The sequence below is a fragment of the Streptomyces sp. STR69 genome (assembly GCF_024519455.1).
GTDB lineage: Bacteria > Actinomycetota > Actinomycetes > Streptomycetales > Streptomycetaceae > Streptomyces.
This window is the reverse complement of record NZ_JALJRY010000007.1, coordinates 56287-113222: the sequence shown is the minus strand read 5'-3', so window position 1 is coordinate 113222 and position 56936 is coordinate 56287. Positions and strand designations below refer to the sequence as shown.

Annotated in this window: 51 protein-coding genes; 23 read left to right on the top strand and 28 right to left on the bottom strand. The window is 70.7% G+C overall.

The window, feature by feature from the left end; genetic code table 11:
* Window positions 1-101: 101 nt before the first annotated feature.
* Both OC490_RS14720 and OC490_RS14715 read right to left on the bottom strand, forming a co-directional pair.
* Entirely contained in the window at window positions 102-722 is a 621-nt protein-coding gene (locus tag OC490_RS14720; protein WP_262058364.1) for a TetR/AcrR family transcriptional regulator, read from the bottom strand.
* Between the two features lie 64 nt (window positions 723-786).
* Complete coding sequence (locus tag OC490_RS14715) at window positions 787-1350, bottom strand: hypothetical protein (RefSeq protein ID WP_262058363.1); 564 nt, start codon at window positions 1348-1350, stop codon at window positions 787-789.
* A gap of 168 nt (window positions 1351-1518) precedes the next feature.
* Between OC490_RS14715 and hmgA the strand changes: the two genes are divergently transcribed.
* Genes hmgA through OC490_RS14700 form a run of 3 tightly spaced genes read left to right on the top strand, consistent with a single transcriptional unit; the run spans window position 1519 to window position 4866 of the window.
* Window positions 1519-2871 carry a homogentisate 1,2-dioxygenase gene (hmgA, locus tag OC490_RS14710; protein ID WP_262058362.1) on the top strand — a complete coding sequence of 451 codons (1353 nt, stop codon included), beginning with the start codon at window positions 1519-1521 and terminating at the stop codon, window positions 2869-2871.
* Window positions 2872-2931: 60 nt separating this feature from the next.
* Window positions 2932-3684, top strand: coding sequence for a GntR family transcriptional regulator (locus OC490_RS14705; protein WP_262058361.1), 753 nt, complete (start codon window positions 2932-2934; stop codon window positions 3682-3684).
* 12 nt (window positions 3685-3696) lie between these two features.
* Entirely contained in the window at window positions 3697-4866 is a 1170-nt protein-coding gene (locus tag OC490_RS14700; RefSeq protein ID WP_262058360.1) for a type ISP restriction/modification enzyme, read from the top strand.
* On the opposite strand, the gene OC490_RS14695 is transcribed toward OC490_RS14700, so the two are convergent.
* Window positions 4848-5579, bottom strand: coding sequence for a TetR/AcrR family transcriptional regulator (locus OC490_RS14695; protein ID WP_262058359.1), 732 nt, complete (start codon window positions 5577-5579; stop codon window positions 4848-4850). The genes OC490_RS14700 and OC490_RS14695 overlap by 19 nt on opposite strands.
* A 63-nt stretch (window positions 5580-5642) precedes the next feature.
* Between OC490_RS14695 and OC490_RS14690 the strand changes: the two genes are divergently transcribed.
* From OC490_RS14690 to OC490_RS14680, 3 genes are read left to right on the top strand one after another with little or no spacing between them, the layout of a single operon-like run.
* A complete protein-coding gene (locus tag OC490_RS14690; RefSeq protein ID WP_262058358.1) occupies window positions 5643-6587 on the top strand; it encodes an ATP-binding cassette domain-containing protein in 945 nt (314 codons plus the stop codon).
* Window positions 6584-7366: an ABC transporter permease gene (locus OC490_RS14685; protein ID WP_262058357.1), complete on the top strand. Its 783-nt coding sequence runs from the start codon at window positions 6584-6586 to the stop codon at window positions 7364-7366. The genes OC490_RS14690 and OC490_RS14685 overlap by 4 nt, the downstream gene beginning before the upstream one ends.
* Window positions 7367-7400: 34 nt before the next feature.
* Window positions 7401-8609, top strand: a complete 1209-nt coding sequence (locus OC490_RS14680; RefSeq protein ID WP_410098625.1) for a CaiB/BaiF CoA transferase family protein — start codon at window positions 7401-7403, stop codon at window positions 8607-8609.
* A gap of 42 nt (window positions 8610-8651) precedes the next feature.
* Here OC490_RS14680 and OC490_RS14675 read toward each other — a convergent pair whose 3' ends face one another.
* From OC490_RS14675 to OC490_RS14665, 3 genes are all read right to left on the bottom strand, one after another.
* Window positions 8652-8918, bottom strand: a complete 267-nt coding sequence (locus OC490_RS14675; RefSeq protein ID WP_019066227.1) for a hypothetical protein — start codon at window positions 8916-8918, stop codon at window positions 8652-8654.
* A 126-nt stretch (window positions 8919-9044) separates the two neighbouring features.
* The gene (locus OC490_RS14670; protein ID WP_262058355.1) at window positions 9045-9878 is read right to left on the bottom strand and encodes an anti-sigma factor; all 834 of its coding nucleotides are present in this window, start codon (window positions 9876-9878) and stop codon (window positions 9045-9047) included.
* On the bottom strand, window positions 9875-10417 hold the full coding sequence (locus OC490_RS14665) for a sigma-70 family RNA polymerase sigma factor (RefSeq protein WP_262058636.1): 543 nt from the start codon (window positions 10415-10417) through the stop codon (window positions 9875-9877). The genes OC490_RS14670 and OC490_RS14665 overlap by 4 nt, the downstream gene beginning before the upstream one ends.
* A gap of 250 nt (window positions 10418-10667) precedes the next feature.
* Here OC490_RS14665 and OC490_RS14660 point away from each other — a divergent pair, with 250 nt between their 5' ends.
* The 4 genes from OC490_RS14660 (at window position 10668) to OC490_RS14645 (ending at window position 17494) form a co-directional block, all read left to right on the top strand.
* A complete protein-coding gene (locus OC490_RS14660; protein WP_262058354.1) occupies window positions 10668-12206 on the top strand; it encodes a DUF4331 domain-containing protein in 1539 nt (512 codons plus the stop codon).
* Between the two features lie 123 nt (window positions 12207-12329).
* Complete coding sequence (locus OC490_RS14655) at window positions 12330-14132, top strand: tetratricopeptide repeat protein (RefSeq protein ID WP_262058353.1); 1803 nt, start codon at window positions 12330-12332, stop codon at window positions 14130-14132.
* Window positions 14129-15835, top strand: a complete 1707-nt coding sequence (locus OC490_RS14650) for a sulfite exporter TauE/SafE family protein (RefSeq protein WP_262058352.1) — start codon at window positions 14129-14131, stop codon at window positions 15833-15835. The genes OC490_RS14655 and OC490_RS14650 overlap by 4 nt, the downstream gene beginning before the upstream one ends.
* A 45-nt stretch (window positions 15836-15880) precedes the next feature.
* A complete protein-coding gene (locus tag OC490_RS14645; protein ID WP_262058351.1) occupies window positions 15881-17494 on the top strand; it encodes a serine/threonine-protein kinase in 1614 nt (537 codons plus the stop codon).
* 4 nt (window positions 17495-17498) lie between these two features.
* On the opposite strand, the gene OC490_RS14640 is transcribed toward OC490_RS14645, so the two are convergent.
* Window positions 17499-18305 carry an SGNH/GDSL hydrolase family protein gene (locus tag OC490_RS14640; protein ID WP_262058350.1) on the bottom strand — a complete coding sequence of 269 codons (807 nt, stop codon included), beginning with the start codon at window positions 18303-18305 and terminating at the stop codon, window positions 17499-17501.
* Window positions 18306-18591: 286 nt separating this feature from the next.
* Between OC490_RS14640 and OC490_RS14635 the strand changes: the two genes are divergently transcribed.
* The 6 genes from OC490_RS14635 (at window position 18592) to OC490_RS14610 (ending at window position 27223) form a co-directional block, all read left to right on the top strand.
* Complete coding sequence (locus tag OC490_RS14635; protein ID WP_262058349.1) at window positions 18592-19800, top strand: S8 family peptidase; 1209 nt, start codon at window positions 18592-18594, stop codon at window positions 19798-19800.
* Between the two features lie 274 nt (window positions 19801-20074).
* Window positions 20075-20401 carry a hypothetical protein gene (locus tag OC490_RS14630; protein ID WP_262058348.1) on the top strand — a complete coding sequence of 109 codons (327 nt, stop codon included), beginning with the start codon at window positions 20075-20077 and terminating at the stop codon, window positions 20399-20401.
* A 368-nt stretch (window positions 20402-20769) separates the two neighbouring features.
* Window positions 20770-21609, top strand: coding sequence for a glycosyltransferase family 2 protein (locus OC490_RS14625; RefSeq protein WP_262058347.1), 840 nt, complete (start codon window positions 20770-20772; stop codon window positions 21607-21609).
* The gene (locus tag OC490_RS14620; RefSeq protein WP_262058346.1) at window positions 21606-22607 is read left to right on the top strand and encodes a glycosyltransferase family 2 protein; all 1002 of its coding nucleotides are present in this window, start codon (window positions 21606-21608) and stop codon (window positions 22605-22607) included. Before OC490_RS14625 ends, OC490_RS14620 begins: the two co-directional genes overlap by 4 nt.
* A complete protein-coding gene (locus tag OC490_RS14615) occupies window positions 22600-23400 on the top strand; it encodes a polysaccharide deacetylase family protein (RefSeq protein ID WP_262058345.1) in 801 nt (266 codons plus the stop codon). The genes OC490_RS14620 and OC490_RS14615 overlap by 8 nt, the downstream gene beginning before the upstream one ends.
* The gene (locus OC490_RS14610) at window positions 23393-27223 is read left to right on the top strand and encodes a lipopolysaccharide biosynthesis protein (RefSeq protein ID WP_262058344.1); all 3831 of its coding nucleotides are present in this window, start codon (window positions 23393-23395) and stop codon (window positions 27221-27223) included. The genes OC490_RS14615 and OC490_RS14610 overlap by 8 nt, the downstream gene beginning before the upstream one ends.
* Window positions 27224-27247: 24 nt before the next feature.
* Here OC490_RS14610 and OC490_RS14605 read toward each other — a convergent pair whose 3' ends face one another.
* Window positions 27248-28663 carry a GH39 family glycosyl hydrolase gene (locus OC490_RS14605; RefSeq protein WP_262058343.1) on the bottom strand — a complete coding sequence of 472 codons (1416 nt, stop codon included), beginning with the start codon at window positions 28661-28663 and terminating at the stop codon, window positions 27248-27250.
* Window positions 28664-28851: 188 nt separating this feature from the next.
* On the opposite strand from OC490_RS14605, the gene OC490_RS14600 reads away from it, so the two are divergent.
* A complete protein-coding gene (locus OC490_RS14600; protein ID WP_262058342.1) occupies window positions 28852-29946 on the top strand; it encodes a DUF5925 domain-containing protein in 1095 nt (364 codons plus the stop codon).
* Between the two features lie 15 nt (window positions 29947-29961).
* Here OC490_RS14600 and OC490_RS14595 read toward each other — a convergent pair whose 3' ends face one another.
* Window positions 29962-30330, bottom strand: coding sequence for a GntR family transcriptional regulator (locus tag OC490_RS14595; protein ID WP_262058341.1), 369 nt, complete (start codon window positions 30328-30330; stop codon window positions 29962-29964).
* 71 nt (window positions 30331-30401) lie between these two features.
* On the opposite strand from OC490_RS14595, the gene OC490_RS14590 reads away from it, so the two are divergent.
* Window positions 30402-31331, top strand: a complete 930-nt coding sequence (locus tag OC490_RS14590; protein WP_262058340.1) for a GNAT family N-acetyltransferase — start codon at window positions 30402-30404, stop codon at window positions 31329-31331.
* Window positions 31312-31812, top strand: coding sequence for a DUF402 domain-containing protein (locus tag OC490_RS14585; protein WP_262058339.1), 501 nt, complete (start codon window positions 31312-31314; stop codon window positions 31810-31812). Before OC490_RS14590 ends, OC490_RS14585 begins: the two co-directional genes overlap by 20 nt.
* Before the next feature lie 7 nt (window positions 31813-31819).
* Here the strand turns inward: OC490_RS14585 and OC490_RS14580 are convergent, their stop codons facing one another.
* Window positions 31820-32419 (bottom strand): class I SAM-dependent methyltransferase, encoded by a 600-nt coding sequence (locus OC490_RS14580; protein WP_262058338.1) that lies wholly within the window; start codon window positions 32417-32419, stop codon window positions 31820-31822.
* Window positions 32420-32554: 135 nt separating this feature from the next.
* Here OC490_RS14580 and OC490_RS14575 point away from each other — a divergent pair, with 135 nt between their 5' ends.
* Complete coding sequence (locus tag OC490_RS14575) at window positions 32555-32689, top strand: hypothetical protein (protein WP_262058337.1); 135 nt, start codon at window positions 32555-32557, stop codon at window positions 32687-32689.
* Between the two features lie 25 nt (window positions 32690-32714).
* Here OC490_RS14575 and OC490_RS14570 read toward each other — a convergent pair whose 3' ends face one another.
* Both OC490_RS14570 and OC490_RS14565 read right to left on the bottom strand, forming a co-directional pair.
* Window positions 32715-33161 carry a GNAT family N-acetyltransferase gene (locus OC490_RS14570; protein ID WP_262058336.1) on the bottom strand — a complete coding sequence of 149 codons (447 nt, stop codon included), beginning with the start codon at window positions 33159-33161 and terminating at the stop codon, window positions 32715-32717.
* Entirely contained in the window at window positions 33158-33514 is a 357-nt protein-coding gene (locus tag OC490_RS14565) for a cupin domain-containing protein (RefSeq protein WP_262058335.1), read from the bottom strand. Before OC490_RS14565 ends, OC490_RS14570 begins: the two co-directional genes overlap by 4 nt.
* Window positions 33515-33705: 191 nt before the next feature.
* On the opposite strand from OC490_RS14565, the gene OC490_RS14560 reads away from it, so the two are divergent.
* A complete protein-coding gene (locus tag OC490_RS14560; protein WP_262058334.1) occupies window positions 33706-34737 on the top strand; it encodes a lytic polysaccharide monooxygenase in 1032 nt (343 codons plus the stop codon).
* A 64-nt stretch (window positions 34738-34801) separates the two neighbouring features.
* Here OC490_RS14560 and OC490_RS14555 read toward each other — a convergent pair whose 3' ends face one another.
* Together OC490_RS14555 and OC490_RS14550 are read right to left on the bottom strand one after the other, a co-directional pair.
* Window positions 34802-35659: an esterase/lipase family protein gene (locus OC490_RS14555; protein ID WP_262058333.1), complete on the bottom strand. Its 858-nt coding sequence runs from the start codon at window positions 35657-35659 to the stop codon at window positions 34802-34804.
* A 146-nt stretch (window positions 35660-35805) separates the two neighbouring features.
* Window positions 35806-36252 (bottom strand): MarR family winged helix-turn-helix transcriptional regulator, encoded by a 447-nt coding sequence (locus OC490_RS14550; protein WP_262058332.1) that lies wholly within the window; start codon window positions 36250-36252, stop codon window positions 35806-35808.
* A 94-nt stretch (window positions 36253-36346) separates the two neighbouring features.
* On the opposite strand from OC490_RS14550, the gene OC490_RS14545 reads away from it, so the two are divergent.
* Entirely contained in the window at window positions 36347-36721 is a 375-nt protein-coding gene (locus OC490_RS14545) for a cupin domain-containing protein (protein ID WP_262058331.1), read from the top strand.
* A 17-nt stretch (window positions 36722-36738) separates the two neighbouring features.
* Here OC490_RS14545 and OC490_RS14540 read toward each other — a convergent pair whose 3' ends face one another.
* On the bottom strand, window positions 36739-37722 hold the full coding sequence (locus OC490_RS14540) for a DNA polymerase thumb domain-containing protein (protein ID WP_262058330.1): 984 nt from the start codon (window positions 37720-37722) through the stop codon (window positions 36739-36741).
* A complete protein-coding gene (locus OC490_RS14535) occupies window positions 37719-41171 on the bottom strand; it encodes a DNA polymerase III subunit alpha (RefSeq protein ID WP_262058329.1) in 3453 nt (1150 codons plus the stop codon). The genes OC490_RS14540 and OC490_RS14535 overlap by 4 nt, the downstream gene beginning before the upstream one ends.
* A 154-nt stretch (window positions 41172-41325) precedes the next feature.
* Between OC490_RS14535 and OC490_RS14530 the strand changes: the two genes are divergently transcribed.
* Window positions 41326-42408, top strand: a complete 1083-nt coding sequence (locus OC490_RS14530; RefSeq protein WP_262058328.1) for a DUF3533 domain-containing protein — start codon at window positions 41326-41328, stop codon at window positions 42406-42408.
* Window positions 42409-42523: 115 nt separating this feature from the next.
* Here the strand turns inward: OC490_RS14530 and OC490_RS14525 are convergent, their stop codons facing one another.
* The 12 genes from OC490_RS14525 to OC490_RS14470 all read right to left on the bottom strand — a co-directional run bounded on the left by OC490_RS14525 (window position 42524) and on the right by OC490_RS14470 (window position 56687).
* Entirely contained in the window at window positions 42524-43600 is a 1077-nt protein-coding gene (locus OC490_RS14525) for a S1 family peptidase (protein ID WP_262058327.1), read from the bottom strand.
* Window positions 43601-44006: 406 nt separating this feature from the next.
* Window positions 44007-44900, bottom strand: a complete 894-nt coding sequence (locus tag OC490_RS14520) for a slipin family protein (protein WP_262058635.1) — start codon at window positions 44898-44900, stop codon at window positions 44007-44009.
* Between the two features lie 160 nt (window positions 44901-45060).
* Entirely contained in the window at window positions 45061-45960 is a 900-nt protein-coding gene (locus tag OC490_RS14515) for a S1 family peptidase (RefSeq protein WP_262058326.1), read from the bottom strand.
* A gap of 252 nt (window positions 45961-46212) precedes the next feature.
* A complete protein-coding gene (locus tag OC490_RS14510; RefSeq protein WP_262058325.1) occupies window positions 46213-47001 on the bottom strand; it encodes a DUF1684 domain-containing protein in 789 nt (262 codons plus the stop codon).
* Window positions 47002-47006: 5 nt separating this feature from the next.
* Window positions 47007-48317 (bottom strand): NtaA/DmoA family FMN-dependent monooxygenase, encoded by a 1311-nt coding sequence (locus OC490_RS14505; RefSeq protein ID WP_262058324.1) that lies wholly within the window; start codon window positions 48315-48317, stop codon window positions 47007-47009.
* Window positions 48314-49390 (bottom strand): LLM class flavin-dependent oxidoreductase, encoded by a 1077-nt coding sequence (locus tag OC490_RS14500; RefSeq protein ID WP_262058323.1) that lies wholly within the window; start codon window positions 49388-49390, stop codon window positions 48314-48316. The genes OC490_RS14505 and OC490_RS14500 overlap by 4 nt, the downstream gene beginning before the upstream one ends.
* A gap of 87 nt (window positions 49391-49477) precedes the next feature.
* Window positions 49478-51292: an FAD/NAD(P)-binding protein gene (locus OC490_RS14495; protein ID WP_262058322.1), complete on the bottom strand. Its 1815-nt coding sequence runs from the start codon at window positions 51290-51292 to the stop codon at window positions 49478-49480.
* 403 nt (window positions 51293-51695) lie between these two features.
* Window positions 51696-52295 (bottom strand): GTP-binding protein, encoded by a 600-nt coding sequence (locus OC490_RS14490; RefSeq protein ID WP_200715774.1) that lies wholly within the window; start codon window positions 52293-52295, stop codon window positions 51696-51698.
* Window positions 52279-52635: a DUF742 domain-containing protein gene (locus OC490_RS14485; RefSeq protein ID WP_019074894.1), complete on the bottom strand. Its 357-nt coding sequence runs from the start codon at window positions 52633-52635 to the stop codon at window positions 52279-52281. Before OC490_RS14485 ends, OC490_RS14490 begins: the two co-directional genes overlap by 17 nt.
* The gene (locus tag OC490_RS14480) at window positions 52632-53060 is read right to left on the bottom strand and encodes a roadblock/LC7 domain-containing protein (protein ID WP_262058321.1); all 429 of its coding nucleotides are present in this window, start codon (window positions 53058-53060) and stop codon (window positions 52632-52634) included. The genes OC490_RS14485 and OC490_RS14480 overlap by 4 nt, the downstream gene beginning before the upstream one ends.
* On the bottom strand, window positions 53057-55288 hold the full coding sequence (locus tag OC490_RS14475) for a nitrate- and nitrite sensing domain-containing protein (protein ID WP_262058320.1): 2232 nt from the start codon (window positions 55286-55288) through the stop codon (window positions 53057-53059). The genes OC490_RS14480 and OC490_RS14475 overlap by 4 nt, the downstream gene beginning before the upstream one ends.
* 205 nt (window positions 55289-55493) lie before the next feature.
* Window positions 55494-56687 (bottom strand): DUF5685 family protein, encoded by a 1194-nt coding sequence (locus tag OC490_RS14470; protein ID WP_262058634.1) that lies wholly within the window; start codon window positions 56685-56687, stop codon window positions 55494-55496.
* Window positions 56688-56936 lie beyond the last annotated feature (249 nt).

Sequence of the window (56936 nt, the reverse complement as noted above, 5' to 3'; positions counted from 1 at the left end):
CGTTGCCTCTTGGCGGTGAGCATACCGACCGGTATGCACGGTGGCGAGGGGATGCCGGGGTGAGGTCGGATATCCGCTGGACACGGCCGGTCGGCCGCCGCTCAGTCCAGTACGCGCGCCAGATAGGCCCGCAACAGCTCCCGTGTCTCCTCGATGACCTTCTCGTCGCCCTCCGGAGCGACCCGGAAGGCGAGATGGACGAGGGAGTCGGCGGTCTCCACGGCGATGAGGAACGTGCGGCGGAGGTCTTCGTCGGGTTCGCGCGAGAGATAGCCGGACAGCAGGTCGGTGAGGCGGTCGGCGACGCGGTGGTTGGGTTCCGCGTGGCCCGAGCCGATCGGGATCTGGTTGCCGAAGTCGACGAGGGAGAAGCCGGGCGCGGTGCGCTTCATGGCGATGTACTCGTCCAGGACGGCGTCCACCGCCGCCCGCCACCCTCCCCCGCCGCCGGTCTCCTTGAGGCGTTCGGTGACGCGGTCCGTGTAGCGCTCCAGGTTCCGCTGGGCGAGGGCGTCGGCCATCGCGCGTTTGTTCCCGAAGAAGCGGTAGACCGAGCCGATGGGGACACCGGCGCGCACGGCCACGGCCCGGGTGCTCAGCGCGTCGTAGCCGACCTCGTCGAGGAGGTCGGCGCAGGCGTCGAGAATCCTGGTCAGCCGTTCGGCGCTGCGCCGCTGCACGGGCGCGCGGCGGAGCGATGTCGTCTGGGGCACGGGCTTCATGATGCCTTTCCGCCGCCGTCAGGAGAAGCTCGCACCTCAGTACGGAACTGGGTGCCCATAGCACTCATTCGGACCCCGGCGTCGATGCGGAACCAGGTGTCTTGCTGCCGTCGGGCGTGGCCTGCGCCGCCGACTCCGTGATGTCCGCCGTACTCTCCACCGGCTTGCCGTGTACGGCCCACACGGTGCCGTCGTCGGCGTAGAGGCGCGCGGTGACGTGGTGGGTGCCGTGCGGGACGAGGTCGCCCGCGAGCCGGTACTCGGGGACGCGGAGCCGCGCGACGGTACGGCCGTCCACGAGGAGGCGGACGGTGCCGCGGCCCGCGACCGCGACCGGCTTCGCGCCGGCGGGCGAGAAACGGAAGTCGTGGACGGTCAGCCGGACGTCCCAGCTGTCGTCGGAGGCGTCGGGCTCCACCTCGATACCGACCTCCGGCGCGCCCTTCTTGCCCACCTCGCGATAGTGCCGGCCCTGCTCGTCCGTGTCGTCGAGCACCTTGCCCACCGGGGACGGCGACACCCCGTGCCCCTTCCGACCCTGGGCATCACCGGAACCACAGCCCGCCGATCCGGCCAGCAGCAGGGCACAGACCGCGAGCGCGGTGAGAAGTGCGCGCGACCACGACATGCCGGGGAGACTAGAACACCGGTCTGACAGCCGGATCCCCCTTGAGGCTGGTTCTTCGCCTCCGAAGGTCGGATTTCTCCCGGACCTTCGCCGTCCCCTTGCGCGCTCGAAACCGCAATCCTACGGTGATGCATAGGAATCAGATGGCGCGGATGGCGAGGAGCAGAGATGAGCGATGGGGGTACCTCCCGCGCGAGCGGGTTCGAGCGTGCGGGAGTCCGCAAGACCGCCGAGGGACTGACCTACCTCACCGGTTTCGGGAATGAACACGGCTCGGAGGCGGTGCCGGGCGCACTGCCCGAGGGCCGCAACGCCCCGCAGCGCGCCCCCCTCGGCCTCTACGCCGAGCAGCTCAGCGGTTCGGCGTTCACCGAGCCGAGGGCGCACAACCGCCGCTCGTGGCTGTACCGCATCCACCCCTCGGCCGCGCACCCGCCCTTCACCCGCGCCGACAACGGCGGGATCCGTACGGCGCCCTTCACGGAGTCGGTGGCCGATCCGAACCGGCTGCGCTGGAACCCGCTGCCCGCACCCGCGCCCGGCACCGACTTCCTGGCCGGCCTGTGGACCCTGGGCGGCAACGGCGACGCGACCCGGCGCACCGGCATGGCCGTGCACCTGTACCACGCCGACGCCTCCATGGAGCGGGTCTTCAGCGACGCGGACGGCGAGCTGCTGATCGTCCCGGAGCGCGGCGGACTGCTGCTGCGCACGGAGTTCGGGCTCCTCCATGTGGAGCCGGGACATGTGGCGTTGATCCCTCGTGGGGTGCGCTTCCGTGTGGAGCTGCTGGATGCTTCAGCCCGCGGATATGTGTGCGAGAACTATGGGGCGCCCTTCCAACTCCCCGACCTCGGCCCGATCGGCGCCAACGGACTCGCCAACGCCCGGGACTTCAGGGCGCCCGTCGCCTCGTACGAGGACGTCGAGGGCCCGGTCGAGGTGGTGAACAAGTTCTGCGGCAACCTCTGGACGGCGACCTACGACCACTCGCCCCTCGATGTCGTCGCCTGGCACGGCAACCATGTGCCGTACGCCTATGACCTGCGCCGTTTCAATGTGCTCGGCTCCATCTCCTACGACCACCCCGACCCGTCGATCTTCACCGTGCTGACGTCGCCGTCGGACACCCCGGGCCTGGCCGGCGTGGACTTCGTCGTCTTCGCCCCGCGCTGGCTGGTGGGCGAGGACACGTTCCGGCCGCCGTACTTCCACCGGAACGTGATGAGCGAGTACATGGGGCTCATCGAGGGCGCCTACGACGCCAAGGCGGAGGGCTTCGTGCCCGGGGGCGGTTCGCTGCACAACATGATGTCGGCGCACGGGCCGGACCGGGAGACCTTCGAGCGCGCCAGCGCGGCGGAGCTGCGGCCGCAGAAGATCGACGACGGCCTGGCGTTCATGTTCGAGACCCGCTGGCCGGTGACAGCCACGGCCCAGGCGGCGCACGCCGACCACCTCCAGCAGGACTACGACGACGTCTGGCGGGGGCTGCAACGCCACTTCCGCCCCACGCACTGACAATTCCCCACCGCCCCACGGCCCTTGCACTGATCCCTCCCTACCGGTACGGATGGCCCCGTGACCTCCTTCGCCCCGGATTCGATCGTCCTGAACCGCAAGCTGCCGCTCTGGTACCAGGTGTCGCAGTCCCTGCGCGCCTCGATACTCGGCCGCTCGCCCCAGGACCCGCTGCGGCTGCCCACGGAGGAGCAGCTCGCGGGGCACTACGGCGTCAGTGTGCTCACCATGCGCCAGGCGCTGAAGGAGCTGGAGGACGAGGGCCTGATCACCAGGCACCGCCGCCGGGGCACGTTCATCGAACCGGACGTCCGACGGGCCACGCCGGTACGGCTGTTGGGCTCGGTCGACGCGATCGTGGCCCAGCAGTCCGGCATGACGACCGAACTCCTGGACCATGGTGCGGTGCGGGTGCCGCCCGAACTGGCCGGGCACTTCCCGGACTTGACCGAGGTGGCGGCGTATCACCGCCTCCGCGGCGACGAGAAGACCGGCGAACCCACGAACCACGCCCGCAACCACATCCGCCCCGAACTGGCCGGCCGCCTCGACCCGGACGACCTGATCCGCTGGCCGATGACCAAGGTACTGCGGGACATCGTCGGCGCGGACATCAGCCGCATCACGGACACGGTGGAGGCCCGCCTCGCCGACCCGGAGACCGCCCGCCTCCTCCAAGTCCCGCTCCTCAGCCCGATCCTGCACTACACGGGCATCACCTACGACAGCCGGGGCAGGGTGCTGGACGTGGCGGTCATCCACTACCGGGGAGACCGTTTCTCCTTCTCGGTCACGCTCGACGCGGCGAACTGAGGTCGTCGTACGATGCCGAGCGTGACGCACGACGACGCTCCGTTGCTCGCGGACCTCATGCCGTGGTCCGTCGCACCGATCCGGCTCGGCCGGGGGTGGCCGACGGCACCCGACCCGGCAACCCTGAAAACCCGCTGGGACACCCTGCTGAAGGCCGAAGTCCCGGACCGGGAAACCCTGTTCGAGCCGACCCGGTCCCGCACCCTCCACTCGGCGGTGACCCAGCTCCCGGGCCAGTCCAGCGGCACGGAAAAACTCATCCGCGCCACGGGACCCTCCCCGGACCCGATCCGCGTGCTGCACGCCCCCTTCGACGAACAGTGGCTGATCCCCGACCACCGCCTGATCGACGTGGCCCGGCCGGAGTTGTGGCGGGTGGCGGACGAGCAGCAGGTCTTCGTGGTGGAGACGCCGCCCGTGGCGGGCACCCCCGGCCCGCCCCTGCTCGCGTCCTCGGTCCTCCCCCTGCTCCGCCCCGGCCGCGTCCGCCCCCTGTACCGCCGCCCGGGCGGCACGGAACCGAACCTGGCACCGGGCCTGCTCGACCACCTCGCGACCCACCTCGGCCACTCCCCCACCCCCGCGGACGTCCTCGCCTGGACCGTGGCCACGGCCCGCCCCGGACCGGCCGTACCCCTGACCCGGGACCCCGAACTCTGGGCACGCGGAGTCGGGTTGGGCCACCGCGTCCTCTGGCTGATGCGCCGCAACGGCGACCGCCCCAAACTCCCCGGCGGCCGACGCCCCTACGTCCGCGCCCCGCTGCCATCCCTCCCCCTCACCCTCCACTACGACCGCGACGAGGAGACCCTCCACCTCGACGAGGGCCGTATCTCCCCGGTGCCGCCCGAGTCCTGGGACTTCGAGGTGAGCGGAGTACGTGTCCTGGAGGAGTGGTTCACGTCCCGGACGTCGGAGACCGCCGCCCCGGGCTCACTGGCCGCGATCCGCCCGGCGACCTGGCAGCAGACGTGGACGTCGGAACTGCTGGAGCTGATCACGGTGTTGGCATTGCTGGCGGAACTCAGGCCGCAGCAGGCCGAGTTGGAGGTCACCGCTCGGATCACGGCGACGGAGCTGCGCAGGGCGGGCGTCCTACCGGCACCGGAGTGGACACACCACCCCGCATCGGTCCTGGACCACCACGAGGAGGGCCCGGAAGGTCAGTTCGCGCTGCTCTGATCCCGTTCGGGATCGAAGGCGTCCAGGACCTTCCCCAGCGCCATGTCGAACACCGCGTCCAGATCGATGGGCCCCGGATCCTCCATGAACGCCGCCGCCATCCGCGGATACGCCCCGCCGGCGATCTGACTCCCCAGGTACGCGATCCGCACCGCGTTCTCCTGCTCCTCCGACCACGGCAAGGACCTGGACCGCTCGGCAGTCGCCAACTCGTTGCTCACATACATCGTCACAACTCCGTTGAGCAGCCCCACGAGTTGCATCTTCGTGCCGTACGTCGCCTCTACCGGGTCGAGACAGGCAAGGCAGCGCTCCAGATACCGCAGCGCGTTCGGGCTGAAGCCGTACACCGGTGACATCAACCGCGGCAGCCAGGGATGCCGATGCATCAGCGTCCTCGTCTGATGGGCGACCCGGATCATGTCGGCCCGCCAGTCCCCCGACGGCTCCCACTCCTCGTGCTCCCCGCTGACCGCGTCAACCATCAGCTCGTGCAGGTCCTCCTTGCGGGGGACGTAGTTGTAGAGCGACATCGTGCCGCAGCCCAGCTCGGCCGCGACATGGCGCATGGACACCGCGTCCAGCCCCCCGCCGTCGGCGATCCGCACCGCCGCCGCCGCGATGTCCGCGCGGCTGTACGCGGGCTTGGGCCCCCGCCCCGCACGTTCGGGGCGCGCCCAGATCACTTCGGGTACGGCCGCTCGGTCCGCCATTGATCATCACCTCGACCACCATCCTAGTTACGTACACCGTACGTAGTGCGCTATGGTCACCCCATGACTACTACGTACGCTGTACTTAGTGAAGGTCTGGAGAAGCGCTTCGGCGCTGTGCACGCCCTGCGCGGGCTGGACCTGGCGGTGGCGCGGGGCACGGTCTGCGGGGTTCTCGGACCCAACGGCGCGGGCAAGACCACGGCCGTCCGACTGCTCACCACACTGCTGCGCCCCGACGCGGGCTCCGCGCGGATCGCCGGGCACGATCTGGTCCGGGAGGCTTCGGCCGTACGGCGCCGGATCGGCGTCACCGGGCAGTACGCGTCGGTCGACGGCGACCTCACCGGCCGGCAGAACCTGCGCCTCTTCGCGCGGCTGCACCGGGTGCGGGGGCCGGCCGAGCGGGCCGGTGAGCTGCTGGACCGGTTCGGTCTGACGGAGGCCGCCGACCGCGCCGCGTCCACCTACTCCGGCGGGATGCGCCGCCGCCTCGACCTGGCGGCGAGTCTCATACGACGCCCCGAGGTGCTGTTCCTGGACGAACCGACGACCGGCCTCGACCCGGCCAGCCGGAATCAGATCTGGGACGCCGTAAGGGACTTGAAGAGGGAGGGTACGACCGTGCTGCTGACCACGCAGTACCTGGAGGAGGCCGACCAACTGGCCGACGACATCGCCCTGGTGGACCGGGGGCGGGTCGCGCACAGCGGCTCGCCGTCCCAACTCAAGGCACTCGTCGGCACTTACGCCGAGGTCGTCGTCGCGCATGCGGACGCGCTGGCGAAGGCGGCCGGTGTCCTCGACCGACTCACGGGCGCCGAGCCGTCGTTCGACCACGAGCGGAACACCGTCGGCGCGGTCAGCGGCGACCCGACGCTCACCCTGCCCCGGCTGGTCCGCGAACTCGACGCGGCGGGCGTGCCGTTGCTCGACGCGAGCCTGCGGCCACCGACCCTCGACGACGTGTTCCTCCGGCTGACGGACCGTAAGGAGCAAGCGGCATGAGCACATTGGCGTACGACGGCGGTGCGATGCTCGGCCGGCAACTGCGGCGGGTGCGGAACAGTCCGGCGCTGGTGATCCTCACCCAGACCATGCCGATCACGATGCTGCTGTTCTTCGGGTACGTCTTCGGCAGCGCGCTGGCGATGCCGGGTGACGCCTACCGCTCCTACCTGGTACCGGGGTTGCTGGTCGCGACCGCCGCCAACGGCATCATGACCGGCATGTTCCAGGCCGCCCAGGACTCGCACCGGGGCGTGAGCGACCGCTTCCGCACCCTGCCGATGAGCAGGGCCGCCGTACCGCTCGGGCAGGCGACCGCCGATCTGGTCGTCACGGCGGCCGGGACCGTGCCGTTCCTGCTGGTCGGGCTCGCGGTGGGGTGGCGGGTCGAGGGGTCGGTGGCCCAAGCCGCCGCCGCTGTCGGCCTGTTGCTGCTCTTCCGGTTCGCCTGCGCCTGGGTCGGCATCCTGCTCGGGCTCGCCTCCCGCAGCGAGGAGGCGGCCGGGCAGCTCGGCAGCGCGACCTTCATGCTGCCGCTGCTGTCCAACGCGTACATCCCGACCGACCGGCTGCCGGGCTGGCTGCGCGCAATGGCCGAGTGGAACCCGATCAGCGCGGTGACCACGGCCCTGCGGTACCTGTTCGGCAACTCGCCCGTGCCCGAGGGCGCCGCCTGGCCGGTGGCCCATCCGATCGCCGGGTCGCTGCTGTGGTGCGCGGCACTGATCGCCGTGTTCGCGCCGCTCGCCGTACGCCGGTACGCACGCGGCGAGGGCTGAGCTCCCCGCATGACAAAGATGCGGGGCGCGGGTCATGATCGCCCGCATGGAGCCTCTGCCGCTGCCCCTTGAGGGCGTCACCGTCGTCGCCGTCGAACAGGCCGTCGCCGCCCCCTTCGCCACCCGTCAGCTCGCCGATCTGGGCGCCCGGGTGATCAAGGTCGAGCGGATCGACGGCGGTGACTTCGCGCGCGGCTACGACACCGCCGCGGGCGGTCTGGCCTCGCACTTCGTGTGGTGCAACCGGGGCAAGGAGTCGATCGCGCTCAACCTGAAGGACCCGCGCGGGCTGGACGTCGTACGGCGGCTGGTCGCGGACGCGGACGTGTTCGTGCAGAACCTCGCGCACGGGGCGGCGGCCCGGCTCGGGCTGGACGCGGCGACGCTGTGTGCGGCGCATCCCCGGCTGGTCGCCGTGGACATCTCGGGGTACGGGGCGTCGGGGCCGTACGCGGACAAGCGGGCCTACGACATGCTCGTGCAGTGCGAGGCGGGGCTGGTGTCGGTGACCGGGACGCCGGAGCGGCCGGTGAAGGCGGGCATCCCGGTCGCCGACATCGCGGCGGGGATGTACGCGTTCTCCGGTGCGCTCGCGGCGCTGGTGCGGCGCGGAACCACCGGGCGGGGCGGGCCCGTCGAGGTCTCGATGCTGGACGCGGTCGTGGAGTGGATGGGGCATCCGCTGCATCACACGATGCACGGCGGAACTCCCCCGGCGCGCACGGGTCTTGCGCACGCTGTCATCGCGCCGTACGACGTCTATCCCACGGCGGACGGCGGGCAGGTGCTGCTCGCGGTGCAGAACGACCGGGAGTGGCGGCGACTGGCCGAACAGGTCGTCCGGAGGCCCGAGTTGGGGACCGACCCCGACTTCGCGACCAACGCGGCGCGGGTGGTGAACCGGGAGCGCACGGACGCCCTCGTCGGTGCGGTGCTGGGTGGGCTGGCCACCGACGAGGCCGTGCTGCGGCTGGAGCGCGCGGGCGTGGCCTGCGCGCGCCTCAGAAACGTACAAGAGGTGGCGGAGCACCCGCAGTTGGCGGCCCGGGAGCGGTGGCGGGAAGTGGGTTCGCCGGTCGGGCCGTTGCGGGCGCTGCTGCCACCCATCACCTTGCCGGGCGGAGGCGAGGCGCGGATGGGTGACGTGCCCGCGCTCGGGGAGCACACCGAGGCGCTGCTACGTGCCGTGGGGATGGCGGACACAGAGATCGCAGCACTGCGCCGGGACGGTGTGGCGTCCTGAGCGCGGGCCCCCGGGAACTCCCCGGGGACGCCGAGGACTTGCTCAGCGCCCGCCGAACAGCGAACGGCGCAGCCTGCGCAGCGGTGCGAAGAGCGAGACCCTGCTCACTCGCGCGCCCCTGGCGCTGCGTTCCTGCGTGGTGTCGCGCGAGGTGAGCTCGCGCATCAACGAGGTCGCCTCTGCCGTCTCGCGCTGCGGGACGACGGGGCCGCCCAGCACCGAGAGATGGCGGTCGAGTCGCGAACTCGTCGCGCTGCTCCCGCACGTGATCGCAGGGACCCTTGCCCTACTGCGCACTATCTGTTCCATGTCACTCCCCACCCGTACGAGTCCACCCGGCCCGGGCAGGGTAACTCTATCGCCCCAACCGGGCACTCGTGTATCGAGGTCTCAGGATTCACCTTCCCCGTAAGGGTGTTGACGACCCCTCCGTGATTACTCTCCGAATCCAACCGATTTCAGGGCGAGTTGGACAACTGGCTGCGTTGTGGGTTGCGGTGAGCCTCCGTCGGGCTCGACGGTCACTGCGAGTGATGTTGCTGATTTGTCGAGTCCGGTGGTGACCAAGGGCGTGTCGTCCTTGAAGAGCCCGAGGGAGCGCGGCTGCACATTGGGGCGCATCAGCCACAGTTGACGCACTCGCCCGCTCGGCGGTGCGCCGTATCCGCTCAGGGTGACGACCGCGCGCCCCTCCGACGCGGAGGCGATCACGCCGATGCTCCGGCCCGCGGTGTCCGCGCCGGTGGTCGCACGGGCGTCGGGAGCCGCGAGAACGTGTGCGATCTCACGCGACTGTGCCTGCGCTGCGTCCAACTTGTCCTGTGTCCTGTTCGCCTGGACGGCGAACAGCGAGGCCACGACGAGGGCCGCGGCGGCCGTCGCGGTGGCGAACGGCACGAAGAACGGCCGCCGTTGGGGCACGCGGGCGCGTGACGCCTGCGGCTCCGCGCCCCACACATGGGCCGGCAGCCGGGGCGTGTACTCCCGCGTCTCCCGCCCGCGCTCCCGCAGCGGCCCGGGCTCCTGCGGGGTGTTGCGTATCGCGGACAGCACCCGGTCGCGCATCGCGGGCGGCGGCTGGGCGGCCTCGGACCACGCGAGGCGGACCGCGTCCTCGGTCAGGCCGCGGACCTCGAAGGCACAGCGCTCGCACTTCTTGAGGTGCTTCTCGAACTGGGCGCGCTCGCCGGGTTCGAGGGCGTCGAGGGCGTAGGGGGCGGCGAGCGAGTGGAGATCGCCCCGGCGGAAGAGTCGGGCGAGGACGCTCATGCGGCACCTCCCAGGCAGTCGCGCAGCCGGGTGAGTCCGTCACGCATACGGGTCTTGACGGTGCCCAGCGGCAGCGAGAGCCGCTCGGCCACTTCACGGTACGTATAGCCGTCGTAATAGGCGAGGGTCACGGACTGCCGCTGCAGGGCGGTGAGCCGGTCCAGGCAGCGGCGCACCAACTGGCGCTCCAGGCCTGCCTCGACCTCCTCGGTCACCTGGTCGAAGGCCGGGTTGTGGGAACGGCGGGCCTCGCGCTGCTCGCGGTCGACGGCCGCGCGGGCGCTGCGCACCCGGTCGACGGCCCGGCGGTGGGCGAGGGTGAGGACCCAGGACAGGGCGCTGCCGCGGCCGGGATCGAAGCGGGCGGCGGACCGCCACAGTTCGAGCAGCACCTCCTGGGACACCTCCTCGGACTGCGCGGGGTCGCGCACCACGCGGCGCACCAGTCCGAACACAGGTCCGGACACCAGTCCGTAGAGCTCCTCGAAGGCCTGGTGGTCGCCTCCGGCGACCTGCACCAGGAGTTCGTCCGCTCCCACCCGTCCCCCTCTCGTCGACCGCACGCGGCCCCTCCTCTTCGACCGCACGCGGTCTGTCACTTCGCATCCCGTCACACGAGGCATTCGCAGCGGATGCCTCTAAGGATGGGTTACGGATCAGCGGACTTGAAACGCGGGTCACGAGCCGGATTGGAGTCCGCCAAAAAAACTTTTCAGATTCGACCAATCCGACCCGGCACCAGCTCCGAATCCCCGAGCGTCAGGCAAGTTGGCACTGAGGACGGACGGCATGACACCTATCTCCAGGAGCGGTGCGGGACGCAGGAAGCTCGCGGCCCTCATATGTGGCGCGCTCGCCGCCGGAGGGCTCGCAGCCGCCGGCACGGCCGCGCTGGAACCGGGAGTGGCCTCGGCCTCCTCCCACCGGGAGGCGCCCCTCATCTCGGGGACCCCCCAGTACGACAACACGGACCTCTACGCGTTCGTGAGCCCGGACAAGCCGGACACCACCACCATCGTGGCGAACTGGATCCCGTTCGAGGAGCCCGCCGGCGGCCCGAACTTCTACCAGTTCGCGGACGACGCCCAGTACGACCTGCACATCGACAACAACGGTGACGCACTGGACGACTTCATCTTCCGCTACACCTTCAGCACCCAGATCAAGAACAAGAAGACGTTCCTGTACAACACGGGCCCGGTCACCAGCCTCACCGACCCCGACCTGAACGTCACGCAGTCGTACGACGTCGAGCTGATCAAGCTCAAGAAGGGCAAGCAGGTCTACAAGACCAAGATCGCCGACGACATCCCGGCGGCGCCCTCCGACGTCGGCGACGCGTCGATGCCGGACTACGCCAAGCTGCGTTCGCAGGCGATCTACAAGACGGCGAACGGCGGCGCGACCTTCGCCGGTCAGGCCGACGACCCGTTCTTCGCCGACCTGCGCGTCTTCGACCTGCTGTACGGCGGCAACCTCAGCGAGGTCGGCAACGACACGCTCAAGGGCTACAACGTCAACACGATCGCCCTCCAGGTGCCGAACGACCTGATCCGGCAGTCGAAGTCCCGTCCGACCGTCGGCATCTACTCGACGACCCAGCGCAAGAACGCCAGGGGCTACTACACGCAGGTCTCGCGCCTGGGCAACCCGCTGGTCAACGAGGTCGTCAACCCGCAGAAGGACAAGGACAAGTTCAACGCGTCCGAGCCCAAGGACGACGCGCAGTTCCTGAAGAACGTGACCAACCCGGAGCTGCCGAAGCTGATCGAGTCGATCTACAAGATCAAGGCGCCCAAGGAGCCGCGCAACGACCTCGTCAGCGTGTTCCTCACGGGCGTCAAGGATCTCAACACGGAGCAGCCGTACGCGAAGCCGTCGGAGATGCTGCGCCTCAACACCTCGATCCCGCCGACCGCGCACCCCAAGCGCCTCGGTGTCCTGGACGGCGACAACGCGGGCTTCCCGAACGGGCGTCGGCTCACCGACGACGTGATCGACGAGGCGCTCCAGGTCATGGAGGGTGAACTCGTCGGCTCCAAGAACGACTTGGGCGACGCGGTCGACAAGAACGACAAGGGCTTCGAGAAGTACTTCCCCTACATCGCCGAGCCGACCTCGGGTTCGCGCGGTCCGCTCGCCAAGGGCACGAGCAGCGGCAGTGACGTCAAGAACCAGCTGGGCGACGCGCTGCAGCCGGCGGGCTCGTCCTCCAGCAACAACATGATGCTGATCACGGCGTCGGCGGCCTCGGGTGTGGCCGGAGTCCTGCTGATCGGCGCGGGCGTCGCGTGGTGGCGCCGCCGGATGACCCACCGCCCGTACTAAATCCCCACCGACTGGCGCGGCCCGCACAGCTTCTTCCCCCACGGTGCGGGCCGCGCCACCCCTGCGTGACAACACCTCTCAGCAGTACGGCACTTGAACCACCCCAGGCGATGGAGGAACGGCATGGCCCCGCGCGAGAACGACAACAAGCCGCCGGAGGGCGAGCCCGGCGAGACGCCGGTGGCGGCGGAGCGGGAACGCGAGTGGGAACGTGTGTGGGCGGAGGACGAGACCGACGCCGAGGCCGGGACCGGCCCTGAGCGCGAGGCCGACTCCCAGGCAGCCGAAGTCAGTTCCGAAGCCGAGGCCGACTCCGAAAGCACGACCGCCCCCGACGCCGAGGCCGACCTCGACATCGAGCCCGAGATCGAGCCCGAGGCCGCGATCAAGGCCGCGATCGAGCCCGGAGCAGCACCGACCGAAGCCGCAGCCCCATCGCCTGGGCATGACCACCCCCATCCCCACTCCCACGATCACGACCACCCCCACTCGCACGACCACGACCACGACCACGATGATCACGCCCCGCACTCCGGCACCCCGGACGGCGCGGTTGCCGATGAACGCGTTGCCGCCGTCCGTCGGGTCGGCGCCGCGGGTCGTCGCTGGCGGGTCGTCCAACTCGCCGGGTGCGCCGCCCTGTTGGCCGTGGCGATGACCGCCGGGGCCATCGCGATCGGCGCGGCGAAGGACAGCGGTGCCACCGGCGTCGCGGCCGTCTCCAGTGCCGTGTCGCCGGACCTGTTGGCCAGCGGGAGCCTGGACGCGAGCATCACCGCGCTGCAGGCTCATCTCCGGACGCAACCCAAGGACTTCGACGGGTGGGCGACGCTCGGTCTTGCCTATGTCGAGCAGGCCAGGACCAAGGGCGACCCCTCCCGGTACCCGCAGGCACAGGCCGCCTTCACACGGTCGCTGAAGATATCGCCGAACAACGAGAACGCCCTTGAGGGCCGTGCCGCGCTCGCCGCCGCCCGGCACGAGTTCTCGGAGGCCCTCACCTACGCGGACCAGGTCCTCAAGGAGAACCCTTACAGCGAGCGCGCCCTGTGCTCCCGTATCGACGCCCTCGTCGAACTCGGCCGCTACGACGAGGCGTCGAAGGCCGCCGACCTGGCCGACGCCCGCAAGCCCGGCGTCCCGGTGTTCACCCGGTACGCCTACGTCCACGAGCTGCGCGGCGACGTCAAGACGGCCCGCACCGTGCTGGAGCAGGCGCTCGCCGCCGCCACCTCCCCCGGCGACATCTCGTACGTGGCCGGAACGCTCGGCCAACTCGCCTGGAACCAGGGCGACTACAAGACCGCCCTGGACTACTACGGCCGCGCCCTCGCCGCCGACGAGAACTACCTCCCCGCCCTGGAGGGCCGCGCCCGCGCCCAGGCCGCCCTGGGCGACCGCACCGACGCCATCAAGGGCCTGGAACTGGTCGTCTCCCGCTACCCGCTGCCCCAACCCCTCGTGGAGCTCGGTGAGTTGTACGAGAGCCGGGGCGCCGCGGGCGACAAGGCGAAGGCCGACGACCAGTACGCCCTCGTCGACGCCTGGATCGCGCTCGCCCGCGCCAACGGCGTCAACGCCGACCTCGACACCGCGCTCGCCGCCGCCGACCACGGAGACATCAAGTCGGCCCTGAAGGCCGCCCGAGCCGAGTGGGCCCGCCGGCACACCGTGCACACGGCGGACGCCCTGGCCTGGGCCCTGCACGTCAACGGCCGCGACAAGGAGGCCCTGGCCTACGCCCGCCAGGCCACGGCCACCGGCTACCACAACGCCTCGTTCATCTACCACCTCGGCATGATCGAGCTCGCCACCGGCCACACGGCCGACGGCCGGGCCCACCTGACCAAGGCCCTGAAGCTGAACCCGGGCTTCTCGCCGCTGGGTGCGAGCAAGGCCCGTAAGGCGCTGGAGGCGACCAAGTGAGGCCCGTCCGCCGTCTGTTCGCCTCCGCCGCGGCCGTCCTCACGGCCGCCGGCGCGCTCCTGCTCGTCCCCACCGCAGCCGCGAGCGCGCACCCGCTGGGCAACTTCACGGTCAACCGGTACGACGGTCTCGTCGTCGCCCCCGGCGTCCTGCGCGTCACGCACATCGAGGACCTCGCGGAGATCCCGGCGACGCAGGCCAAGCCGGACATCAAGCAGTTGGGCATGACCGAGTGGGCCCGGCAGCGGTGCGACAAGGCCGCCGAGGGCAGCAAGGTCACCGTCGACGGCCGTACGGTCGCGCTCACGCCCGGCACCAGTACCGCGCTGCTGCGGCCCGGGCAGGCCGGGCTCAACACCCTTCGGGTGGAGTGCAGTTCGACGGCGGCGCTCCCCAAGGGCAGCACGGTCGCCCTGGGCTTCCACAGCGCGGGCCTGACCACCGGGCCCGGCTGGCGGGAGATCACCGCGCGCGCCGACCGGATGACGCTGACCGGGACGGACGTACCGAAGAAGTCGGTGTCGCACGAACTGACCAGCTATCCCAAGGACTTGCTCTCCTCGCCCGCCGACATCACGAAGGCGTCGCTGCGCGCGCGTCCCGGCGGCCCGGCCCTCACCGAAGACGACCAGGCCCCGTCGGACTCGGCCGCGTCCTCCATCCTCCCGCGCGGCGCGGACCGTTGGACCGAGGCCCTGAACAACCTGGTCGCCCGCCACCACCTCAGCGTCGGCTTCGCGGCCCTCTCCCTGCTCATCGCGATCGCCCTGGGCGCGATGCACGCGCTCGCCCCCGGTCACGGCAAGACGCTGATGGCGGCCACGGCGGCGGCCCGGGGCGGTCGCGCCCGCCTCAAGGACGTGCTCCCCCTCGCCGCCTCGGTCACGGTCACCCACACCCTCGGCGTGATCGCCCTGGGCCTCCTGGTCACGGCCGGCTCCGCCGCGACGCCCTCGGTGATCGCCTGGCTGGGGATCGCGAGCGGTGTCCTGGTCCTCTTCGCGGGCGGCAACCTCGTACGCCGAGCCTGGCGCAACCGCCCACGCCCACAAGCCCCTTCGCACGAGCACCCCCATCCCCATCCCCACGGTGGCGGTCACAGTCACGAGACCGCCAAGTCCCCCAAGCGCTCACTGGTCCTCGCGTCCACGCACGCCCGAGCCGGGTCCACGAACACGCTCACCGAGGCCCACCCGCACCCGCACAGCCACGACGACCATGACCATGACCACAGTCACGATCACGATCACGGCCATGACCACCCCCATCCCCATGAGCACGACCACGAGCACGGCCACTCGCACGACCACGCCGTAGAACACACGCACGGCGGCTTCACGCACACCCACTCCACCGCCCCCACCCTGCGCGGCACGCTCCTGCTCGGCTTCGCCGGCGGTCTCGTGCCGAGCCCGTCCGCCGTGGTCGTCCTCGTGGGGGCCGCCGCGCTGGGGCAGGCCTGGTTCGGGCTGCTGCTGGTCGTCGCCTACGGCGTCGGGCTCGCCCTCACCCTCACCGCCGCCGGATTCGCCGTCGTCAAGCTGGGTACAGGGATGAACCGAGTGCTGGACCGGCGCCCCCGCTGGACCACCAGCCCCATGGCAGTCCTGGTCCGCAGGACCCTGCCGTTGGCATCGGCGTTCGTCGTCGTGGCCCTCGGCATCGGTTTGGTACTCAAGGGGGCGGCATCCGCACTCGGCTGAGCTACGTTTGTGGAGAATTGGCCCGGATGCGAATGGGGAGCGCCCATGCCCGAAGAACCGGGCACTGAACGTGTGATCGCGGACCGCTACCGACTCCTGTCCCCCCTCGGCGAGGGCGGTATGGGAACGGTGTGGCGGGCTCGCGACGAGGTGTTGCAACGCGAGGTCGCCGTCAAGGAGGTCCGCGCGCCGGCCGGACTGGCCTCCGGTGACGTGGAGCGGATGTACGCCCGGCTGGAGCGCGAGGCGTGGGCGGCGGCGCGGGTCGCCAACCGCAATGTGGTGACGGTGTACGACGTCGCGATGGAGGAGGGCCGTCCCTGGATCGTCATGGAGCTGGTGCGGGGCGTGTCCCTGGCCGATCTCCTGGACGCCGAGGGCCCGTTGACGCCGCAGCGGGCCGCGCACATCGGTGCCGAGGTGCTCGCCGCGCTGCGGGCCGCGCACGACGCAGGGGTGCTGCACCGCGATGTGAAACCGGCCAACGTGCTGATGTCGAACGACGGTCGGGTCGTGCTGACCGACTTCGGCATCGCGATGGTCGAGGGCAGTTCGGCGCTCACCATGACCGGCGAGGTCATCGGCTCGCCCGAATTCCTCGCTCCGGAGCGGGCGTTGGGCCGCACGCCCGGGCCCGAGTCCGATCTGTGGGCGCTGGGTGTGCTGTTGTACGCGGCGGTCGAGGGCCACTCGCCGTTCCGCCAGAACACCCCGCTGAGCACACTGCGCGCGATCGTCGACGAGGAGTTGCCGACACCGCGGCTGGCGGGGCCGCTCACCCCGGTCATCGAGGGGCTGCTGCGCAAGGATCCGGCCGAGCGGCTGTCGGCCGGGCAGGCGGAGCAGGATCTTCGGCTGATCGCCGCGGGTGGTGCGCCGCGCGCGGCCACGGCGCCGACGAGGCCGTACACACCGACGATGGCGGGCGCCCCGCAGGACGCCTACGGGCAGCAGGACTCGCGGACGCCGCCGCAGGGCTTCGGGCCGCCGCCCACCTCCTACTCGACGCCGACGGCCGCGGACGAACCGCACCGCAATCGGCGGGCGGCCGTCGTGATCGTCGCGGGTGTGATCGCGCTGGCCCTGGCGATCGGTGGACTGACGTACGCGCTGCTGAACCGGGACAACGGGAACACCGACGCGGGCAAGAGCACCAGTACCCCCAAGAGCCAGCCCTCGGACGGGACTTCGCCCAGCGCGAGCAGCGAGACCACGGCCGCCAGTGAGACGCCGAGTCCGAGCGCCAGCAAGTCCTCGTCGGCGCCGCAGTCGGTGCAGGTGTCCGTGGCGGGTGCCAACACCCAGTATTCCGGGAGCTGTCCGCCGTCGAACACGAAGGCGCCGACCTTCACGGCGAGCTTCACGGTGGGGAAACTGCCCGCGGAGGTGTCCTACCGGTGGGTGCTGAAGAGCGGTTCGGTCTCCGACCCCGGCTGGAAGACTCTCTCGTTCCCGGCGGGCGGCGGGAAGACCAAGCAGGACCGGGTGTTCCTGACGACGTACTCGAACAGCGGGACGTTCAGCAACGAGATCAGTGTCGAGGTCCGTACCCCCGTGAAGACGACGTCCAACTCGGTGCCGTTCTCGGTGACTTGCCTGACGGAGACCCCGTCGGACGGGGCCTCCGCGTCGGACTCGGCGTCACCTTCTGACGGGTGATCCGTCAGGCTGCGCTGGTGAACACCGGCAGGTAGCCGCCGGACTGGCCGGCCGCGGTCGGGTGGTACGACTCGGTGATGTTCAGCAGGTTGAGGCTGTGCAGCCAGGAGCTGCCGGAGCAGATCTCGTGGCCGGTGAACGTGGTGCGTACGTCGCCGAAGGTGAAGCCGTGGTCGGCGGCGCGCTTGGCGAGGGCGCTGTCGAGGTAGTCGGCGGCGCCGTTGATGGCGGTGCGCTTGGCCGCGGAGAGGCCGAGGCAGGTGGTGCCGAGCTTGTAGAAGCGGGGGTAGCCGACCACGACCACGTGAGCGGCGGGGGCCTTGGCGCTGATCGCCGAGTAGACCTTGTCGAGTTGGGCGGGGAGCGTCGAGTCGACGTATGCCTTCGCGGTGGCGATCCGGGTCAGGCAGGAGCTGTCGGACTGCAGGACGCAGGTCGTCATGACGTCGGCGAACCCGGCGTCGTTGCCGCCGACGGAGATCGAGACGAGGGACGTGGCCGAGTTCAGCGGGCCGAGTTGACTCGCCAGAACATCACCCGTTCGGGCGCCGGAGCAAGCGGTGAAGTCGAACGTCGAGGGTGAGTGGGCGGCTGCCCAGAGGTAGGGGTAGGCCTTGGTGCTGCGGTCGCAGGAGCCGCTGGAGCTGACGTAGCTGCCCGCGCCGACGCCCGAGGAGTAGGAGTCGCCGAGGGCCACATAGCCGCCGCCTGCGGCGAGTTGGGACGCCTGCGCCGTCATCGCCCCGGTGAGGGCGAGTCCGGCGGCGAGGAGGAGCGAGGTCACGTATGCCGTAAATCGGGAACGTCTCATGGAACCTCCCTTAGCAGGATCTCTGCCACAACTGTCGTACCAACCAGGCGCATTGCCGGGAAGTGTCCATGCCAATAGAGACGCCGCCAGGGTTATTGATTACGTGTTCATGACAGCTGCGTGACAGACCGTCAACTCCCTTGAACCACACCGGCACATGACCCACTCTTTACTCAGCCTTGGTGCGGAACGCAACGCTCCAGGGTTGTGCGCGCGACAGCGCGCGCACCCCCACAGTCGCGCGCCGGACCCGGGCGCGCGCCGCCTGGAGGAGGACTCCCTCGTAATGGCACTCCTGCGTAGCAAGAAGCTCCGGCTCGCCGCGACAATCGGCGCCGCCACCGCCGCTCTCGTCGGCGGGCTCACCGCACTCCCCGCCCAGGCCGCCCCGGCCACGGGCACGGTTCTGGCCGCCGGCTCCCCCACAGCCGTCGACGGCAGCTACATCGTCACCCTCAAGAAGAGCGCCGGTCTCAAGGCGTCCTCGGCCGCGGGCAAGGGGCTGGTCAAGGAGTACGGCGGCACGGTCACGAAGACGTTCGGCACGGTGCTGAACGGCTACACGGCCAGCCTCACCGCGACCGAGGCCGCGAGACTCGCCGCCGACCCGGCCGTCGCCGCGGTGGAGCAGAACCAGCGCGTCCACCTGACCGACACCACCCAGTCCAGCGCGCCCTGGGGCCTGGACCGCGTCGACCAGGCCGCGCTGCCGCTCTCGGGGACGTACACCTACCCGGACAGCGCGGGCAGCGGGGTGACCGTGTACGTCATCGACACCGGCGTCCGGATCACGCACACCCAGATCAGCGGCCGTGCCTCCTACGGCTACGACGCGGTCGACGGCGACACCACCGCCTCCGACGGCAACGGCCACGGCACCCATGTGGCCACGACGATCGCGGGCTCGACGTACGGCGTCGCCAAGAAGGCGAACATCGTGGCGGTCCGGGTGCTCGACAACAGCGGCTCGGGCACGACGGCCGGCGTCATCGCGGGCATCGACTGGGTGACCTCGAACCACACCACCCCGGCGGTCGCCAACATGTCACTCGGCGGCGGCGCCTCCACCTCGCTCGACACGGCGGTCGCCAACTCCATCTCCAGCGGGGTGACTTACGCCATCGCGGCGGGCAACAGCGCCGCCAACGCCTCCTCGTACTCCCCGGCCCGGGTCGCCACGGCGATCACGGTCGGCGCCACCACCAGCACGGACGCCAAGGCCAGTTACTCCAACTACGGTGCGGTGCTGGACATCTTCGCGCCCGGCTCCTCGATCCTGGCGGGCTACAACACCAGCGACACCGCCACCGCCACCCTGTCGGGCACCTCGATGGCGACCCCGCACGTTGCGGGTGCCGCCGCCGTCTATCTCGCGGGCCACACCTCGTCCACTCCGGCCCAGGTAGCCACCGCACTGGTGAACGGCGCCACTTCGAACGTCGTGACCAGTGCGGGCACCGGTTCGCCGAACAAGCTGCTGAGAATCGTCCCGTAGCGCTTGCCCGGCCCCACCTGATCAATTGTTCCCCGGAGGCAACAGCCGCCTCCGGGGAACACTTATTCGGAGGGGCACGAGAACCGGTGCAAGCGCCTTCCGCACCTTGACGTGCCCGGTCGGGCTGCGCCACATTGAAACCCGGCATCCGGCGCGCTGGGGGGCAAAGTCGCCAATGCAGACCTTAGGTATCAAGAGAACATCCACCGCCGACACCGAGCGGGCGCGACCAGGACCGGGGAGGGACCTGTCGGCGCTTTTCGCCGGTGCGGCCGTGACCATCGGGGCGGTCGGCGCGGTACTCGCGCTCACCGGCTCCGGATCACCGCTGCGCGGACCGTTCGCGCTGTTCTTCCTTTTCTCCGCGCCGGCCTCGGCAATTGCGGCGGCGCTGCGCGGACTTGATCCATACGGCCGTGTTCTCGCGTCGGTCGCGGGCGCGGTGGTCGTCGACATGCTGGTCGCCCAGGGAATGCTGGCCGTGCACCGGTGGTCGATCGACGGGGGAATCGTCGCGGTGGCGGTGGTCAGTGGCCTGACAGCACTATCGGTATTCGTGCGGCATATGCGCCGTCGTACAACGGCTGACAAAGGAGTGTAACGGTCAAACCAACAAAAACGTGAGGCCACGTTTCAGGCCTTGCCATACGGGTTCAATCATCAATACCGTCGTAATCTCACCCGCACTGGTCCATCATCGAGCGGCTCTAGGGGAGGGCTCAAGGACCGCGATGAACCGGCGCGGGGCGCGGTAGGGGGGTGCCGTGCTCGGTGACCGTACTGGTGACCGAGTCGTCCGCGCGGCCGGCTTTCATGTTGTTTTCGGGGGTCGACCAGCTTTGCCAGCTCACCACGCGTGCACGGAGATCCATTGATCCGTGTCGCCCGTGAGAACCCCCCTTTCGAACCGGAGCACAGAGCCGGGCCGCCCAGGGGCGGGCGGTCCGCCGGACGAGAGGGACCAGACTCGTGAGTTCTGTTCTGCGCCCAGCGACATCGGGCCAAGATCCATTAATGTCGGCCAAATACCGGCCGATCTCCTCTCACCTGGCGATTACACCGCCGGTGAGCGTGGTGATTCCCGCCATGAATGAGGCGGAGAATCTCCCCTACGTCTTCAAGACACTGCCCGCGTGGATACACGAAGTGGTTCTTGTGGACGGCAATTCCACCGACAACACCGTGGAAGTGGCCCGCGAACTGTGGCCCGGGGTGAAGGTCGTCGAACAGCAGGGAAAGGGCAAGGGGGATGCCCTGATCACCGGGTTCGAGGCCTGCAGCGGCGACATCATCGTGATGGTCGACGCGGACGGCTCGGCCGACGGACACGAGATCGTCAGCTATGTCTCCGCCCTTGTCTCGGGCGCCGACTTCGCCAAGGGTTCCCGCTTCGCCAACGGCGGCGGCACGGACGACATGACGTTCATCCGCAAGCTCGGCAACTGGGCGCTGTGCACGATCGTCAACCGCAAGTTCGGCGCCCGCTACACCGATCTCTGCTACGGATACAACGCGTTCTGGCGGCACTGCCTCGACAAGATCGACCTCGACTGCACCGGCTTCGAGATCGAGACCCTGATCAACATCCGGGTGGTCAAGGCCGGCCTCAAGGTCCAGGAGATCCCCAGCCACGAGTACCTCCGCATCCACGGCACGAGCAATCTGCGCGCCGTGCGGGACGGGATCCGGGTGCTCAAGGTGATCCTCAAGGAACGTTCCAACAGGCGTGCGCTGCGCAGCCGTTCGCACTCCACGATGATCGACGGTCTCGACGCGCAGCCCACCTCGGTCCGGGGAGAGGTGTCTTGAGCGGTCCCGACATCTCCGTCGTGATCTGCGTCTACACCGAGGACCGCTGGGAGGACATCCTCGCGGCGGTCTCCTCGGTGCGTGCGCAGTCACGGCCCGCGCTGGAGACGTTGCTGGTCGTCGACCACAACCCGGCTCTCCTGGACCGACTCACCAGGGAGTACAAGGACTTCGAGGAGAGCGGCGAGGTCCGTGTGCTGGCGAACGCGGGCCCCCGCGGGCTCTCCGCGGGCCGCAACACCGGCATCGCCGTGTCGTTCGGCGAGGTCATCGCCTTCCTCGACGACGACGCCGTGGCCGAGCGTGAGTGGCTGCGGCACTTCGCCGAGGCGTACACCGACCCCGGGGTCATGGCTGTCGGCGGCCGTACGATGCCGATCTGGGCGTCGGGCCGCCGGCCGGCCTGGTTCCCCGAGGAGTTCGACTGGGTGGTGGGCTGCACGTACAAGGGCCTGCCGCCGGGCCGGGTCCGGGTGCGCAACGTCCTTGGCGGCAACGCCTCGTTCCGGCGTACGGCGTTCGACGCGGCCGGGGGTTTCGCGACCGGCATCGGGCGCGACGGCGACAAGCGTCCGCTGGGCTGCGAGGAGACGGAGTTGTGCATCCGGCTCTCGCGGGCCAGACCGGACGCGGTGCTGCTGATCGACGACCGGGCGGTGATCCACCACCGGGTGCCCGAGGCACGCGAGCACTTCGGGTACTTCCGTACACGCACGTACGCCGAGGGCCTGTCCAAGGCGCTGGTGGCCCGAAGTGTCGGCGCCGACAAGGGACTTGAGTCCGAGCGCCGCTACACCACCCGGGTCCTGCCGGCCGGGGTGGCACGCGGGCTGCGCGACGCCGTGTTCGCCCGGCCGGGCGGCGCGGGCCGGGCGGGCGCGATCGTCGCCGGGGTGTTCACCGCGGCGGGCGGGTATGTCGTCGGGAGCCTGAGGGCACGGCGGGGCGGGGCCACGTTCGAGGTGGCCGGGATCGAGCGGGGGGACACACATGAGTGACACACCGGTGCCGATCCTCATGTACCACTCGATCGCAGCCGCCCCGAACGACGCCACCCGGGCCCTCTCCGTCGCACCGGAGGCGTTCGCCGAACAGCTGGCGCTCCTCGGCGACCTGCGCTTCACCCCGATCAACACCGCGGATCTGGCGTCGAGTTGGCGATCGGGTAAACCGCTGCCGGAGCGCCCCGTCCTGATCACCTTCGACGACGGCTACGAGGGCGTGCACCGGCACGCGCTGCCCGCACTCGCGCAACACGGCTTCGCGTCCACCCTGTTCGTCTCCACCGGCTGGATCCGGGGCGCGTACGACACCGGGGGCGGCCTCGACACCATGCTGGACTGGGACCAGATCCGCCAACTCGCGGGCGCCGACGTCGAGATCGGCGGCCACAGCCACACCCACCCGCAGCTCGACCAGCTCGACGACGACTCCCTGCACGCGGAGCTGGTCCGCTGCATGGAGATCGTCGCCGACGAACTCGGCGCGGTACCCGTCTCGTTCGCCTATCCGTACGGCTACTCCAGCCGCCGGGTGCGCGTCGCGGTACGGGAGACCGGGTTCACGCAGGCGCTCGCCGTCGGCAACGACCTCGCCCGCCGCCGGCAGGGGCCGTACGCCCTGCGACGGGTGACTGTGCGCCGCAGTACGGGTGTCGAGGAGTTCGAGCGGCTCGTCGAGGGCCGTGCGATCGCCCGCAACTTCGCCAGGGACCGGGTCCTCACGCAGGGGTACGCCATGGTCCGCAGAGCTCGACAGGTCCGCCGGAAGGCCAGCCGTTCCCGTGTCTGACACGACGACCACCACCCAGGACGCAGTGCCCGAGACCGAAGCGCCCCCGCAGTCGGGGCGCCGTCTGCGCCTGCCGGGGAGGCGCAAGTCCCCCGGCGGCAGCCCGCTGTTCCGCAACGCCTACGCCCTGATGCTCAACACCGGTATCTCCGCGGTGCTCGGGCTGGGCTACTGGCTGATCGCGGCCCACTACTACTCGCCTTCCGCCGTCGGACAGGGTTCGGCGGCGATCGCCGCGATGAAGCTGCTCGCCGGACTCACCGCGGTGACCCTGACGGGTGCCCTCGCCCGGTTCATCCCGGTCGCCGGCCGTGCCACCGGTCGGCTCATCTTCCGTACGTACGCGGGCAGTTCGCTCGTCGTCGCGCTCGGCGCCGGGATCTTCCTGCTGACCCTGAGCGACTGGGGACCCTCGTACCGCTTCCTGCACGGGCCGATCCCCGCGCTCGGCTTCGTCGTCGCCGTCATCGCCTGGAACCTGCTCACGCTCCAGGACGGGGTGCTGACCGGGCTGCGCAGCGCGCCCTGGGTGCCGGTGGGCAACACCGTGTTCTCGGCGGTGAAGTTGGCGCTGCTGGTCGGGCTCGCGTCGATATTCGCCGCGAGCGGTGTCTTCGTGTCCTGGGTCGCCGCGATCGCGTTCTCCGTGGTGCCGCTCGGCTGGCTGGTGTTCCGGCGGCTGGTGCCCCGGCACATCAAGGCGACCGAGGAGCATGCGAAGCCGCCGACGCTGCGGGAGATCGGGCGGTTCCTCGCCGGGGACTACACGGGCTCGCTGTTCTCGCTCGCCGTGGTCTACCTGGTGCCGGTGATCATCGCCTCGCAGGTCAGCTCCGAGGACAACGCGTACTTCTACATCACCACGACGATAGGCGGCACGGTCAACCTGCTCGCCATCAACATGGGTGCCTCGCTGACCGTCGAGGGCTCCCACGACCCGGCGCGCATCGCCGCCAACACCCGGGCCGCGCTCAAGCGCATGGCCCGGATCATGCTGCCGATCTGCGGGCTGCTGTTCATCGGGGCGCCGTACATCCTGGGCGTGTTCGGCGCGGGCTACGCGGACGCAGCGACCCCGCTGCTGCGCTGGTTCGCGGTGGGCGCGCTGCTGCGGGTCGTCATGGAGACGTACTTCGCGGTGCTGCGCGCGCGGAGCCGTACCGGTGGACTCGCCTGGCTGCAGGGCCTGTTGTGCGTCCTGGTGCTCGGTCTGACGCTGCTGCTGCTCCCCCGTATGGGCCTGACCGGCGCGGGCGTCGCCGAGATCTCCAGCCTCGCGGTGATCGTGACGATCGCCGCGCCCAAACTCTTCAGGACGCTCAGGGCGGCGCCCGCGGAACTCCCCGAGGACGCGGCACCGGACGGCGACCTCGCCGACCTGGGGGCCCGCGAGGTTCCGGCCGCCACCCGCCGTCGCGGCCCGGCCTGGGCGCTCGACTCCGACACCCTCGCGCTCGGTATCCACGTGGACTTCGACCACCTGGAACGCCGGCCCGACGTACGCCCGGGTCCCGGCACCCCGCCCGCCGGCACGCCCATCGTGTCCGGCGAGCAGCGGCCGACCTGGGCGCTCGGCATCAAGCGGTCCGAGGTCGTGGGGTTACCGGTGGAAGAGCGGGAGCCCGGCTCGGAGTCGTCGGTGAGCCCGGTCGCGGAGCCCGAGGTGGACGCGCCGTTCGGACCCGCCAACGGCTCCGACCGGGTGGTCGTACCGGAGGCGGCGCTCGTAGCGGCGGAAGCGCGGGAGACGGAGTCCCGGGAGGCCGAAGTGCCGCCGCCCGCACGGCCGTTGTCGCTGCGCGAACGCCTGGTGCCCAGCCGTCCCGGTGTCGTCCTCGGCTGTCTGCTGGCCGCCGCGCTGCTCCTGTACTGGGTGCCCGCGCTGCGGCTCGGCGAGTCCGACCTCGACCGTATGGGCGGGCTCGGCCTGATCTCGGTGCTGCCGCTGCCCACGCTGGTCGGCGCCGCGCTGCTGGTCGCGGTGTTCGCGTCGCTGCTGTGGCTGGGCCGCGAGCACAAGGCGCTGCTGCTGATCACGTTGCTCGCGACGGTGATCTCGCTGCACGCGCTGCCTGCGGTGATCGAGCCCGAGCCGCGCTTCCCGACGGCCTGGCAGCACCTCGGGTTCATCGACTACATCGACCGCACCGGGTCGGCCGTACCCGACCTGGACGCCCGCTGGAGCTGGCCGGGCTTCTTCGCGGCGGCGGCGTTCATCGGCAGGGCCTGCGGGATCACCGACTGGACCGAGGTCATCCGCTGGTGGCCCACCGCCATCCAACTCGCCTATCTGGCACCGATGTTCCTCCTCGTGCGTTCCCTGCGGGCGAGCTGGCGGGCGAAGTGGACCGGCGTCTGGATCTTCGTGCTCAGCGGCTGGGTCGGCCAGGACTACTTCTCCCCGCAGGGCTTCACCTTCCTGCTCTATCTGGCCTTCGTGGCGATCCTCCTGGTCTGGTTCCGGGCGCCGGGAGTGCTGTGGACGAAGACGCGGCCCGGCGAGGCGGAGGTCGAACCGACCGACCGGCGTCAACAGGCCGTCCTGCTCCTGGTGTTGATCGGTCTGTTCGCGGCGAGTGTCCCGGCCCACCAGCTCACCCCGTTCGTGATGCTGGGCGTCCTCACGGTCCTCGTCCTGATCGGCCGCTCCGAACTGCGCGGTCTGCCCATCCTGTTCGCGGTGCTGGTCGCGGTGTGGATCGGATTCATGGCCGAGCCGTACTGGTCCGGACACTTCAACGACCTCTTCGGCGGGGTCGGCGGGGTCGGCAGCAATGTCTCGACCTCCGTCTCCGGCCGTATCCAGGGCGGCAGTTCGACCCACAAGCTGGTCCTCTACACCCGCGTCCTGCTGGCCGGCGGCGTGATGGCCTTCGCCTGCTGGGGCTGGTGGCGCCGCCGCGACCACAAGTACCGCGAACGCTCCCTCCTCGTCCTCACCTTCGTCCCGTTCCTGGGCTTCGGCATGCAGTCCTACGGCGGCGAAATGGCGCTGCGGGTCTTCATGTTCGCGGTGCCCGGCGCGGCCCTGCTCGCGGGCCTCGCGCTCTTCCCGCGCACCGGCGTCACCACCAAGGAGCGCGAGAAGGACCGGATGAGCCTCGCCCCGCTGGCCGCACTGCTGGCGGGCCTGGTGCTCATGGGCGGCTTCCTGGTGGCCCGTTGGGGCAACGAGGGCTTCGAGCGGGTGCGGCCCGGCGAGGTCGCCGCCATGAACTACGTGTACGCCCACGACAAACCGACCGTACGGCTGCTGTGGCTGACCAACGACACGGTCAACGACGTGACGCCGGCGATGCCGTGGGGCGCGAAGGACATGGAGCGGGTCAACTACGTTCCCACGCTTGCCCCTTCGGACCCGGTGCTGGTGTCCGGTCTGGTCAAGGCGCTCAAGGACGCGGGCCCGAACTCGTATCTGATGCTCAACAAGAGCCAGGTCGTCTCGCTGCAACTGGACGCGGGCTACTCGGCGACCTGGGAGTCCCGGCTCATCCAGAACCTGGACAACCGGCAGGAGTTGAAGAAGGTCCTCGTCAACGAAGACGTGACCATGTACGCGCTGCGCAAGCAGCCGGCCGGTGCGGTCCCGAAGCCCGATCCCGGGCCGATCGGACCGCAGATCACCTGGACGCCGTGGTCGGTGGTGGGCGCGCTCGCCGCCCTCGCGCTGATCCTGATGCTGACGGCCCGCGAGGTCGTCCGGGTCGCGGTGCGGCCGAGTGTGCGTCAACTGCGGTGGCTGCAGAGCAGTTTCTGGTTCTCACTGCCCCTGCTGGCGGTGCTGCTGGCCTCGCTGGTGCAACGGTTCCTGACGATGAAGTAGCAGCGCCTTACGGGGTCAAGTGGCTTATCGAGTAAGCCACTTGACCCCATAGGCCGCCATCTCGAACTCCTGGCCGTCGACCTTCGCGCTGATCTGCCGGTCCAGGGTGTTCACGACCAGGACCGCCTTGTCGGTGGCGAGGACCTTGACGTTGGGCACGTCGTCCGCGGCGACCGACACGGTCTCCAACTTCGTACCGGGCCCGAAGGCGGCGTCGAAGCGGGAGACCAGGTCGTACATGGGCAGTTGCTTCCCGCCGTCGGAACTGTCGGTCGGGGTCCACAGACAGCCCGCGCAGTTCGTGCCCTTCTCGTCCTCCGGGTTCCAGTAGAAGCCGGAGGTGGCGCCGCCCTTGGCCATGGCGATCATGCCGGCGGCCTGGACAGCGACGCGGTGGGTCTCGGACCAGCCTTTGCGGTCGTCGTTGCCGTCGGCGGGCTCGACGTAGTACTCGGCCCACCACAGGGGCAGGTCGTGCGTCTGCTGCCGTACCCACTCGCTCACCGCGGTGAGCTTGTCGGTGGCCCCGAACTCGTTGGGCAGCAGCTCGTCGTCGTTGGTGTAGCTGGAGCCGTCGACGACCACGAAGTCGGCGCCGACCTTGTTCTTGTTCCAGTAGTCGAAGGCGTCGATGATCCGCTGGTCCATCGCGCCCCAACTGCCCTTGAAGGTGCTGGAGGCGTCCGAGTCGCGCGGGTCGACGCTGTCCATCACCAGATAGGGACCGCCGACCATGATCTTCGGGTTGACCTTCTTCAGCGCCTTGTAGACCAGGTTGTAGAGCTGGGTGTAACCCTCGTAGTCCCAGCGCTGTTCGGCGTTGTTCCAGAAGCCCTTGAACTCGTTCCACACGATGAAGTGGGTGACGTCCGGGTACCGCTTGGCGACGGTCGCGGCGAGCGCGGCGAAGTCCGCGTAGTGGTCCGGCTGCGGGGCCGTCTCCAGCGACGCCTGGCTCCAATTGGTGTTGTCGACGCCCGACTTGCCGCCCTTCATCCAGTCCGGGGAGCAGCACAGCGTGATCACCGGGGTGCCGCCCGACTTGCGGACGAAGTCGATACGGCGGTCGAGGGCGCCGAAGTCGTAACGCCCCTTCACCGGCTCGGGGTTGTCGGCGCCCCAGCCCATGATGGCCTGGTCCTGCGGCAGTTGGGACTTCGCGAGCAGTCCCTCGACGCGCTCGGTCGCGGTGTCGCTGCCCTCGTCGGCGCTGTACTGGGTGTGGGTGAAGCCCCAGCCGACCTCCGGCCGGTCCTCGTCGGGCGGGCTCGCCGGGGTGCCGTGCACCTTGTCGCCGTCGCGCGAGGTGCCCGCGGTGCTTCCGCCGCCGGGAAGCGTGTTGATCAGGGTCACGATCAGAGCCAGTGCGGCCACACCCACGCCGAGCAGCGCGGTGAGGCGCCACCGTCGTGCCCCCGAATTCCACCCATGACGTCCCATCAAGGGCAACAGTAACGTCGGTGCCCCATGGTGGGGCAGGGCTCCACATGCACAGGCTTGTAACAGGACCGAGGGGATACATGGCGGACACGGAACGGACACATCGGATGGACCGGGCAGAGACAGGCCCTGCGGGCGCACTGCGGAAAGCGGGTGCACACGGCGTCCGCGTGCCGGATCATGGCCCCATGTCCGCTAACCCGCACGACGCGCTGCCGATCCGGCTCAACGTCGACGACTCCGACTCCCCGTCCGATGTCGTCGACGCGCTGTTCCTCGGCCGCTTCGCGACGGGCGAGCAGCCGTACTCGCACGCGGCGAACATCGACCGCGTACGGTCCGGGGCGACCCTGCTCCCGCCGGGCGCCCGCGTGCTGCGCGCCGCCCGCGACGACGACCGCAGCGCGACACTCGCCGAGGGCGACGGCTGGACGCTGCTGATCTCCCGCTGGAACCGGGGCGCCGACATCACGGTCACCGCGACCAGCGAGGAGCTCGCCGAGAAGGTCCTCGGCCAGGCGACCGACGGCGCGGCGGACGAGCCCGAACCGCAGCCGGAGAACGTGACGATGGGGTTCTGGTACGTCTCCCCCAGGCGCGGCCCGCACCGGACGACCCGGCAGATCTCGGCCGGTACGTGGGACGAGGTGCGCCCCAACTACACGGGTCCGGTGGCCGACGCCATGGACACCCTGATGAAGACGACGCCGGAGGACATCGCGGGCCGGCTGCTGTTGCTGCACGGCCCGCCGGGCACCGGCAAGACCTCGGCACTGCGCACGCTGGCGCGTTCCTGGCGGGACTGGTGCCAGGTGGACTGTGTGCTGGACCCGGAGCGGCTGTTCAGCGACGTCGGCTATCTGATGGACATCGCGATCGGCGAGGACGACACGACGGGCAAGGGCCGTTGGCGGCTCCTTCTCCTGGAGGACTGCGACGAGTTGATCCGCGGCGAGGCCAAGCACACGGCGGGCCAGGCCCTCTCCCGCCTCCTGAACCTGACGGACGGCCTCCTCGGCCAGGGCCGCAACGTCCTGGTGGGCGTCACCACCAACGAGGACCTGGAGCGCCTGCACCCCGCGGTCGTCCGCCCCGGCCGCTGTCTGGCCCGTATCGAGGTGGGCGCGCTCACCCGCCGCGAGGCGATCGGCTGGCTCGGCACGGAGGAGGGCATCGGCCGCGAGGGCGCGACCCTCGCGGAACTGTACGCACTGCGCCGGGGCACCCAGCCGACCTCGGTACCGGACCAACGGGAGGGGGCGGACGCGGGGTTGTATCTGTGACAACACCCGTCGCGGCTAAGCCCCGTAAGCCGCCCGCAGGGCATCCCGTACCGCCGCCGCCGCGTCCTCCCGCGTGAGCCCCAGCCGCCGGACCTTCTCCGCATAGGCCTGCGCGGCCAGCGCCGCTTCCCGCTCCGCCGCCGAGCCCGCGGCAGCGATCAGCGTTCCGTTGCGGCCCCGCGTCTCGATCACGCCGTCCGTCTCCAGGGCCCGGTACGCCTTGGCGACGGTGTTGGCGGCGAGGCCGAGCGACTCGGCCAGTCCCCGTACCGTGGGCAGCCGGTGGCCGACCGGCAGCGCTCCGGACCGGGCCTGCTCCGAGATCTGGGCGCGGATCTGCTCGTAGGGCGCGGCACTGTCATCGATGTGGATCTTCAAGGTCACGGCCCGATTGTCCCGCACCCACCGGAAAATGAGAGGCACTCCGGCGCGGCTCCGCCGTAGCGTGCGACTCCATGACGGTGATCGCGCGCGACCTGAACCCCGACGTCCGAGCCGACCTGGACGGCTTCGTCCAGGTCCGCCGCCTCGCGCTCCCCTACATGCTGTTCACTCCGGAGTCCGTCGCCTTCGACATCGCCCACGCGCACCCGGAGGCCCGGCTGCGCAGGCTGGTCGCGGAGGAGGACGGCGAGATCATCGGCACGGCACAGGTGGGCATCGCCAACGAGAGCCCGGAGCCCGGCCAGGGCTTCGTCAACGTGTATGTGCACCCCGGGCGGACGCGCCGGGGCGCGGGCGCACTCCTCGTCCGCGCCGCCGAGGAGCACCTGGCCGCCCAGGACGCGGTCAGGCTCTACGCCTGGGTCCTGGACGCGCCGGACAACCGCGCCTTCGCCGAGCGGTTCGGCTACAGGGCGAGCCGCTCCGCGCACTTCCTCCGGCTTGACCTGGCGCACGGCGCCCTGCCCCCGCTCCAGGACCTCCCACCGGGCGTCGAGATCCGCCCGGGCTCGGACTTCGGCGACGACCCGCGCCCGCTGTTCGAGCTGGACGCGGAGGCGACGCTGGACGAACCCAGCGACATCGACACCGAGTTCACCGACTACGAGGCCTGGCTGGACGAGACCTGGCGAAACCCCCTCTTCAGCCCGGAGTTGACGTCCGTCGCCCTCGTCGACGGACGTCCGGCGGCCTTCAGCGCCGCCCGCACGGACGGCGGCTTCCGCTACGGCACCGTCATGACCGGCACCGCCCGCGCCCACCGCGGCCGGGGCCTCGCCAAGCACGCCAAGAACGACTCCCTGCACCGCGCCCGCGCCGCCGGATTCACGGAGGCGTTCACCGGCAACGACGCCGGCAACGGGCCGATGCTCGCGATCAACAAGTGGTTCGGCTATGAGACCTGCGCTACGGAGGTGCGGTATGTCCGTGAACTTGCCTGATTCCGCTCGTCAGTTGGACGTCGTCCTCGTCAAGGCGGGCCGTACGAAGATCCGTTACGCGGCGGAGCTGCTCTTCGACGACGGCACCCGCCTCGCCGTCCGTGCCCCATGGGCGGGTGACGGCGTCCGCGACTTCGGCTTCGTGCGCTTCGAGCGCGGTGACGTGTTCACCGAGTACTACTGGCGGGACCGCTGGTACGCGGTGAAGGAAGTCCGGGACGGCGGAGGGAAGTTGAAGGGCTGGTACTGCGACATCACCCGGCCCGCGACGCGCTCCGGCGCCGAACTCGTCGTAGAAGACCTCGATCTGGACCTGTGGCTGTCCGCCGACGGCAGGGACGTGCGTCGGCTGGACGAGGACGAGTTCGAGGCGAGTGGGCTGGCCGCCTCGGACCCCGTGGCCGCGGCGGCGGCCGTGGCGGCGCTCGACGAGTTGGAGGGGCTGGCCCGTGCGGGCGGGTTCGCCGCGCTGCTGCGGTGAGGCCCGCTCACCCCGTGGCGACCACCGCGTACCGCTCGTCGGTCACCGGCTTCCCCCACAGCAGCGGGTCGTCCGACAGCCGCTCCACGCGCACGTGCTCGGCGACGGGCGCCAGGAGCTCGGTGAGACGGTCGGCGGGTATGCCGGCCGGGCTCACCGTCCCCCAGCGGCCCTCGATCAGCACCAGCCGCCCGCCGGGGCGCAGCAGCCCGCGCCAGTGCCGCAGAACCCGGGCGGTGTCGGGCAGCGCCCACAGCACATGCCGGACGAGGACGACGTCGTAGCGCTGCTCACCCACCGGAGGTGCTGCGGCGTCACCGATCAGGAACACCGCGTCACGGCCGGCCAGCTTCGCTCGGGCGAGGTCCACCATCGCCGGGGAGAGGTCGACGCCGGTGACACGGTGTCCCTGCTCGGCCGCGAGGAGCGACAGGCTGCCGGTGCCGCAGCCGAGGTCGAGGACATCGGCCGCGCCGGCGGGCAGCCAGCCGCGCAGCCGGTCCGCCCAGGCCCGCCGGACCTTCGGGTCGCGCAGGCCGTGATCAGGCTCTTCGTCGAAGGTCGAGGCCTCCGCGTCCCAGTCCACGTTCGCTTCAAGTTCACTCATGCGCCCAGCGTGACACCCGCCACTGACAGTCCGATCGTGACAGCCACCACAGACAGACCCGCTTCGATGAGTCACCCTCCCGGGAACGGTCTACCTCGTGAGAACACGAACCCGGGTGGACACAAGGAGGCAGCCATGCGCCGCGTAACCGTGCAGAAGCCCCTGAAGAAGTCGGACACCCGTCGGGTACGGGACGAGGCCGACGAGCGCCCTGCCGAGCGCCCCGAGGTCCGAAAGGACATCGCCCGCACCTGGTGGCCGGACGGCTGAGCCCGGTCGGCGAGAGGCCCAGCCGTCAGGCCAGCCGCTTCCGGTAGTGGATGCGGTCGTACGGCCCGTCCGTGCGCCGCTCGACGACCTCGTAGCCGAACTTCGGGTAGATCTGCTGGTTCTCCCACATCAGCGCGTTCGTGTAGAGCCTGACCTCGGGCAGCCCGAGCGCACGCGCGCGTGCGTCCACGAAGTCCAGCAGCCGCCGTCCCACCCCCGTGCCGTGCGCGTCGGGGTGGACGGCGATGCTGTCGAGGAACAGGTGATCGGCGCGCTCCTCGATCACCACGAGCCCGATCACAGGGTCGCCGGTCACGAACACCCGCCCGGCGACCACATCCGCCATGTGGTCCGCCTCCATGGGCTGCGGCACCACACCGATGCGCGCGATGTAGTGGTGGTACGCCATGTCGGTCACGGCCTTCACTGCCGGTACATCGGCGGGGACGGCCGCGCGAACGCCGGTGGTCATGGGCGGTGCCCGACGGTATGCGTGCTCATCACGAGCATCCGGACGCCCTCCGTGCTCGTCCACGGCCCGTGTTCCATGTCCGGGTGGCGGTAGGCGTACATGCCCGCGGTGAAGGTCTCGCCGAGGCGCAGGTCGGTGAGGTCGCCTTCGAGGATGTACACCTCCTCGAAGTAGTCGTGCCGGACGGCACCCTGGGCGCTGGTGTCCGTTCCCGGCTCGTAGTGCTGGAGCACGGTGGAGTCCCCGGAGACCGGGTCCACGGCCAGCTCCTGCTCCCACACTCCGGCGGGTGCCCCGGCCGGCCGCCGCCAGGGTGCCTCGGGGCGATGGAACTCGGACTGCGGTCTGCTCATCTGCGACGCCTCTCCACCCTCACGACACCCGACTCCCTGAGCCCTCGGTTAGCCCTGCCTTAACACGACCATAAGGATCTCCCTCCCCCGTCCCCAGCAGGCGATATCGCGGTTTCCAGGGGCTAGCTTCTGATCACCCCACGGGATCCGTCCCCCGCGTCGCGAACCGTTCGAGGAGTTGGAGTTCCGCCATGCTCGCACGCCACAAGGCCGCCGCTGTCGCCCTCCTCGGCATGGCTCCCCTCGCACTGACCGCGCTCGCCGCGGCACCCGCGGCGGCGCACGGTTCGATGGGGGATCCGGTCAGCCGGGTCGCGCAGTGCTACGCGGAGGGACCGGAGAACCCGAAGTCGGCCGCGTGCAGGGCGGCGGTCGCGGCCGGTGGCACACAGGCGCTCTACGACTGGAACGGCATCCGGATCGGCGACGCGAACGGGCAGCACCAGGCGCTGATCCCGGACGGCAAGCTGTGCAGCGCGAACAACGCGGAGTTCAAGGGCCTCGACCTGGCCCGCGCGGACTGGCCGGCGACCAGCGTGCGCAGCGGCTCGTACACCTTCAAGTACCGCGTGACCGCGCCGCACAAGGGCACCTTCAAGGTGTACCTCACCAAGTCCGGCTACGACCCCGCGCAGCCGCTCGCCTGGGCCGACCTGGACCTGGAGCACCCGGTCGCGACGGCCACCGACCCGGTCGCCTCGGGCGGCTTCTACACCTTCTCCGGCACCCTCCCCCAGCGCTCCGGCAAGCAGCTCCTGTACGCGATCTGGCAGCGCTCCGACAGCCCGGAGGCTTTCTACTCCTGCTCGGACGTCAGCTTCGGCGGGAACGGGAACGGCAGCGGCAGCGGTAGCGGCACGGGGGCCAACGGCGGTGGCACGGCGGGCAGTTCGGCACCGACGCCCACCCCGACCGCTCCCGCCCAATCCACTCCCGCCCCGTCCGACGAGCAGATCGCGGCCGGTGCCGACAAGTCGACCGTGGAGCACCACGGTCACGGGGACGCGGACGCGGGCACTTCGGCGGAGCCGGTCGCCGCGACGGAACAGGCCAACGGGCCCCAACCCGCGGGCAGTTCACAGGATCTCGCGGCGACCGGCAGCAACGACAGCTCGCCGTATCTCGTCATCGGCGGCGCGGCCTCCCTGGCGCTCGGCGCCGCGGCCCTGTTCGCCTCGGTCCGCCGCCGCGCGACCAACGGCGGTGGACGGCACGGCCGTTAGTACGGCCGTCCAGGGGGCGGGGTCTGTCCGGCGGCTCAGGTCGGACAGACCCCGCGGTGTGCGATCAGCTCAGTGCCGACAGGCAGTTGGTGGTGGTGGCGTGCGCCGGATCGAGGGCGTTGGCGACCTCGTGGAAGGCGATCCGGTCCGACAGCCCGAGCAGCGCGTGCTCGGAGAGGTCGAGTGAACACAGGTTCTGGATCAGCACGTTGTGCACGTCGGATCCGCTCAGGAACTGACTCCTGTACGGCGTGACCACCTCGTCGTACCGGGTGGCGATGACCGTGTAGTGGACGCCGGGGACGGTGTCGCCGCCCGCGTTCAGCTCGGTGAGGAAGGCCGAGCCGGCGATCTGGTCGGCGAGGGCGGGAGTGGCCGCCGAGATCACGTCCTCGGCACCCGGGAAGTACGGCAGGAGCTTGGTGAGTCCGTCCAGGGTGGTGCCGTGGTTGTCGGGCGCGATACCGACGAAGGTGTCCACCTTGGCTGCTCCGCCGAGGAACTTGAGGTAGTAGCGGGGCATCATGCCGCCCTGCGAGTGACCGACGAGGTCGACCTTGGCGGCGCCGGTCGCGGCGAGCACCTTGTCGACGTAGGCCTGGAGTTGCTCTGCCGACTTGTCGATGGGGCCGAGGCCGTAGACGAGGGGGACGCCGGGGAGTTGGCCGTAGTCGAGGGAGAAGACGCAGTAGCCGCGGGCCTCCAGGTACGGCGCGAGAACCAGCCAGTTGTCGGTGCTGTTGGCGAACGTTCCGTGTACGAGGACGACCGGGTCGGGGTGGGCGGCGGAGGGCTTACACGTGTAGTCGTTCCAGCCGGTGCTCGGGGCGCTCGCCGCATGGGCGGCGGTGGGGAGAGCGGCGACCGCGGCAGTCAGGAGCAGTGCGGTCAGGGGTCTGAGCACTCGTTTCCAGGGCAGCATCGTGTGATCTCCTTGCGGCTCAAGGGAGTTGCGACGGCCTTACGCCCTGTGATCCGGATCACAAGAATGCTGTTCTCTCATCAAGTTACGAGCGAGTAGGTGAAGCGTGAAGTTACGCGTCAGTAAAAACTTCCAGTGATAACCAGTCACCAGGTCGGCCTGATGGGACCGTAGGGCGCAATACGCACCAAACGGTCACACAACACGCGCACTTCACTCTCGCCCAGCAGTTCGACCCACGGCCGCACGGCGTCGGCGGCGGCCTCCTCCGCCGCACGCGTGCAGGCCCATCCGCGCTCGGTCAGCACGATCAGCCGGGCGCGCGCGTCGGCGGGGTGCGGGCGCCGCTCGACATACCCCCTGCGCACCAGCTCTGCGACGAGCTGACTCGCGGCCTGCTTGGTCACTCCGAGATGGGCGGCGAGATCGGTGACCGTCGCACCGTCCGGGGCGAGACGCACGAAGGCGAACCCGTGCGCGGGCCGCACCCCTTCGAAGCCACGGGCGACGACGCCCTCATGGATGCGCTGCGTGAGTTCACCGGCGACGGCGAGCACGGCGGCGGACAGGACGATGGCCTCGGAGTTCTGCACGGAGGCATTGAAACACCCTTGACGAACCGGTCAAGCTGCTTGACCATGGAGCCATATAGTCAAGCAGCTTGACCATCTTGAGAGAGGCCCACCCATGCCCGTCATCCGCGCAGCCGAAGCCGTCACTCACGAGATCCACGGCGCCCGCTTCGTCTCGTACGCCCATCCCCGCACCGGCAGCAAGGAGTTGTGCGCCTGGCGGGGCGAGATCCCGGCCGGCACCAAGGCACCCCTGCACACCGTCAACCACGAGGAGATCCTGCACATCCTCGAAGGCGAGCTGGTCATCACGCTCGACGGCCGCACCGAGCGGGTCGGCGCGGGCGACACGCTGATCATCAACCCCGGGGCGACCTTCGGCGCCGAGAACCCCACCGACCGGACCACGATCACCTGGGTCACCACGCCGATCGGGCTGGAGGCGGAGCTGGCCGACGGCACGCGCATCGTCGCGCCGTGGGCCAACTGACCCACGAACAGGGAGAGTTACGCCGCCAACGCTCCCGGCATCACCGCGCGCGGCCCGAACTTCGCCCGCGCCCGGTCCGCGACCTCCTCGATACGGCGGACCTTCTCGTCCACCGGGTCGAAGGTGAGCTGGTAGGAGGCCTGTTCGGCGGGACCGAGGGCTTCGGCGCGCAGGGTGAGCGAGCGCACGCGGGCGCGTTGCAGCCCGAGCGCCTCGTACATGTCGTACGCCACCCCGGTCAACGCGGCGGAGTGCGCGGTCGGTTCCTTGAGGGTGCGGCTGCGGGTGGTGGAGGAGCGGTCGGCGTAGCGGACGGCGAGGGTCAGCCCGCCGCAGACCTTGTCCAGGGCGCGCAGCCGGGTGCCGAGTTCCTCGGCGGCCGAGAGGAGCGCACGGCGGTGCCGGTCGGGGTCCAACTCGTCGCGGGTGAAGGGGCGTTCGGTCGCCAGGGAGCGCGAGACCGCGTTGGGGACGACCCGGCCGCGGTCGACGCCGTTCGCCCTCTCGTGCAGTTCGCGGCCGGCCCTGGCACCGACCAGGCGCTGGACCGTGGACAGGGGGGCGGCGGCGACCCGGCCGAGGGTGTCGAGGCCGTACTCGCACAGGGTGCGGGCGGTCGCGGTGCCGACGCCGGGGAGCGCGGAGACGGGCCGTTCGGCGAGGAACTCCGCGACGGTGTCCTCGGGTACGGCGCAGGTCACCCCGGGCCGGGCGTCCCCCAGCGCGATCCGGGCCAGCATCGGGCCGGGTCCGGCGCCGATCACGCAGTCGACGCCGTAGAAGGCGAGCGCCCGTACCCGGATCACCGCCGCCAGCTCGACGGCGCCGCGCCCGAAGTACCGTTCGGCGCCCCGCAGATCGACCAGCGCGCCGTCCGGCGGCAGGGCCTCGACGACGGGAGTGAACTCCGCCAGCAGGCCGAGCAGCCCGGGCAGAGCCGCCTCACTCGTCAAAGGCAGGTGGATCGAAGGCAGTTGGAAACGTACGCAGAGGATGGTCATCCCGCACTCCCCGGACTCTGGTGCCACAACTTCCGTACCTTCGCGGGCTCTTCGCCCGCCGGACGCAGATCGGCCCACGGATGCAGCTCGAATCCGGTGGGGAGCCGGATACGGCGACCCTGCGTCGCGTCACCGCCGGACTCCTCCGGCACCGGCCCTGCCTGTTTCCGTTCCGGCTCCGGCGCGGGCTCCGCCAGCCGGGCCGCGACCACGTCGAGGCCGCCCTCGGCGCGCAGTTCGACGAGTTCGGCGAGGTTCCACGCGGCGGCGCCGACCACGCTGAGGCTGCGCGGGCCGCGCCGTTGCACCACCCCGCGCACCAGCAGCAGCCAGGAGTGGAAGACGGTGTGCGCGCAGGCGTCGTGGGAGTCGTCGAAGAAGGCGAGGTCGACCAGGCCGGTGCCGTCGTCGAGGGTGGTGAAGATGACCCGCTTGCCGGACCGGATCGGCGGGGTCTGGGTGGCTGCCTTGGCGCCCGCGACCAGCACCGTCTCCCCGTGCCTGGCATCCCGCAGCCGACGCGCCGACACCACGCCCAACTCGTCGAGGAACGCCCGGTGGTCGTCCATCAGATTGCGCGAGGTGTCCATGGACAGCACGCCCAGCTCGGCGCTGAGCCGCTCCGCCGAGGACAGGTCGGGCAGCCCGGCCGGGGCGGTCTTCCTCCCACCGGACAACGGGAGTTGGCCGCCGCCCGCACCCCGGGACCCTCGGTGCAGCTCGGTCAAGTGCAGTTGCAGATCACGCCGGTTGGCACCGAAGGCGTCCAACGCGCCGACCTGGGCGAGCCGTTGGGAAAGCGGACGGCTCGGCCGCCCCCGCTCCCAGAAGTCCAGCAGCGAGGCGTACGGCTGCCCGTCCGCGATCCGCGCCGCCTCGGCCTCGCTGATGCCGTGCACGTCGGAGAGCGCGAGCCGCAGGCCCCAGCGTTCGAAAGAACCAGGAGATTCAGACACCAGTTCGATACGGTGGGCGACCGCCGACCGGTTCACGTCCAACGGCAGGATCGGCACCCCGCGCCGCCGCGCGTCCGCCAGCAGCAGCCGCTTCGGATACATCCCGGGGTCGTGCGTGAGCAGCCCGGCATAGAAGGCCGCCGGGTGGTGCGCCTTCAGCCACGCCGACTGGTACGTCGGTACGGCGAAGGCGACCGCGTGCGCCTTGCAGAAGCCGTAGGAACCGAAGGCCTCGACGATCTCCCAGGTCCGCTGAATCGTTTCTGCGTCATATCCCCTGGCTGCCGCGTGCTGCGCGAACCAGAACCTGATCCGCCCCTGCGACTCCGGGTCGGACAGCCCGCGCCGCACCCGGTCCGCCTCGCCGCGTCCGCAGCCGGTCATGATGTCCACGATGTCGATGATCTGCTCGTGGAAGACGACGACTCCGTACGTGCTCCGCAACGGCTCCTCCAGGTCCGGGTGCGGATATCTGACGGGTGCCCGCCCGTGCCGTGCCTCGATGAACGGCCGCACCATGTCGGCGGCGACCGGCCCCGGCCGGAAGAGGGAGATGTCGACCACGAGGTCGTCGAAGGTGGCCGGCTGCAGCCGCCCGACCAGGTCCCGCTGACCCGGCGACTCGATCTGGAAGCAGCCCAACGTCTCGGTGGAACGGATGAGTTGATACGTCGCCGGGTCGCCCGGCGGTACCGCGTCCAGGTCGATCCGCTCCCCCGTCGCCCGCTCCACCTCGGCGACCGCGTGCGCCATCGCGGACTGCATCCGCACACCCAGCACATCGAGTTTGAGCAGTCCGAGGTCCTCGACGTCCTCCTTGTCGAACTGCGACATGGGCAGACCCTCGCCGCTGGTCGGCACGACCGGTGTACGGGCGAGGAGCGTGGCGTCGGAGAGCAGGACTCCGCAGGGGTGCATGGCGATTCCGCGCGGCAACGCGTCGAGGGATTCGACCAGTTCCCAGAGGCGTCCGTATCTCTCCTTCTCCCCTGCCAGCGCCCGGAGTTCGGGCAGTTCGTCGAGCGCGGCGCGGGCGTCCCGGGCGCGGATGTGCGGGAAGGACTTGGCGATGCGGTCGATGTCGGCGGGGTCCATGGACAGGGCCGCGCCGACATCGCGGATCGCGTGCCGCACCCGGTACGTCTCCGGCATCGCGACCGTGGCGACCCGCTCGGTGCCGAAGCGGGCGATGATCGCGCGGTAGACCTCCAGGCGGCGCGCGGACTCCACGTCGATGTCGATGTCGGGCAGCACGGAGCGGCGCTTGGACAGGAACCGCTCCATCAGCAGCCCGTGTTCGACGGGGTCGGCGTGCGCGATGCCGAGGAGGTGGTTGACGAGCGAGCCCGCGCCGGAGCCGCGTGCGGCGACCCGGATGCCCATCTCCTTTACGTCGTCGACGACCTGAGCGACCGTCAGGAAGTAGGAGGCGACGTTGTGATGGGCGATGATGTCCAGCTCGCGGTGCATCCGCTCCCAGTACACGTGCTTGCCGGAGTGGCCGCGCAGCACCATCCCCGCCGCCGCCCGTGAGGCGAGCGCGCGCTGTGCGGTGCGGTGGCCGGCGCCGACGAGGTGCGGTTCGGGGAAGTGGACGGAGCCGATGCCGAGGTCGTCCTCGGGGTCGACGAGGCACTCGGCGGCGGTGGCCCGGGTCTGCTCCAGCAGGCGGTGGGCGGTGTCGCGGCGGTAGCCGGCGGCCTCGACGATCCGCTCGGCGGCGGCGAGCATGCCGCCCGCGTCCTTGAGCCAGGCCTCCCCCGGGTCGAGCCCTTTGGCGGGGTCGACGGGGACGAGCCTGCGCGCGGAGTCCAGGATGTCGGCGACCGGGCCCATGCCGGGGTCGGCGTACCGGACCGCGTTGCTGAGCACGGGCCGGACGCGTTGTTCGGCGGCGAAGCCGACGGTGCGGGCGGCCAGCCGCAGGGAGCCGGGGCCGGTGCCCTCGCGGTGGTGCCAGACGGCTTCGAGGCGCAGGGCGTCGCCGTAGATCTCGCGCCAGGGGGCGAGGAGGCGGGCCGCCCGGTCGGGACGCCCTGCCGCGAGGGCGCGGCCGACGTCGGAGGCGGGGCCGAGCAGGACGGTCAGACCGTCGCCGTGGTTGGCGGGCCAGGGCAGGAGGGGGGTGCCCTCGGCCGAGTGGGCGGCGGTGACGAGTCGGCAGAGGTCGGCCCAGCCGGTCGCGCCGTCCCGGGCGAGGAAGGTGACCCGGGGTGTCGACTCGTCGATGAAGGCACCGCCGCGGACCGGGGCCCGGCGCCGCTCGCCTCGTACCGGCTCACCGACCGCCAGCTCGGTGCCGAACAGGGGCCGTATGCCCGCCTTCGCGCAGGCCTTGGCGAAGCGGACGGTGCCCGCGAGGGTGTCGCGGTCGGTGAGGGCGAGGGCGTCCATGCCCCGCTCCGAGGCGCGCTCGGCGAGCCGCTCGGGGTGCGAGGCGCCGTAGCGCAGGGAGTACCCGGAGACGGTGTGCAGATGCGTGAAACCCGGCACACGCACCTCCCGCACTCGTGGACCCCGAAGGGATATCGAACACCTGTTCCCAACTGCCTCAGCCCCACCATACCCCCAATCTCGAACGCGTGTGCGACATCCGTTCGGACCCTTCCCACCTGCGCAAACACCGGGCCACCGAGACCGTGGGGACATGACAGAGACCCCCGGTGCCGGTACGTCCCGTACGTCCTTCCTGGGTGAGGTGAAGGATGCGGTCAGTCTGCGGGCCACCCTCCTCGTCATCGGTGTGGTCGCCCTTCAGCTGCTCTTCATCGCCTCCTATGTGGGCGCGCTCCACAACCCGAAGCCCAGAGATGTGGCTTTCGGGGTTGTCGCACCCGGGGTCACGGCCGAGCAGACGGTGGCCCGGCTGAAGCAGCTGCCCGGCTCGCCCCTGGACCCGCGCGCGGTGCCGGACGCGGCGAGCGCGCGGAAGCAGATCCTGAACCGGGACATCGACGGCGCTCTCGTCATCGACTCGCGCGGCATCAAGGACACGCTCCTGGTCGCGACCGGCGGCGGCACGGTTCTCGCCACCACCCTGGAGACGATCACCACCACCCTGGAGAAGGCCGAGCAGCACACGGTCAGGGTGGTGGACGTGGCCCCGGCCTCCGCCCAGGACTTCGACGGGCTGTCGTCCTTCTATCTGGTCGTCGGCTGGTGCGTCGGCGGCTATCTGTGCGCCTCGATCCTCGCGATCAGCACCGGCGCCCGGCCCGCCAACCCGCGCCGCGCGGTGATCCGGCTGATCGTGATGGCACTGGTCGCGATCGTCGGCGGTCTCGGCGGTGCGGTGATCGTCGGGCCCGTCCTGGGCGCGCTGCCGGGGAGCGTGACGGCGTTCTGGGGGCTCGGCGCGCTGATCACCTTCGCCGTCGGGGCGGCGACCCTCGCCCTGCAGGGGGTCTTCGGGGTCGTGGGCATCGGTCTGGCGATCCTGCTGGTGGTGATCGCGGGCAACCCGAGCGCGGGCGGCGCCTTTCCGCTGCCGCTGCTGCCGCCGTTCTGGAACGCGATCGGGCCCGCGCTGCCGCCGGGCGCCGGGACCTGGGTGGCCCGCTCGATCGCCTACTTCAAGGGCAACGCCGTGACCGGCCCGCTGCTGGTGCTGTCCGCGTGGGCGCTCGCCGGGATCGTGGTCACCCTGCTGGCGGCGATGCTGCGGCGGAAACACGAAGACCTCCTGGACCGACCGGGGGCGACGGATCCGGCCGCGTCCCTGGACGGATGACCGGCACCCTCGGGGCGGCCAACCGCCGCTCGCCGCACACCTGTTGACGCCGTGAAGTCCCGCCCCCTCGCGCGCGGGGACGGGACTTCACGGCGTCGTACGACAGGTCGGCCGGTCAGCCGATCTGTGCACCGAAGGTCGACAGCGCCTCGGTGACCGGTTGGAAGAAGGTCTCGCCGCCCGAGGTGCAGTCGCCGCTGCCGCCCGAGGTGAGGCCGATCGCCGCGTCGCCGTCGAAGAGCGAGCCGCCGCTGTCGCCGGGCTCGGCGCAGACGTCGGTCTGGATGAGGCCGTTGACGATGTCGCCGTTGCCGTAGTTCACGGTGGCGTCCAGGCCGGTGACCGTGCCGGTGTGCACCTGGGTCGTCGAGCCGCTGCGGGTCACCTTCTCGCCGACGGTGGCGTCGGCGGCGTGGGTGATGGGCTGCGAGGAGCCGTCGTAGAGGTCGACCGCGCTCGGGTGGGCGACGTCCGAGGTGTACTTGACCAGGCCGAAGTCGTTGCCCGGGAAGCTGGACTGCTCGTTCGTGCCGATCTCGTTGCCACTGGAGTCGGTCCAGGTGGAGATGGCCTCGGTGCAGTGCCCCGCGGTGATGAAGTAGGGCGCGCCGCCCTTGACCACGTTGAAGCCGAGCGAACAGCGCCCGCCCGAGCCGGTGATGGCGTCGCCGCCCGCGATGAGAGGTTTGAACTCCCCTGCGGTGCGCCGGAGTTCGGCCTTGCTGCCGAGCCCGTCGACGACCTCGGTGAGCTTGGCCCACTCGGTGCCGGAGACCGTGCGGTCGGCGGTGACGACGACCTTGTTGGTGGTGGGGTCGGTCGCCCATGAGGTGCCGGGGATGGTGGCGTCCCGCTTGAGGGTCGTACGGGCGCCGGTCAGTTCGGCGAGGGAGTGCTCGACGATTCTCGCCTTGGCGCCGGCCTCCTCGACGGTGTCGGCAGCGGCCCGGTCGAGCACGTTGACCACGAGGCTCTTGGTCTTCGCGTCGTAGAACGTGCCGGCCGCGCCGGAGCCGAGGTCCTCGCCGAGCGTCGAGGCGAGCTTTCCGGCCGCCTGGGCCGAGAGGGTGCGGAGTGCGGTGGGCTTCGATGCCTCGCTGGCGTTCGCACTCTGCAAGGTGACTCCCGCGACGACCAGCGCGGCTGCGCCCGCCACGGCCGCCCGTCGCCCGGATATGCGTCGGTGCTTCAACTCGTGTCCTCCTGTGGGGGGTCGGCCCGGCAGGTCAGAGGGCTAGGCCGTGTCCGCAAAGTCCCGCCTGCCCCGCGACGCCCGGCACGTACTCTCGCCGCACCGGGCGAAAGCCCAAGTACGTCCAGTACAAGGGCTTCCACCCGGCACGCCGGGAGCACGCACCGGACGCCGCAGGGCCCGCCCTGCGGGCGGACGACGGGACTTTGCGGACGCGACCCGGCGGGCCGAAAGGTAGGTTGACGGGCACCCACTCTTCCCAACCTCACAGGGGGCGCACAAGGTCGACTTCAGGTCGCGCGCGGGGCATGGCCGTACGCCCTCATCGCTTTGGCTGTTCACTGTCACCCCAGGCCGTTCGCACTGCAAACACCGCGTGCGAGCGACGGCCATCAGCCGGTGAGGACTAGCCCTGTCCGGAAATCGATCCATCGGGTTCCGGATCCGAGTGGGGCTCGGCGGGCGGGAGTTGCTCCTGCACCGGTTGCGGTGCCACAGGTGCCACAGGGGCAACCGGTGCCACGGGCGCCGCGGGTGCGGCCGGGGCGGCTCGCTCCAGGAAGCGCAGCAGTTCCACCGGGAAGGGGAGGACGAGGGTCGAGTTCTTCTCGGCCGCGACCGCCACCACCGTTTGCAGCAGGCGGAGTTGGAGTGCGGCGGGCTGCTCCGACATCTGCTCGGCGGCCTCGGCGAGTTTCTTGGAGGCCTGCAACTCGGCGTCGGCGTTGATGATCCGGGCCCGGCGTTCGCGGTCGGCCTCGGCCTGGCGGGCCATCGAGCGTTTCATCGTCTCGGGGAGGGACACGTCCTTGATCTCGACGCGGTCGATCTGCACGCCCCAGCCGATGGAGGGGCTGTCGATCATCAACTCCAGGCCCTGGTTGAGCTTTTCGCGGTTGGAGAGGAGGTCGTCCAGATCACTCTTGCCGATGATCGAGCGCAGCGACGTCTGGGCCATCTGCGAGACGGCGAACCGGTAGTCCTCGACCTGCACCAACGCGTCCGCCGCGTCGACGACCTTGAAGTAGACGACCGCGTCCACCCGGACCGTCACGTTGTCGCGGGTGATGCCCTCCTGCGCGGGCACGGGCATCGTCACGATCTGCATGTTGACCTTGCGGAGCTTGTCCACGAACGGGACGACCATCGTGAAGCCGGCCCCGCGCACTTCGGGCCTGAGCCTGCCGAGCCGGAACACCACGCCCCGCTCGTACTGTTTGACGACCCGCGCCGCCGCCATCGCGTACACCGCTCCGACGGACGCGAGTGCCACTCCCGCCGTCACCAGCTCCTCGACCATCACGGCCCCCCAGGGTCCGACGTGGCGCATCAGGTGCTCATTCCGATACGACGACGGTAACTCCGCCCGCCGTACAAGAGCGAGCCCCCGCACGCCAGTTGCGTACGGGGGCTCACCCGCTACCGGCTGCAGTCCGGAGCGGAGGTGCTGCGGGTGGACGTCAGCCGACGCTCACGCCGTAGTAGCTCAGTGCCTCCGTGACCGGCTGGAAGAAGGTCGTGCCGCCGGAGGTGCAGTTGCCGCTGCCGCCCGAGGTCAGACCGTAGGCCACGGTGCCGCCGTAGAGCGGACCGCCGCTGTCGCCGCCTTCGGCGCAGACGGTGGTCTGGATCATCTGGTACACGATGTCGCCGCTGCCGTAGTTGACGGTGGCGTTCAGGGCGGTGACCCGGCCGCTGTGCGTGCCGGTGGTGGAGCCACGACGGTAGACGGTCGTGCCCACGGACGGGGTGGCCGCGCTGGAGATGGTCTGGCTGCCGACCGTGCTCGGGTGGGCGATCGCCGTGTTGGTGTACCTGACCAGCGCGAAGTCGTTGGTCGGGAAGCTGTAGCCGACGTTCGTGCCCAGCACCGTGGTGTGCCCGGAGTTGGAGTACCAGGTGGAGGCGACCTCACCGCAGTGGCCGGCGGTCAGGAAGTAGTACGTGCTCCCGCTGTGCACGTTGAAGCCTGCCGAGCAGCGGTAGGCGCCGCCGTAGATGGCGTCGCCACCGGAGAGCAGCCTCTTGAACTGGCCGGCCGTGTGCTTGATGGTGAGCGCGCCGGCGGAGCTGCCCGCCTGCGACTTGATCTTCGCGATCTCGGCCTGGGAGACCGTGCTGTCGACGGTGACGACGACACGGTTCGTCTTGCTGTCGACCGCCCAGGCGGTGCCCGGGACATCGGCCTTGAGCACGGACGAGTTGGCCGCGGAGAGCTGGGTCGCGCTGAACGTCTGGGCTTCGCTCGCGTTCGCGGTGGGGACGGCGAACGCTGCAGCGGCGACGAATCCGGTGGCCACGGCGATCAGCCCGGCCCGTCTCGCGATTCCGCTGCGCGGGGTGGTGCGCTTGATCCTCACGTTTCGTTCCCTCCTAGGGGAATTCGGGGGCCCGCGTGGGGTCGGGGCCCGTGAGGCGCAGTCAGGGTCGGGCGTCCGGTTTTCGAACAAGCCGTGCACCTGACAAGCGCTGTGGGGGAGTATTCGGCTGCGCGACCAAGGGGCGCAAGGGCGCCTTTCGGCCGTACAGCCTTCAACCGGCCCACGATCTACGCGAGTTGATCACCCCGCCGCCGACAGCCACATCCCGGCCCACCAGGGCCGATGCCCTGTCTACCGAAGGGTGCGCTCCCCCGCCTCGATCGCGACGCCCAGCGTATTCCCCGGCGGCGGGAAAGGGCAGATGAAATGGTCGGCGAACGCGCACGGTGGGAGCACCGCCCGGTTGAAGTCGACCGTCGTGCGCCCCTCGGCATCGGGCGCGTCGGGATACAGGAACCGGAACCGGTAACTGCTGTCCCCGCTCGTGGAGTCGGCGAACACCGCCCACAACCTGCCGTCGTCCTGCACCGCCACCTGGAGCGTCACCTCCAACCCGTCGAGCCGGAAGGCGAGTTCACCCGAGAGCCCGAGCCCGCGCCGGACACCGTCCACCGCGTCCACGCGCACGACGCGCCACGAGTCGTACGGCGTGAAGCGCCCCGGCACCGAGAAGCGCGGATCGTGGGGCGTGGCCTCGATGCCCCGGAACGCGCGGCGCGCCGCCGAGCCGGGGTCGTAGTCGCGCACACCCCAACTGCCCTCGCGGACCAGGACGACCAGTCGGCGCCCGCCGAGGCCGACGCGGGCCGCGGCCACCGGGCCGGTGTCGGCGCCGAGACGGACCGAGCCGGTGAAGGGCTCCCCGTCGAGGGTCAGTGCGGTCCGCTCGTCCTCCGGTGCGGTGAGGACGACCGCGTCACCGTCGAGGAGCCACACCCCGGGGATGCCCGGAAGGCGCCCGTCCGGATGGTCCTCCAGCCAGTACGTGCCGGTCAGGGCGAGCGGGCCGTAGGGCGCGGACACCGACTCGACGCGGCGCTCGTGCCACTGCTTCCACTCCACGACCGCGTCCGAAGGCATCCTGGTCACCTCTTGTCTCCCGGTTCGGCGAGCCCGAGATGTGAGCGCAGGGTGGCGCCCCGGTATTCCGTGCGGAAGGCGCCGCGTTCCTGGAGCAGCGGCACCACCCGGTCCACGAACTCGTCGAGCCCGCCCGGCGTGAGATGCGGTACCAGGATGAAGCCGTCGGCGGCGTCCTGCCGTACGAACGTCTCCAGTTCGACCGCGACCGCCTCCGGGGTGCCGATGAAGGACTGCCGGCCGCTCGCCTCGATCACGGTCTGCCGGATGGACAGCCCCTTCTGCCGTGACAGCGCCCGCCACTTCTCGGCCGTCGCGACGCTGTCGCCCCGCCGGGTCCGCCCCTGGGTGAGCGCGGGGTCCGGCACCGGGTCGAAGTCGGGGAACGGGCCGTCGGGGTCGTAGGAGGAGAGGTCCGTGCCCCAGATCTGTTCCACGGCGAGGATCGCGTTCTGCGGGGAGACCTGCCGGCGCCGGATCTCGGCGGCCCGCTCCTGCGCCTCGGCCGCCGTGTCGCCGAGGACGACGGTGACACCCGGCATGATCTTGAGGTCGTCGACGCTACGGCCGTACTTCGCGAGGCGCCCCTTCACGTCGGCGTAGAAGGCGCGGCCTTCCTCCAATGTGCCGGGCCTCGTGAAGACGACATCGGCGGCCCGCGCCGCGAACTCCCGGCCCTCCCCCGAGTCCCCGGCCTGGATGACGACCGGGTGCCCCTGGGGTGAGCGCGGCACGGTGAACTCGCCCGCGATGTCGAAGTGTTGGCCCCGGTGGGCGAAGGGACGGGAGAGTCCGTCCGGGGTCCAGGAGTCCCACAACTCCCTTGCCACGGCGACGAATTCGGCGGCCCTGGTGTAGCGATCGGCGCGGTCGAGGTAGCCGCCGCGCCGGAAGTTCTCGCCGGTGAAGGCGTCGGAGGAGGTCACCACGTTCCAGGCGGCCCTGCCTCCGCTGAGGTGGTCCAACGTGGCGAGTCTGCGGGCGAGTTCGTAGGGCTCGTTGAAGGTGGCGTTGACCGTGGCGGCAAGACCGATCCGCTCGGTGACGGCGGCGAGCGCGTTCAGGACGGTGAGGGACTCCGGCCGTCCCACCACGTCCAAGTCGTGGATACGGCCCTTGTGTTCGCGCAGCCGCAGCCCCTCGGCGAGGAAGAAGAAGTCGAAGAGTCCGCGTTCGGCGGTGCGCGCGAGGTGCTCGAAGGAGGAGAAGGCGATCTGCGACCTCGACCGCGGATCGGCCCACACGGTGGTGCTGTTGACACCGGGGAAGTGCGCCGCCAGATGGATCTGCCTGTGCGAAGGCCTCCGTACGGTCATGACGCTCCCCCGGTCACGGCGTACTGGTTGGCGGGCCGGGCCAGGCCCAGGTGCTCCCTGAGCGTGCTGCCCGGGTAGAACGTGCGGAACAGGCCCCGGTGTTGGAGCAGCGCCACCGTGCCGTTGACCAGCCGCTCCAGGTCGCGGCGGGGTTCGACGGGCGTGAGGTGGAAGCCGTCGACGGTACGGTCGCCGTGCCAGGCCGCGATCAGTTCGGCGAGGTCGACCGGACCGCCCCGGTACAGCGGCCCGTGCGCGGTCTGCCGGGGGCCGCCCCCGCCGTGGCCCGGCTCGGCCGCGTGCTCACCGTCGCCGAGGTCGACGACCAGGCTCACCAGGACCCGCAGGGTGTCGGGATCGCGGCCGAACTTCTCGGCGGAGGCCCGCAGTTCGGACCGTACGGCCCCGGCCTGCGCGGAGCTCGCCGCGCGGACGAGGGCCACATCGGCGTACCGGGCGGCCGTCCGCCGGGCCTGGCCCTCGGTGGCGTCGACCACGCGGACCGGGTGGCCCTGCGGGGGCCTGGGCACGATCGAGGGGCCCTTGACGGAGAATCCCGAGCCCTGGAAGTCGACGTGATGCAGCTTGTCGCGGGCGACGAAGCGGCCGGTGACCGCGTCCCGGATCTCGGCGTCGTCCTCCCAGCTGTCCCACAACTCGGCGGCCACCTCGGCGACTTCGCCCGCCTCCTGCCACAGCGCGTCGGCGGGCGCGGCATGGCGGCGGCCGAAGAGCCGGGCCTCGCCCTCGGTGGTCGACACCTCGATCCGCCAGCCGGCCCGGCCCCGGCTGACCCAGTCGAGGGTCGCGACCGCCGCCTGAACGTGGAAGGGCTCGGTGTGGGTGGTGGTCACGGTGGGCACCAGGCCGATCCGGCCGGTCGCCGGGGCTACGCGGGACAGGACGGCGAGGGCGTCGGGGCCGGGGCGCGCGAAGGTGTCGTCGAGCGTCACGAAGTCGAGGCCGCCGCTCTCGGCGAGCCGCGCCAACTCGACGTAGGAGCCGGCGTCATAAGCCGACCGCTGGTCGACGGCGGCGGCCAGATGCAGGCCCCGGCCGTGCGAGGAGGTCATGGGAGGGAAGCCTTCCTGTCGTTCGGGAGCGCCTCGGAGAGGGCCAAGTCCTCGATGAAGTCCGGGACTTCACCGACCGGCTGGGGGTCACGCGGCGGCCCGACACGCGAGGTCCCGAAGAAATGCCAGTACGGCCCGTGCGGTGGCGTCGTTCTGCCGGAAGGCGGGGCCTCCGGTGCGCGGCCGGGTGAAGGCGCCGGGGGTCCGTACGTCGGTGTAGGGGCCGAGCGCGAAGCGCCGGGGGTGCGGTCGTCCGGCCGCGTCGAGGATGCGGCCGTCGGTGCGGTCCACCCGCAGCAGCCCCTCGGGGGTCTCCACGGCTCCGTCGGCGTGCAGTTCACGCAGCAGCGGGTCGAGTGCGCGCCCGACGGTGGGCTCGGGCAGCCGTGCCTCGACGAGCGCCCGCGCCTCGACGGTGACGCCGGGCACGGTCGGACTGGACGCCCGGAACACCCCGTCCTCGGCGGTCACGGCCATGTCCGCGCCGACGAACCGCACGATGCCGGCCCGGGACAGCGCGAGCAGCTGTCGCAGCCGGGGTCCGGGCGGCCCGGAGGCGAGATAGCTGAAGAAGCCGTGCCACCAGGGCCCGATGTCACCGAGCCGGACCAACTGCACGTAGACGGAGAGCAGTCCGAGGAAGACGGACAGGTCCGGGCTGCTGGACGGATCGTGACGGCGCGTCAGATCGGCCTCGACATACGCCCGCAGGCCCTCCTGGAACGCCTCCTGCGACGGATACCGCACCCCGTCCAGCGGGCGGTCGAGCGCCGCGAGGTCGAGCCGGTCGGCGGGGTCGGGCACGGCGGACGCCACGAGCGCCTCGCGCTCCGCCGCCTCCCCGGCCGCGTACTTCTCCTCGAAGTCGGTCCAGGCGATCGCCGTCCGCTCCGGGTGCACACCGAACAGCCGGTGGTAGTGCGCGAACCCCAACTCCTTCTCGATCAGCGGCCATACGTCCCGCCGGAAGTCGAAGCCCCCCGGCCGCGCGAGTATCGCGTCAACCTCGGCGGGCCCGAAGAACCGTGGCAGCGGCGGCCGTTCACCGGTCCACTCGTAACCGATCTTCGAGTGGTACGGCACTCCGCGCCGCGAGCCGACGTACAGCACCGGTTCCTGCCCCGAGGGGACGTAGGTGTCGCCGTCGTGGCGTCCGCCCCGCCCCTCGGTGAGCAGCACCATCAGGTCGACGAAGGCGAGCCCGAAGCCGCGGACGATGACGGGTTCGCCGGGTGCGAGGGAGGTGAGGTCGCTGTCGGCGGTGAAGTCGGGCGGCAGGTGGACCAGGTCGTGGGCGCGGGCGTAGGCCGCCAACTCGCGCTGCTCGTCGTCGAGTTCGGCGTCGAGGTGGCCGATCGCAAGGACGACGAGGTCGGCGAGGAGCGGGCGCGGGCGGCCTTCGAGCCACACCTGCTGGCGTCCCTCGCGCGGGCCGCTCACCCGCAGGGCGCGCTGCGGGTGGTGGTGGACGGTGACACCCGGCGGCAGCGCGGCCACGGCCTCCTCGTGCACCCAGCGCAGATAGGCGCCCTGGAGCTGCCGGTCGGCGAAGGTGGAGCCCTCGATGTCCGCCCATTCGTGCAGCGTGGGGCCGGGGCGTACCGGACCGTCCATGACCACCGTCTCGTCGGTGAACATGGTGACGTCCTCGGCATGCGAGTTCATCCACAGCAGCGGCGACTGGGCCGCGCGCCAGATGCGTCCGGCGCCCGGCTGATGGGGGTCGACGAGGTGGATGTCGAAGCCCCCGGCACCCTCTGTGCCCGGTCCGGTGTACAACTCGGGCGCGCTGGCGGCGATGCGCTCTATGAGACCGGTCCCCCGCGGCCCGGCCCCGACGACGACGAGTGAGGGCCGTGTGCTCGGGGCGGCGGATATGGGGGTGGGAATGTCGGAAGACATGCGAAGACTCCGTGACGTGAGCAACACGGGCGAATGCCTTCACACAGGGCGCCTGACGGCGCCGTACGGCCGAGCCCCTCAGCAGGACCGTCCTCCGACTGTACGGCGCCGTTTCCCCTCGCTGTCAAGGAAGTCCACACTGTGAGCAGTACGTCTCATCTCGGTTGACGCCCCACCGGATGCCTGTTCCACTTGTCCCATGCATCCGCAGCAGTGGCTGGTCAAGCGCTCCCACATCGACCTCGGTCGAGTGTGGTCCTCTTCCTGTTGAGCTGACCCACTGCGCGTCCCGGTCGCCGGAATCTCCCTCCGACCGTGCGCTTCACGAGTTCTCCCGCGCCACCCGTTCCGCCTTCACACGCACCCCTCCCCTCGGGTTCCGTCCGCACTTCCTCCACCACACCTACCGCGTCAGCGCGGCCGTGCGCCGTCGCGGTGTCGCCCGGACCCCGATCACCCGGTCCATCAGCGCACCGAGCACGTCCCGTACGGAGTCCCGGTTTCGCGCGTCGCACTCCAGCACGGGCACGTCCGCGCTCAGCCCCAGCGCCTCCCGGACCTCCTCCACGTCGAACCGGTCGGCGCCGTCGAAGCGGTTCACGGCGAGGACGAACGGCGCGCCCTGCGACTCGAAGTAGTCGACCGCCGGGAAGCAGTCCTCGATCCGCCGGGTGTCCATGAGGACCACCGTGCCGAGCGCGCCCTCCACCAGGTCGTCCCAGAGGAACGAGAACCGGTCCTGTCCGGGCGTCCCGAACAGATACAGCGTCATCGTCGGATCGAGCGTGATCCGCCCGAAGTCGAGGGCGACGGTCGTGGTGGTCTTCGCCTCGACCCCCACCAACGAGTCGACGCCCACGGAGACTTGGGTCATCGCCGCCTCGGTGTCGAGGGGTTCGATCTCCGAAATGGCCCCGATGAAGGTGGTCTTGCCGACCCCGAGGCCGCCGCTGACCACGATCTTCACGGCCAGCGGCACGATCTTGTCAGAGCGCCCGGACATGGTCCCTGATCCTTTCGAGCATCGGGAGCGGCAGCTCCGCGGGTTGCCGGCAGGCGAGTTGCCCGGCGACGACGAGGTCGGAGATCAGCACCTTCGCCACTCCAAGGGGCACCCCGACCCGGTGCGCCACCTCCGCGACGGTCGTCGGCCGCTCGCACACCGCGACGATGTGGCGCCGCTCGAAAGCGAGCGACGGATCCGGCACGCCGACGGCGACGACCAGCGTCTCCAGGCGCAGATCGGCCTGGAGGGGCTCGGACCGGCCGCCGGTGATGATGAACGGCCGGACGAACGTCGCGTCCTCATCAGGTTCTACGTCCCTGGACTGTTCACCGTTCACCGTGGCAACGCCTGCCGCAGATCGGCGATGAGCATCGGGGTGAGCAGATCACCCGCCCGCTCCGCGAGCACCGCCATCTCGTAGCCGACGAGGCCCAGTTCACCGCTGCTGTCGGCGAGGACACCGAGACAGCTGCCGTCCCGGATCGCCGAGACGAGCAGGAAACCCCGGCCCATCTCGATCATGATCAGTTTGACTCCGTCGAAGCTGTACCGCTTGGACGCGCTGCGGGCCAGACTGCTCAACCCCGAGACGATCGCGGCGAGATGGTCGGCCTCGGTCCGCCCGAGCCCGTCCGACACGGCGATCAGCAGTCCGTCGGAGGAGACGGCGACCGCGTCCCGTACGCCGTCGGTGCTCTTGACGAAGTTGGCGAGCAGCCAGTTGAAGGTCTGCGAGTCGTGCTGGGTGTCGACGGCGGTCACTTGGCGGCACCCTCGTTCGTCTCGGCGTTCTGCTGCTTCTCCTTCTCGACGCTGATCCCGCCCCGCATGTGGGCGCTGCGCAGCGTGGAGAGCATCCCGGAGACCTGTTCGGGGGTCCGTTCCGGGTTCGGCGGTGCGGTGGGGGTGGTCCGGTCGGTCCGGTCGGTCTCACTCACCGCCGCCGCGATACCGCTCCGCTGTGGCCGCTTGACCAGGCCGTTGCGGGTGCGCGCGGCGGACGAACCGCCCTTGGCGGCCACCGGGGCGACCGCCGGTTCGGGCTTCGGCTCCATGTCCGTCTCCGCCTTCCTCGGTGCCGGGACCGAGGGCTTCGCCTCGGCCGCCTTCTCCGTCAGCAACGCCGCGGGGATCAGCACCCGCGCGACCACACCGGCCGCCGGCGCCTCGCCGAGCCGTACCTCGATACCGCACTTGCGGGCGAGCGCGCCGACCACGAAGTGGCCCAGGAACCGGGTGGGTTCGGCCATGAAGCTGGCGGTGCCGGAGAGCCTTACGTTGGCCTCGGCGAGGGCCTGGTTGTCCATGCCGAGCCCGTGGTCGACGATCGCGATCAGGTAACCGGCGCTGGTGCGCCGTCCCTCGATCTCCACGTCGGAGTCCGGCGGCGAGAAACTCAGCGCGTTCTCCACCAACTCGGCCAGCAGGTGGGCGATTTCGACGACGACGGAGCCGGTGACGAACGCGGGCTCGATGCGCCGCAGGGTGACCCGCCGGTACTCCTCGACCTCGGACAGCGCGGCGCGCAGCACGTCGTTGACGGCCAGCGGGGTGGACCAGGGGCGCGGGCTGGACTCTCCGGCGAGCACGAGGAGGCTTTCGGCGTTGCGGCGCATACGGGTGGCCAGGTGGTCGAGTTCGAAGAGGTTGGCGAGGGTCGCGGGGTCGGCGTCCTCGTGCTCCAGCTTGTTGATGAAGCTGATCTGACGGCGCACCAGGTTCTGGTTGCGACGGCCCAGGCTCACCAGCGAGTCGGTGGCGTTGCGCCGCAACACGGCCTGCTCGGTGGCGAGATCGAAGGCGGACCGCTGCACCCGGTCGAACGCCTCGGCCACCTCCCGGACTTCGGCCCCGGCCCGGTGGGTGACGACGAGCCGGGCGGGCGGCTGCGGCGCCGCCCCGGACGAGCCGTCCTGTACGGCGGCCACGGCCTGCGGCAGCCGGCTCCCGGCCACCTCCCGTGCCTGCTGGGCGAGTTCGACCAGCGGCGAGGAGACCGACCGGACACAGTCGAGGGCCAGCGCGCCGAGCGCGGCGATCGTGCCGAGCGCGAGCAGCAGGAACAGCAGCAGGTCGCGCTGGGCCGAACTCTCCAGCTGCGCGGCCCGGTTCTCGACATCGGTGCCGAGGCTGATCTGTACGCCGCGCATCCCGTTGATGGTGGAGGTCGTCGCATCCCACCAGGCCATGGGCGGAATGACGCTCGCCTTCAGCTTCCCGGTGCCGTGCACCGCCTTGCTCTCGTACGACAGCGCGCGCTCGGCGTCGGGCGTGGTCAGGGCGGTGTTCAGGCGCCGCTCCTGCACGGCGGTGGCCGACCGCGGGAAGGCGTCGAGGGCGGCGAGGCGTCCGGCGCGGATCTCCATGAACCGGCCGTAGTCGTCGCCGCGGAACTTCCCGGCGCGTACCGAGCCGAGCACGATGGCCCGCTCCTCGCCGGTGAACTCCTTGGCGTTGCCGAGGACTTGGAGCGCCTGGTAGGCGTCGCGCAGGGTGCCGTCGTGGACGTCTCCGAGGCCGAGGTCGAGCCGGTCGAGGACGGTGATGGTGGTGGTGAAGTAGTCGAAGGTGTCCTTCACCACGCCGGTGCCGTCGTCGGCGTCCTTGCGGATCCCGGCGAGACCGTCGAGCCGCCCGAGGGACTCGCGCACGGAACCGGCGGCCGAGTCCTCGCGCCCCTTCAGGGCCACGTCCAGCTGCTCACGGGCGGCGTCGGTCGCCTTGCGCTGCGCGGGCAGTTTGGCGCTGAACTGCCGGACTCCGCCCACGTATCCGGTGGTGAGCCCGCGCTCCTTCTGCAGCTCGTGCACGAGCCCCTGGAGGGTGATCTCCAGGCGGGCGTTGTCGGCGGTCGCGGAGGCGTTGCGGTAGGCGGAGATCTGCTCGGTGGCCGCGATGCCGAGCAGGGCGAGCAGGACCGCGAGGGCGAGGACCAGAATCCTCAGCAGCCTGGCGCGGATGCTGGTGGTCGCTTTTGTTGTGACGTCCACTGAAGTGCCTTAAGTGGGTGGCGAGTTGATCAAGAGTCGAACCTGAGGCAGAAATGGTTCTGCTCCCGCCCAACGACCCTCACGGCACACCGGTCACCGGATCATGTTTTTGTTTTACCGCGCCGAAACACGGGTCGCCCGACCTGGCAGGTCGGCAATGGCCCGCGAGGCGGTCGTATACAACGACCGTGACTGCCCGTCACGTTCAGCAGTCGCAGCACGAGAGGCATTCACAGCACTCGCAGCATTCGCAGGCGTCGCAGCACGAGCAGTCGCAGTTCGAGCAGCACCCCTCACGCCGCCTCCGGGACCACGGCCCCTCGAACTCGTCGGCACAGCACACCTTGCAGGTGCAGCACAGCCCGAGCGCGGCGGCGCACCCGGCCCAGAAGCCGCGCTTGTCGGGCCGCGGGGGCTCACCGCCGAAGGGGTTGCCGCCGTGGGGATTCCCGCCGTAGGGATTGCCGTCGTGGCGCGGATCGCCCGGCAGGTACGGAGTCTGCGGCGGCCCGAACGCCGCCTCGGGTCCGTGCCCGCACGACTGTGTCCCGAAGGCCCGGTCCACCGAGCGCCCCAGTTCGTGCGCGAGCAGCAGATGCGCCAACTTGCCGTCCGTGAAGGACGTCTCCCGCAGCGCGAGCCGTATCCCGTGCAGCGCGTCGTCGGCCAGCCGCCGTGCCTCGGTGAGCGGGGTGCCGGTCGCGGTGAGGGGATTCCAGGCACCAGCCGCGGCATCCGCCTCCCGGTCCTCCACGGCGTCCAGGAGATGCGCGAGCCGGCCGAAGAGGCGCCCGGCCTCGGCGAGCGGTACGGCGTTGCCGGGCCGTCCGGCCAGGAGCGCGGTGTGGGCGAAGGCGGCTGCGGTGGCCGTCTCGGTCGGTTCGGTGACGGTCAGGATCGGGGTGCCGGGCCCGGCGAGGGCCTCGATGCCGAACTGCCGCTCCACGGCCTCGACGAGGACACCGGCGTCGAACCCGACGGCCGTGCCGGTGCGCGCCCCGGCCCGCCCCCAGCTCCCGGCGACCCGCCGCGCAGCCAGCGCCACCGGCTTACGGGCCAGCAGCCCGTCCCCGTCGGCGACATGGTCACGCACCTTGGCGGAGGCGAGCACCAGCGAGACGGCCGCCGCGAGGCGCGCCCCCTCGCCCTGCGCGACGGACGCGGTCCGCATCCCGCGCAACGGGCAGGGCCCGGCCGTACGCCGCAGGCCACCGCCCGCCCGCTCGGCCTGAGCCTCCGTCAGAACCGAGAGCAGCAGCCCGTCGTAGTTGGTGACCACCCGCGCGAGCTGCCCGTGGTCTCCGCGCAGCGCGAGGCACAACCCGCACAAGTGCGCCATCCACTGGGCCTTGAGGCTCTCTCCGAGCCGATGACTGCAGGGCCTGACCATTCCGAACACGACGATCCCCCGTGGCGTGTACGACATCTGACGTGGCGTTCACTACGACACCCGGAGGGTCGCCGAGCGGCCGCATCGTATCGGCCATCTGTTCACCCGTACGCACCAGCCATCACCCGGACGCCGGGAAGAATCATATTTCACTCTCAGTCAGCAGCCCTATGCGGCAACACCCTTGATACACGGGGGCCCTCGACGTATTGGCTGTGCACCAGTAGCGTCACAAACCCCCCGCGCGGCGTCTATCCA

What these genes read in the sequence shown, in the direction of transcription:
- OC490_RS14720 (WP_262058364.1), bottom strand. Translation starts at nt 722, where the DNA reads ATGAAGCCCGTGCCCCAGACGACATCGCTCCGCCGCGCGCCCGTGCAG.
- OC490_RS14715 (WP_262058363.1), bottom strand. Translation starts at nt 1,350, where the DNA reads ATGTCGTGGTCGCGCGCACTTCTCACCGCGCTCGCGGTCTGTGCCCTG.
- hmgA (WP_262058362.1), top strand. Translation starts at nt 1,519, where the DNA reads ATGAGCGATGGGGGTACCTCCCGCGCGAGCGGGTTCGAGCGTGCGGGA.
- OC490_RS14700 (WP_262058360.1), top strand. Translation starts at nt 3,697, where the DNA reads ATGCCGAGCGTGACGCACGACGACGCTCCGTTGCTCGCGGACCTCATG.
- OC490_RS14695 (WP_262058359.1), bottom strand. Translation starts at nt 5,579, where the DNA reads ATGGCGGACCGAGCGGCCGTACCCGAAGTGATCTGGGCGCGCCCCGAA.
- OC490_RS14690 (WP_262058358.1), top strand. Translation starts at nt 5,643, where the DNA reads ATGACTACTACGTACGCTGTACTTAGTGAAGGTCTGGAGAAGCGCTTC.
- OC490_RS14685 (WP_262058357.1), top strand. Translation starts at nt 6,584, where the DNA reads ATGAGCACATTGGCGTACGACGGCGGTGCGATGCTCGGCCGGCAACTG.
- OC490_RS14680 (WP_410098625.1), top strand. Translation starts at nt 7,401, where the DNA reads ATGATCGCCCGCATGGAGCCTCTGCCGCTGCCCCTTGAGGGCGTCACC.
- OC490_RS14675 (WP_019066227.1), bottom strand. Translation starts at nt 8,918, where the DNA reads ATGGAACAGATAGTGCGCAGTAGGGCAAGGGTCCCTGCGATCACGTGC.
- OC490_RS14670 (WP_262058355.1), bottom strand. Translation starts at nt 9,878, where the DNA reads ATGAGCGTCCTCGCCCGACTCTTCCGCCGGGGCGATCTCCACTCGCTC.
- OC490_RS14660 (WP_262058354.1), top strand. Translation starts at nt 10,668, where the DNA reads ATGACACCTATCTCCAGGAGCGGTGCGGGACGCAGGAAGCTCGCGGCC.
- OC490_RS14655 (WP_262058353.1), top strand. Translation starts at nt 12,330, where the DNA reads ATGGCCCCGCGCGAGAACGACAACAAGCCGCCGGAGGGCGAGCCCGGC.
- OC490_RS14645 (WP_262058351.1), top strand. Translation starts at nt 15,881, where the DNA reads ATGCCCGAAGAACCGGGCACTGAACGTGTGATCGCGGACCGCTACCGA.
- OC490_RS14640 (WP_262058350.1), bottom strand. Translation starts at nt 18,305, where the DNA reads ATGAGACGTTCCCGATTTACGGCATACGTGACCTCGCTCCTCCTCGCC.
- OC490_RS14635 (WP_262058349.1), top strand. Translation starts at nt 18,592, where the DNA reads ATGGCACTCCTGCGTAGCAAGAAGCTCCGGCTCGCCGCGACAATCGGC.
- OC490_RS14615 (WP_262058345.1), top strand. Translation starts at nt 22,600, where the DNA reads ATGAGTGACACACCGGTGCCGATCCTCATGTACCACTCGATCGCAGCC.
- OC490_RS14605 (WP_262058343.1), bottom strand. Translation starts at nt 28,663, where the DNA reads ATGGGACGTCATGGGTGGAATTCGGGGGCACGACGGTGGCGCCTCACC.
- OC490_RS14600 (WP_262058342.1), top strand. Translation starts at nt 28,852, where the DNA reads ATGTCCGCTAACCCGCACGACGCGCTGCCGATCCGGCTCAACGTCGAC.
- OC490_RS14590 (WP_262058340.1), top strand. Translation starts at nt 30,402, where the DNA reads ATGACGGTGATCGCGCGCGACCTGAACCCCGACGTCCGAGCCGACCTG.
- OC490_RS14585 (WP_262058339.1), top strand. Translation starts at nt 31,312, where the DNA reads ATGTCCGTGAACTTGCCTGATTCCGCTCGTCAGTTGGACGTCGTCCTC.
- OC490_RS14580 (WP_262058338.1), bottom strand. Translation starts at nt 32,419, where the DNA reads ATGAGTGAACTTGAAGCGAACGTGGACTGGGACGCGGAGGCCTCGACC.
- OC490_RS14575 (WP_262058337.1), top strand. Translation starts at nt 32,555, where the DNA reads ATGCGCCGCGTAACCGTGCAGAAGCCCCTGAAGAAGTCGGACACCCGT.
- OC490_RS14570 (WP_262058336.1), bottom strand. Translation starts at nt 33,161, where the DNA reads ATGACCACCGGCGTTCGCGCGGCCGTCCCCGCCGATGTACCGGCAGTG.
- OC490_RS14565 (WP_262058335.1), bottom strand. Translation starts at nt 33,514, where the DNA reads ATGAGCAGACCGCAGTCCGAGTTCCATCGCCCCGAGGCACCCTGGCGG.
- OC490_RS14560 (WP_262058334.1), top strand. Translation starts at nt 33,706, where the DNA reads ATGCTCGCACGCCACAAGGCCGCCGCTGTCGCCCTCCTCGGCATGGCT.
- OC490_RS14555 (WP_262058333.1), bottom strand. Translation starts at nt 35,659, where the DNA reads ATGCTGCCCTGGAAACGAGTGCTCAGACCCCTGACCGCACTGCTCCTG.
- OC490_RS14545 (WP_262058331.1), top strand. Translation starts at nt 36,347, where the DNA reads ATGCCCGTCATCCGCGCAGCCGAAGCCGTCACTCACGAGATCCACGGC.
- OC490_RS14540 (WP_262058330.1), bottom strand. Translation starts at nt 37,722, where the DNA reads ATGACCATCCTCTGCGTACGTTTCCAACTGCCTTCGATCCACCTGCCT.
- OC490_RS14530 (WP_262058328.1), top strand. Translation starts at nt 41,326, where the DNA reads ATGACAGAGACCCCCGGTGCCGGTACGTCCCGTACGTCCTTCCTGGGT.
- OC490_RS14520 (WP_262058635.1), bottom strand. Translation starts at nt 44,900, where the DNA reads ATGGTCGAGGAGCTGGTGACGGCGGGAGTGGCACTCGCGTCCGTCGGA.
- OC490_RS14510 (WP_262058325.1), bottom strand. Translation starts at nt 47,001, where the DNA reads ATGCCTTCGGACGCGGTCGTGGAGTGGAAGCAGTGGCACGAGCGCCGC.
- OC490_RS14505 (WP_262058324.1), bottom strand. Translation starts at nt 48,317, where the DNA reads ATGACCGTACGGAGGCCTTCGCACAGGCAGATCCATCTGGCGGCGCAC.
- OC490_RS14500 (WP_262058323.1), bottom strand. Translation starts at nt 49,390, where the DNA reads ATGACCTCCTCGCACGGCCGGGGCCTGCATCTGGCCGCCGCCGTCGAC.
- OC490_RS14495 (WP_262058322.1), bottom strand. Translation starts at nt 51,292, where the DNA reads ATGTCTTCCGACATTCCCACCCCCATATCCGCCGCCCCGAGCACACGG.
- OC490_RS14490 (WP_200715774.1), bottom strand. Translation starts at nt 52,295, where the DNA reads ATGTCCGGGCGCTCTGACAAGATCGTGCCGCTGGCCGTGAAGATCGTG.